55 protein-coding genes and 1 tRNA gene (1 of these 56 cut by a window edge) are annotated in these 56056 nt (G+C 60.6%); 21 read left to right on the top strand and 35 right to left on the bottom strand.

Annotation, left to right across the window (positions count from 1 at the left end; translation table 11 throughout):
• From E0F99_RS08275 to epsC, 3 genes are all read right to left on the bottom strand, one after another.
• Window positions 1-96, bottom strand: the beginning of a protein-coding gene (locus E0F99_RS08275) for an OprD family outer membrane porin (protein ID WP_083355790.1). It extends 1254 nt beyond the left edge of the window; 96 of the gene's 1350 nt are visible here — the first part of the coding sequence; it begins with the start codon at window positions 94-96; the stop codon falls past the left edge of the window.
• A 158-nt stretch (window positions 97-254) separates the two neighbouring features.
• Window positions 255-2216: a choline transporter BetT gene (betT, locus tag E0F99_RS08270; protein WP_165447611.1), complete on the bottom strand. Its 1962-nt coding sequence runs from the start codon at window positions 2214-2216 to the stop codon at window positions 255-257.
• Window positions 2217-2543: 327 nt separating this feature from the next.
• Window positions 2544-3470: a serine O-acetyltransferase EpsC gene (epsC, locus tag E0F99_RS08265; protein ID WP_083355792.1), complete on the bottom strand. Its 927-nt coding sequence runs from the start codon at window positions 3468-3470 to the stop codon at window positions 2544-2546.
• 166 nt (window positions 3471-3636) lie between these two features.
• On the opposite strand from epsC, the gene E0F99_RS08260 reads away from it, so the two are divergent.
• The 12 genes from E0F99_RS08260 (at window position 3637) to E0F99_RS08205 (ending at window position 15585) form a co-directional block, all read left to right on the top strand.
• A complete protein-coding gene (locus E0F99_RS08260; RefSeq protein ID WP_083355793.1) occupies window positions 3637-4632 on the top strand; it encodes a D-cysteine desulfhydrase in 996 nt (331 codons plus the stop codon).
• Window positions 4633-4823: 191 nt separating this feature from the next.
• On the top strand, window positions 4824-5618 hold the full coding sequence (gene tcyJ, locus E0F99_RS08255; protein WP_083355794.1) for a cystine ABC transporter substrate-binding protein: 795 nt from the start codon (window positions 4824-4826) through the stop codon (window positions 5616-5618).
• The gene (gene tcyL / locus E0F99_RS08250; RefSeq protein ID WP_083355795.1) at window positions 5618-6283 is read left to right on the top strand and encodes a cystine ABC transporter permease; all 666 of its coding nucleotides are present in this window, start codon (window positions 5618-5620) and stop codon (window positions 6281-6283) included. The genes tcyJ and tcyL overlap by 1 nt, the downstream gene beginning before the upstream one ends.
• Window positions 6284-6286: 3 nt before the next feature.
• Window positions 6287-7033, top strand: a complete 747-nt coding sequence (gene tcyN / locus E0F99_RS08245) for an L-cystine ABC transporter ATP-binding protein TcyN (protein WP_083355796.1) — start codon at window positions 6287-6289, stop codon at window positions 7031-7033.
• Between the two features lie 393 nt (window positions 7034-7426).
• Window positions 7427-8212, top strand: a complete 786-nt coding sequence (locus E0F99_RS08240; protein WP_083355797.1) for a hypothetical protein — start codon at window positions 7427-7429, stop codon at window positions 8210-8212.
• Between the two features lie 187 nt (window positions 8213-8399).
• On the top strand, window positions 8400-9641 hold the full coding sequence (locus E0F99_RS08235; RefSeq protein WP_083355798.1) for an SfnB family sulfur acquisition oxidoreductase: 1242 nt from the start codon (window positions 8400-8402) through the stop codon (window positions 9639-9641).
• 24 nt (window positions 9642-9665) lie between these two features.
• The gene (locus tag E0F99_RS08230) at window positions 9666-10859 is read left to right on the top strand and encodes an SfnB family sulfur acquisition oxidoreductase (protein ID WP_083355799.1); all 1194 of its coding nucleotides are present in this window, start codon (window positions 9666-9668) and stop codon (window positions 10857-10859) included.
• Entirely contained in the window at window positions 10860-12212 is a 1353-nt protein-coding gene (locus E0F99_RS08225) for an LLM class flavin-dependent oxidoreductase (protein WP_083355800.1), read from the top strand.
• Between the two features lie 145 nt (window positions 12213-12357).
• On the top strand, window positions 12358-13173 hold the full coding sequence (locus E0F99_RS08220; RefSeq protein WP_083355801.1) for a MetQ/NlpA family ABC transporter substrate-binding protein: 816 nt from the start codon (window positions 12358-12360) through the stop codon (window positions 13171-13173).
• A complete protein-coding gene (locus tag E0F99_RS08215) occupies window positions 13170-14285 on the top strand; it encodes a methionine ABC transporter ATP-binding protein (RefSeq protein WP_083355802.1) in 1116 nt (371 codons plus the stop codon). The genes E0F99_RS08220 and E0F99_RS08215 overlap by 4 nt, the downstream gene beginning before the upstream one ends.
• Window positions 14275-14919, top strand: a complete 645-nt coding sequence (locus E0F99_RS08210; protein ID WP_083355803.1) for a methionine ABC transporter permease — start codon at window positions 14275-14277, stop codon at window positions 14917-14919. The genes E0F99_RS08215 and E0F99_RS08210 overlap by 11 nt, the downstream gene beginning before the upstream one ends.
• 39 nt (window positions 14920-14958) lie before the next feature.
• Window positions 14959-15585 (top strand): class I SAM-dependent methyltransferase, encoded by a 627-nt coding sequence (locus E0F99_RS08205; protein ID WP_083355804.1) that lies wholly within the window; start codon window positions 14959-14961, stop codon window positions 15583-15585.
• Window positions 15586-15694: 109 nt separating this feature from the next.
• On the opposite strand, the gene E0F99_RS08200 is transcribed toward E0F99_RS08205, so the two are convergent.
• The 4 genes from E0F99_RS08200 to E0F99_RS08185 all read right to left on the bottom strand — a co-directional run bounded on the left by E0F99_RS08200 (window position 15695) and on the right by E0F99_RS08185 (window position 23204).
• A complete protein-coding gene (locus E0F99_RS08200) occupies window positions 15695-17890 on the bottom strand; it encodes a glycoside hydrolase (RefSeq protein WP_083355805.1) in 2196 nt (731 codons plus the stop codon).
• Window positions 17891-18004: 114 nt separating this feature from the next.
• A complete protein-coding gene (locus E0F99_RS08195) occupies window positions 18005-21058 on the bottom strand; it encodes an efflux RND transporter permease subunit (RefSeq protein WP_083355806.1) in 3054 nt (1017 codons plus the stop codon).
• A complete protein-coding gene (locus E0F99_RS08190) occupies window positions 21055-22125 on the bottom strand; it encodes an efflux RND transporter periplasmic adaptor subunit (protein ID WP_083355807.1) in 1071 nt (356 codons plus the stop codon). The genes E0F99_RS08195 and E0F99_RS08190 overlap by 4 nt, the downstream gene beginning before the upstream one ends.
• Window positions 22122-23204, bottom strand: coding sequence for an efflux RND transporter periplasmic adaptor subunit (locus tag E0F99_RS08185; protein ID WP_083355808.1), 1083 nt, complete (start codon window positions 23202-23204; stop codon window positions 22122-22124). The genes E0F99_RS08190 and E0F99_RS08185 overlap by 4 nt, the downstream gene beginning before the upstream one ends.
• 120 nt (window positions 23205-23324) lie before the next feature.
• Between E0F99_RS08185 and E0F99_RS08180 the strand changes: the two genes are divergently transcribed.
• On the top strand, window positions 23325-24485 hold the full coding sequence (locus tag E0F99_RS08180; protein WP_083355809.1) for an AAA family ATPase: 1161 nt from the start codon (window positions 23325-23327) through the stop codon (window positions 24483-24485).
• A gap of 91 nt (window positions 24486-24576) precedes the next feature.
• Here the strand turns inward: E0F99_RS08180 and E0F99_RS08175 are convergent, their stop codons facing one another.
• The 8 genes from E0F99_RS08175 to E0F99_RS08140 all read right to left on the bottom strand — a co-directional run bounded on the left by E0F99_RS08175 (window position 24577) and on the right by E0F99_RS08140 (window position 31517).
• Window positions 24577-25431 (bottom strand): transporter substrate-binding domain-containing protein, encoded by an 855-nt coding sequence (locus E0F99_RS08175; protein ID WP_083355810.1) that lies wholly within the window; start codon window positions 25429-25431, stop codon window positions 24577-24579.
• Entirely contained in the window at window positions 25428-26204 is a 777-nt protein-coding gene (locus E0F99_RS08170; RefSeq protein WP_083355811.1) for an amino acid ABC transporter ATP-binding protein, read from the bottom strand. The genes E0F99_RS08175 and E0F99_RS08170 overlap by 4 nt, the downstream gene beginning before the upstream one ends.
• The gene (locus E0F99_RS08165) at window positions 26201-26860 is read right to left on the bottom strand and encodes an amino acid ABC transporter permease (RefSeq protein WP_083355812.1); all 660 of its coding nucleotides are present in this window, start codon (window positions 26858-26860) and stop codon (window positions 26201-26203) included. Before E0F99_RS08165 ends, E0F99_RS08170 begins: the two co-directional genes overlap by 4 nt.
• On the bottom strand, window positions 26841-27506 hold the full coding sequence (locus E0F99_RS08160; RefSeq protein WP_083355813.1) for an amino acid ABC transporter permease: 666 nt from the start codon (window positions 27504-27506) through the stop codon (window positions 26841-26843). The genes E0F99_RS08165 and E0F99_RS08160 overlap by 20 nt, the downstream gene beginning before the upstream one ends.
• Before the next feature lie 501 nt (window positions 27507-28007).
• Window positions 28008-28790, bottom strand: coding sequence for a MetQ/NlpA family ABC transporter substrate-binding protein (locus E0F99_RS08155; RefSeq protein ID WP_083355814.1), 783 nt, complete (start codon window positions 28788-28790; stop codon window positions 28008-28010).
• Window positions 28791-28915: 125 nt separating this feature from the next.
• Window positions 28916-29839, bottom strand: a complete 924-nt coding sequence (locus tag E0F99_RS08150) for a sigma 54-interacting transcriptional regulator (RefSeq protein WP_083355815.1) — start codon at window positions 29837-29839, stop codon at window positions 28916-28918.
• Window positions 29840-29888: 49 nt separating this feature from the next.
• A complete protein-coding gene (locus E0F99_RS08145) occupies window positions 29889-30470 on the bottom strand; it encodes an alpha/beta hydrolase (RefSeq protein WP_083355816.1) in 582 nt (193 codons plus the stop codon).
• Between the two features lie 195 nt (window positions 30471-30665).
• Window positions 30666-31517: a LysR family transcriptional regulator gene (locus E0F99_RS08140; RefSeq protein WP_083355817.1), complete on the bottom strand. Its 852-nt coding sequence runs from the start codon at window positions 31515-31517 to the stop codon at window positions 30666-30668.
• 106 nt (window positions 31518-31623) lie between these two features.
• Here E0F99_RS08140 and E0F99_RS08135 point away from each other — a divergent pair, with 106 nt between their 5' ends.
• From E0F99_RS08135 to E0F99_RS08125, 3 genes are all read left to right on the top strand, one after another.
• Window positions 31624-32085, top strand: a complete 462-nt coding sequence (locus E0F99_RS08135; protein ID WP_083360331.1) for a nucleoside deaminase — start codon at window positions 31624-31626, stop codon at window positions 32083-32085.
• Window positions 32072-33259 (top strand): CynX/NimT family MFS transporter, encoded by a 1188-nt coding sequence (locus tag E0F99_RS08130; protein ID WP_083355818.1) that lies wholly within the window; start codon window positions 32072-32074, stop codon window positions 33257-33259. Before E0F99_RS08135 ends, E0F99_RS08130 begins: the two co-directional genes overlap by 14 nt.
• Before the next feature lie 91 nt (window positions 33260-33350).
• Window positions 33351-33584, top strand: a complete 234-nt coding sequence (locus E0F99_RS08125; protein ID WP_130908743.1) for a hypothetical protein — start codon at window positions 33351-33353, stop codon at window positions 33582-33584.
• Window positions 33585-33587: 3 nt separating this feature from the next.
• Here E0F99_RS08125 and E0F99_RS08120 read toward each other — a convergent pair whose 3' ends face one another.
• Window positions 33588-34661, bottom strand: coding sequence for a fatty acid desaturase (locus E0F99_RS08120; RefSeq protein ID WP_083355820.1), 1074 nt, complete (start codon window positions 34659-34661; stop codon window positions 33588-33590).
• A 101-nt stretch (window positions 34662-34762) separates the two neighbouring features.
• On the opposite strand from E0F99_RS08120, the gene E0F99_RS08115 reads away from it, so the two are divergent.
• Complete coding sequence (locus tag E0F99_RS08115) at window positions 34763-35767, top strand: AraC family transcriptional regulator (RefSeq protein WP_083355821.1); 1005 nt, start codon at window positions 34763-34765, stop codon at window positions 35765-35767.
• A gap of 134 nt (window positions 35768-35901) precedes the next feature.
• On the opposite strand, the gene E0F99_RS08110 is transcribed toward E0F99_RS08115, so the two are convergent.
• The gene (locus E0F99_RS08110; RefSeq protein ID WP_083355822.1) at window positions 35902-36267 is read right to left on the bottom strand and encodes a response regulator; all 366 of its coding nucleotides are present in this window, start codon (window positions 36265-36267) and stop codon (window positions 35902-35904) included.
• Window positions 36268-36305: 38 nt separating this feature from the next.
• Complete coding sequence (locus E0F99_RS08105) at window positions 36306-36992, bottom strand: Crp/Fnr family transcriptional regulator (protein WP_083355823.1); 687 nt, start codon at window positions 36990-36992, stop codon at window positions 36306-36308.
• A gap of 83 nt (window positions 36993-37075) precedes the next feature.
• Between E0F99_RS08105 and E0F99_RS08100 the strand changes: the two genes are divergently transcribed.
• Entirely contained in the window at window positions 37076-37603 is a 528-nt protein-coding gene (locus E0F99_RS08100) for an Mpo1 family 2-hydroxy fatty acid dioxygenase (protein WP_083355824.1), read from the top strand.
• A gap of 109 nt (window positions 37604-37712) precedes the next feature.
• On the opposite strand, the gene E0F99_RS08095 is transcribed toward E0F99_RS08100, so the two are convergent.
• From E0F99_RS08095 to dibA, 6 genes are all read right to left on the bottom strand, one after another.
• Complete coding sequence (locus E0F99_RS08095; RefSeq protein ID WP_083355825.1) at window positions 37713-38693, bottom strand: sulfate/molybdate ABC transporter ATP-binding protein; 981 nt, start codon at window positions 38691-38693, stop codon at window positions 37713-37715.
• Window positions 38694-38696: 3 nt separating this feature from the next.
• Entirely contained in the window at window positions 38697-39569 is an 873-nt protein-coding gene (cysW, locus tag E0F99_RS08090) for a sulfate ABC transporter permease subunit CysW (RefSeq protein WP_083355826.1), read from the bottom strand.
• A gap of 13 nt (window positions 39570-39582) precedes the next feature.
• Entirely contained in the window at window positions 39583-40401 is an 819-nt protein-coding gene (gene cysT / locus E0F99_RS08085) for a sulfate ABC transporter permease subunit CysT (RefSeq protein WP_083355827.1), read from the bottom strand.
• 182 nt (window positions 40402-40583) lie between these two features.
• Window positions 40584-41594 carry a sulfate ABC transporter substrate-binding protein gene (locus tag E0F99_RS08080; RefSeq protein WP_083355828.1) on the bottom strand — a complete coding sequence of 337 codons (1011 nt, stop codon included), beginning with the start codon at window positions 41592-41594 and terminating at the stop codon, window positions 40584-40586.
• Between the two features lie 74 nt (window positions 41595-41668).
• Window positions 41669-41851, bottom strand: coding sequence for a sulfur starvation response protein OscA (gene oscA, locus E0F99_RS08075; protein ID WP_003170956.1), 183 nt, complete (start codon window positions 41849-41851; stop codon window positions 41669-41671).
• 320 nt (window positions 41852-42171) lie between these two features.
• Window positions 42172-44082, bottom strand: a complete 1911-nt coding sequence (gene dibA / locus E0F99_RS08070) for a phosphodiesterase DibA (RefSeq protein WP_083355829.1) — start codon at window positions 44080-44082, stop codon at window positions 42172-42174.
• 166 nt (window positions 44083-44248) lie between these two features.
• Between dibA and desA the strand changes: the two genes are divergently transcribed.
• Both desA and E0F99_RS08060 read left to right on the top strand, forming a co-directional pair.
• Entirely contained in the window at window positions 44249-45433 is a 1185-nt protein-coding gene (desA, locus tag E0F99_RS08065; RefSeq protein WP_083355830.1) for a delta-9 fatty acid desaturase DesA, read from the top strand.
• Window positions 45434-45835: 402 nt separating this feature from the next.
• Window positions 45836-46837, top strand: a complete 1002-nt coding sequence (locus tag E0F99_RS08060) for a GGDEF domain-containing protein (protein ID WP_083355831.1) — start codon at window positions 45836-45838, stop codon at window positions 46835-46837.
• A 122-nt stretch (window positions 46838-46959) separates the two neighbouring features.
• Here E0F99_RS08060 and E0F99_RS08050 read toward each other — a convergent pair whose 3' ends face one another.
• From E0F99_RS08050 to E0F99_RS08000, 11 genes are all read right to left on the bottom strand, one after another.
• Window positions 46960-48162 carry an HDOD domain-containing protein gene (locus E0F99_RS08050; protein WP_083355832.1) on the bottom strand — a complete coding sequence of 401 codons (1203 nt, stop codon included), beginning with the start codon at window positions 48160-48162 and terminating at the stop codon, window positions 46960-46962.
• Window positions 48163-48300: 138 nt separating this feature from the next.
• Window positions 48301-49578 carry a 4-aminobutyrate--2-oxoglutarate transaminase gene (gene gabT, locus E0F99_RS08045; RefSeq protein WP_083355833.1) on the bottom strand — a complete coding sequence of 426 codons (1278 nt, stop codon included), beginning with the start codon at window positions 49576-49578 and terminating at the stop codon, window positions 48301-48303.
• A gap of 182 nt (window positions 49579-49760) precedes the next feature.
• Window positions 49761-51203: an NADP-dependent succinate-semialdehyde dehydrogenase gene (gabD, locus tag E0F99_RS08040; RefSeq protein ID WP_017136690.1), complete on the bottom strand. Its 1443-nt coding sequence runs from the start codon at window positions 51201-51203 to the stop codon at window positions 49761-49763.
• A 292-nt stretch (window positions 51204-51495) separates the two neighbouring features.
• Window positions 51496-51810 carry a RebB family R body protein gene (locus E0F99_RS08035; RefSeq protein WP_078731054.1) on the bottom strand — a complete coding sequence of 105 codons (315 nt, stop codon included), beginning with the start codon at window positions 51808-51810 and terminating at the stop codon, window positions 51496-51498.
• 50 nt (window positions 51811-51860) lie between these two features.
• The gene (locus E0F99_RS08030) at window positions 51861-52175 is read right to left on the bottom strand and encodes a RebB family R body protein (protein WP_083355834.1); all 315 of its coding nucleotides are present in this window, start codon (window positions 52173-52175) and stop codon (window positions 51861-51863) included.
• 82 nt (window positions 52176-52257) lie between these two features.
• Window positions 52258-52581, bottom strand: a complete 324-nt coding sequence (locus E0F99_RS08025; protein WP_083355835.1) for a hypothetical protein — start codon at window positions 52579-52581, stop codon at window positions 52258-52260.
• Between the two features lie 40 nt (window positions 52582-52621).
• Window positions 52622-53248 carry a hypothetical protein gene (locus tag E0F99_RS08020; protein WP_083355836.1) on the bottom strand — a complete coding sequence of 209 codons (627 nt, stop codon included), beginning with the start codon at window positions 53246-53248 and terminating at the stop codon, window positions 52622-52624.
• An 82-nt stretch (window positions 53249-53330) separates the two neighbouring features.
• Entirely contained in the window at window positions 53331-53897 is a 567-nt protein-coding gene (locus E0F99_RS08015; RefSeq protein ID WP_083355837.1) for a hypothetical protein, read from the bottom strand.
• An 18-nt stretch (window positions 53898-53915) separates the two neighbouring features.
• The gene (locus E0F99_RS08010) at window positions 53916-54143 is read right to left on the bottom strand and encodes a RebB family R body protein (protein ID WP_003187543.1); all 228 of its coding nucleotides are present in this window, start codon (window positions 54141-54143) and stop codon (window positions 53916-53918) included.
• Window positions 54144-54246: 103 nt separating this feature from the next.
• Window positions 54247-54789, bottom strand: a complete 543-nt coding sequence (locus E0F99_RS08005; RefSeq protein WP_173667102.1) for an RNA polymerase sigma factor — start codon at window positions 54787-54789, stop codon at window positions 54247-54249.
• Window positions 54790-54876: 87 nt separating this feature from the next.
• Window positions 54877-55593: a Crp/Fnr family transcriptional regulator gene (locus E0F99_RS08000; RefSeq protein WP_083355839.1), complete on the bottom strand. Its 717-nt coding sequence runs from the start codon at window positions 55591-55593 to the stop codon at window positions 54877-54879.
• A 206-nt stretch (window positions 55594-55799) separates the two neighbouring features.
• Between E0F99_RS08000 and E0F99_RS07995 the strand changes: the two genes are divergently transcribed.
• A tRNA-Arg gene (locus E0F99_RS07995) sits at window positions 55800-55876 on the top strand.
• Window positions 55877-56056: the final 180 nt, after the last annotated feature.

The following is a 56056-nucleotide window of genomic DNA, read 5'->3' as shown; positions in this document are numbered from 1 at the left end:
CACATCGGCGTGGCTGTCGTCGATAAAATCGGCATGGGCGGACAGCATAAAGCTCGCCATGGCGACACCCACCACGGGGCTTATTAACGTCTTCATTGTTACCGGTCTCCGTCACTGTTCTGAAATGAAAGCGTCAAACGCTTCACACAATTACGCAGTGGCCAGATGACAGTTGCGCGTCAAAGCGGGGCTTCAACGAATGAAATTAAGTTTAAGAAAGCCCCGTGGGACGGGGCTTTGCGGGGGTTTCTGCGTCAGCGCACCAAGTGCAGGAACTGCAGGTGACGCTCGTACTGGTCGAGGATGTCGTTGATGATCTGCTCCTTGGTGTAGCCCACCAGGTCGTAGTCCTGGCTGCCCTCGCTCAAGTGCACTTCCGCCCGGTAATAGCGGCGGTTGTTGAGCTGTTTTGAGCCCATGCCACCGCGTGCAAATGACGGCGTGAAATAGCCGCGCATCTGCACCTGATACACGAACGGGTGCTCTTCGCCGTGACCGATTTCCAGGCTGACGCTGTCGTTCGACGGGTCGGGCTGGGCGACGACGCTGAGGCCTTTTTCGACAAACACCGCCGTTACTTCTTCGATCGCCGGGCGCACCGTGGTTTCAAGGAACCGGTACACCTCATCGCGCGAAGGGAAATGCACCGCTTGGGTCAAACGCTGGCGCCAGCCGCCCGTGCCTTTGCGTGAACCGGACACCGGTGCGAGGGAATGCATCTGGGCGATCTGCTTTTGCGATTCGAGGTAGAACGCCTTGTGCAGGCCCCACATCATCAACAGCAGGATCAGCGAGAACGGCAACGAGGTCAGCACCACCGCGGACTTCAGCGAGTCGATACTGCCGGCAAACAGCAACGCACTGGTGACCAATGCAGTCATCGCGCCCCAGAACACGCGCAGCCATTTCGGCCCGTCTTCGTCGGCGTTACCGCCTTTGGACGACAGGGTCGACAACACGACGGTGCCGGAGTCGGCCGAGGTGACGAAGAACACGAAGCTGATAAACACCGTGACCGCGATAACCGTCTTGCTCCACGGGTAGGTTTCCAGCAACAGGTAGAGGCTCATCGACGGGTCATCGATGGCCGACTGGCCGAGCGCGGTCAAGCCGTGGTTGAGCACCTGGTCAATGGCACTGTTGCCGAAGATCGACATCCACGCCAGGGTAAAGCCCAGCGGGATCAACAGCACGCCAAACACGAATTCGCGAATGGTACGGCCTCGGGAAATACGCGCGATAAACAGGCCTACGAACGGCGACCATGCGATCCACCAGGCCCAATAGAACACCGTCCAACCGCCCAGCCAGTCGCTGGGTTTGTCGTAGGCGTACACATCGAAACTCTTGGTCGGCAAGGCGCCGAGGTAGTCACCGATGTTCTGGATCAAGGTGTTGAGCAAGTGCTGGGTGGGCCCGGCAAACAACACGAACAGCAGCAGCGCACAGGCCAGCAGCATGTTGATGTCGGACATCACCCGCACGCCCTTGTCGACGCCGGAGACGGCGACAAGGATGGCAGCGCCCATCATCAACGTGATCAGGCCGACCTGGATCCACTGGGTGTGGGCAATGCCGAACAGGTAGTCCAGCCCGGAGTTGAGGTGCAACACGCCGAAGCCCATGTCGGCGCCCAGGCCGAACACCGTAGCGATAATGCCGAAGCCATCCACCGCATAGCCGATGGGGCCATTGATGCGCTTGCCGATCAGCGGGTACAACGCCGAACGCAGCGCCAGCGGCAGGTTATGCCGGTAGGCGAAATACGCCAGGGCCATGCCCACAAATGCAAACACACCCCAGCCGTGCAAGCCCCAGTGCAGAAACAGAATCTGCATCGCCTGGCGTGCGGCATCGGCATTCATTGGCGCGCCCTGAGGCGGTTGCACCAGGTGCGTCAGCGGCTCGGACACGCAAAAGAAAAACAGCGTGATGCTGATCCCGGCGGCGAACAGCATGCCGGCCCAGGACAGGTAACTGAATTCGGGCTCGTCGTGGTCGGCACCGAGTTTTATCTTGCCGTAGCCCGATAGCGCGGTGACCACCACGAAGACCAGATACAGGGTCATCGCCAGCATGTAGTACCAGCCGACCGTGTTGGCCGCCCAGTTTTGCGCGGCCAGCAGCCAGGCACCGGCCTGTTGCGGAATAGCGATGACCGTGATGCCAAATAGCAGGATGAAGCTGGCGGCAAAGTAGAAAACGGGCGCATTCATGCGCACCATGCCGCTGGATGGGGTGGACGATGCACTCATGAACGATGCACCCCGGGGGTGTGAAATGTGGCTGTAAATAACGGACTCAGCAAAGGTAAGCCTCCTGTTGTGAGCGGGCAGCGAACCACCGGTTTAACTTGAACGGTCATTCAAGTTAAACATGGATAGGCGGTTTGGGACTAATCGTAGGGCTGAGTGGTAGACAATTCCTACACTAGCTCAAGGATTGATATGACGGGTGCGCGAGGCAAAACGTTCAGCGATTTCGGCGTTAAACACGGCTCAAAATTGGAATGCGGTCAAAAATGTGAGATGGGTGCTGATTCTCTATTTCTGCGCCCCATCCTCATGCTGCAAATTCGCCTGGGTGATATTCGCCCCCGCCGGCACGCTGCGGGTCAGCCACACGTTGCCGCCAATCGTCGAGCCCTTGCCAAGGGTGATCCGCCCCAGAATCGTCGCCCCGGCGTAGATCACCACGTCATCCTCAACGATCGGATGACGTGGGTGGCCCTTCTGCAACTGACCATCCTCATCCGCCGGAAAGCGCTTGGCGCCCAGTGTCACCGCCTGATAAATGCGCACCCGCTCGCCGATGATCGCGGTTTCGCCAATCACCACACCCGTGCCGTGGTCGATAAAGAAACTCGGGCCGATCTGCGCGCCGGGGTGAATATCGATGCCGGTGGCCGAGTGGGCAATCTCCGCGCTGATTCGCGCCAGCAGCGGTAACCCGGCGCGATATAAGTGATGCGCCAGGCGATGGTGAATCACCGCCAGGATACCGGGGTAGCACAGCAGCACTTCATCCACACTGCGCGCGGCCGGGTCGCCGTGGTAGGCGGCCAATACGTCGGTGTCCAGCAGGCTGCGCAGGGAAGGCAGGGCCAGGGCAAAGTCCTGAATCAGGCGGATGGCCAGGGCATCGACGTCGCTTTCACCCTTGGCGCCCTGACGCGCGGCGTAACGCAGCTCCAGGCGCGCCTGGCCGAGCAAGGCATTCAAGGCGACGTCGAGGGTATGGCCGACGTAGAAATCTTCACTTTCCTCACGCAAGTCCACCGGCCCCAGGCGCATCGGAAACAGCGCGCCGCACAGCGACTCGATAATCTGCGCCACCGCTTCGCGCGACGGTAATTCACGCCCGCCGTGCTCACCACTCAAGCGACCATTGCGCGTGCGCCACTGGTCCCGGGCGCTGCGCAGTTGGCTGACGATGGTTTGCAATTGCCAATGACTGGAACGCTCACTCACGGTATTCACTCCTGACGATATGGCCGTCACTTTACGGTATGCACCCAGGCCACTCTTAAGAACCAATGGTGTGATGTAAAGAACCATACGGAATAAGCGATTGGCGGTTGCCCGATGAAAAGTGCCTGCCTATAGTCGCCCAATCACTTAGCCACCGTGCGTAGCCATGATCAAACAACAGATCGACCGTTTTAACCGCCTGGAACTGCTGGGCGGCGCCACTGCCCTGGAAAAACTCGAGCGGCTGTCGGCTTGGCTGGGCAGGGACATCTACGTCAAACGCGACGATACGACGCCACTGGCCATGGGCGGCAACAAGCTGCGCAAACTCGAATACCTGGCTGCCGATGCCCTCGCCCAGGGTGCCGACACCCTGGTCACGGCCGGTGCCACCCAGTCCAACCATGTGCGCCAAACCGCTGCGCTGGCCGCCAAGTTGGGCCTGGGTTGCGTGGCCCTGCTGGAAAACCCGACCGGCACCGAAGACCCTAACTACCTGGGCAACGGCAATCGCCTGTTGCTGGAACTGTTTGACGCTAAAGTCGAGTTGGTCGAAAACCTCGACAACGTTGACGAGCAGCTTAATGCCCTTGCCGATCGTCTGCGCAGCAATGGCAAGAAGCCGTACCTGGTGCCTATCGGTGGTTCGAATGCACTCGGGGCGCTGGGTTACGTGCGCGCCGGGCTGGAGTTGGCCGGGCAGATCAAAGACAGCGGCATTGAGTTTGCCGCCGTGGTACTGGCCTCCGGCAGTGCGGGTACCCACAGCGGCCTCGCGCTGGCCTTGAGTGACGTGCTGCCGAACCTGCCGGTGATTGGCGTGACCGTTTCGCGCACCGACGAAGCGCAGCGCCCGAAAGTACAAGGCCTGGCCGAACGCACCGCCGAGTTGCTCGGCGTGGACATCCCCGAAGCCTTCAACGTGATGTTGTGGGACGAGTACTTCGGCCCGCGCTACGGCGAGCCGAATGCCGGCACGTTGGCCGCGATCAAACTTTTAGCCAGCCAGGAAGGTCTGCTACTGGACCCTGTCTACACGGGCAAGGCCATGGCGGGTTTGCTGGATGGCATCGGGCGCCAGCGGTTTGAGGACGGCCCGATCATTTTCCTGCACACCGGCGGGGCACCGGCGTTGTTTGCGTATGACTCCGTGTTTAACTGAATAAACACAGCTCCCCCATTAGGCCCGCCTAATATTCCAAAAACGAATAACAAATTAGATTTATATTATTTTCAAGTCTTAAAAACTGGCTTTATAGTCGCGCCGAAGGCGAAGACGCGCTTCGCGCTTTAAGGCAGGATACGACTACCGCGTCACCTGCTTCGCTCAACATAAAAACACAGGGGCTCTTCATGACTATTTCTGTATTTCGTCGCACATTGCTGGTCGGCACATTGGGGCTGGCGCTCGGGGCTAGCTGGCTGAGCCAGGCAGTTGCCGGCGAGCAGTTGGACAACATCAAGAAAGCCGGCGAAATCAAGATCGGCCTGGAAGGCACCTACCCGCCGTTCAGCTTCGTCGACGAAAGCGGCAAGCTCAGCGGTTTCGAAGTCGAGCTGTCCCAAGCGCTGGCCAAAGAGCTGGGCGTCAAGGTCAAGCTGCAAGCCACGCCTTGGGACGGTATCCTCGCGGCCCTGGAATCCAAGCGCCTGGACGCCGTGGTCAACCAAGTGACCATCTCCGAAGAGCGCCAGAAGAAGTACGACTTCTCCAAGCCCTACACCGTTTCCGGTATCCAGGCGCTGGTGCTGAAGAAAAACGTCGACACCATCAAGACCGCCGACGACCTGGCCGGCAAGAAGGTTGGCGTAGGCCTGGGCACCAACTACGAACAATGGCTCAAGGACAACCAACCTAAAGCCATCATCAAGACCTACAACGATGACCCTACCAAGTTCCAGGACCTGCGCATCGGCCGCATCGACGCAATTTTGATCGACCGTCTGGCCGCTCTGGAATACGCCAAGAAAGCCCCCGACACCGCAGCCGCCGGTGATGCCTTCTCCCGTCAGGAAGCCGGTATTGCCTTGCGCAAAGGCGAGCCTGAACTGCTCGACGCGGTGAACAAGGCCCTCGACAAGCTGCGCGCCGACGGCACCTTGAAGAAGCTGTCCGAGAAGTACTTCAACGCTGACGTCACTCAATAATGGAAGCAGGTTTCCAACTCGCGCTGGACTCCGCGCCCTTTTTGCTCAAGGGCGCGTACTACACGGTGATCCTTAGCCTTGGCGGGATGTTTTTCGGCTTGCTGCTGGGCTTCGGCCTGGCCTTGATGCGCCTGTCGCGCTTCAAACTTTTGAGCTGGACCGCCCGTGTCTACGTGTCGTTCTTTCGCGGCACGCCCTTGCTGGTGCAGCTGTTTTTGATCTACTACGGCTTACCGCAAGTGGGCATCGAGCTGGACCCGATCCCGGCCGCCATGACCGGCTTTTCGCTGAACATGGCCGCTTATGCCTGTGAAATCCTGCGCGCCGCAATCAGCTCCATCGAGCGCGGCCAGTGGGAAGCGGCAGCCAGTATCGGCATGACCCGCGCGCAGACCCTGCGCCGGGCCATCCTGCCGCAGGCCATGCGCACGGCATTGCCGCCGTTGGGCAACAGCTTTATTTCGCTGGTCAAGGACACGGCGCTGGCCGCCACCATCCAGGTGCCCGAGCTGTTCCGCCAGGCGCAACTGGTGTCAGCACGTACCTTCGAAATTTTCACCATGTATCTGTCCGCCGCTCTGATCTACTGGGTACTGGCGAGCATCCTGGCGCATTTTCAAAATCGTCTGGAAGACCGGGTCAACCGGCATGACCTGGAGTCTTGAAGCATGATCGTGGTTGAAAAACTGACCAAACAATTCAAAGGTCAGGTGGTGCTCAACGGGATCGACCTTGAGGTCAAGGAAGGCGAAGTGGTCGCCATCATTGGCCCCAGCGGTTCCGGCAAGACCACCTTTCTGCGCTGCCTGAATTTCCTCGAAGAACCCACCAGCGGCCGCATCAAGGTGGGTGACATCGAGATCGACAGCAACAAGCCGCTCAACCAGCAACAAGGCCTGGTGCGGCGCTTGCGCCAGCACGTGGGTTTTGTGTTCCAGAACTTCAACCTGTTCCCGCACCGCACCGCGCTGGAAAACGTCATCGAAGGCCCGATCGTGGTCAAGAAGATGCCGCGCGAGGCCGCGATTGCACTGGGTCGCAAGCTGCTGGCCAGAGTCGGCCTGGCGGGTAAAGAAGAGTCTTACCCGAGGCGCTTGTCCGGCGGCCAGCAACAGCGCGTGGCGATTGCCCGTGCACTGGCCATGGAGCCGGAGGTGATCCTGTTCGACGAACCCACCTCGGCCCTCGACCCGGAGCTGGTCGGCGAAGTGCTGGCGACCATCCGCAGCCTGGCCGAAGAAAACCGCACCATGGTCATCGTCACCCACGAAATGAGCTTTGCCCGCGATGTGGCCAACCGGGTGATCTTTTTCGACAAGGGCGTGATCGTCGAACAGGGCGAAGCCAAGGCGTTGTTTGCCAACCCCAAGGAGGAGCGGACCAAGCAATTCTTGAGCAAGTTTCTGGCTCATTAATTTCCTGAGAGCAGGCACCCACTGTGGCGAGGGCGCTTGCTCCCGCTGGGCTGCGTAGCAGCCCCAAAACCTTGGCAGCGCTTCGCGCCCCAGCGGGAGCAAGCTGCGGCGCCACAATAAGCCGCTCCTACACGAAATCCTTATTGCAACGCGTAAAAATCACCGCCGTATCCGCCTCAAAATCCCCCGCCTCGTCAGACGCGTCTGAATCTACCCCAACGCGCCGTTTAGCCCTTTGCCGCCATTGACGCCCCCCGGACAACCCTCTTATCTAGCGCCCAGAGGATTGGATCCTATCCCGGCTATTCACTGAATCGTTCCTTTCGGCACCTGCGCACACCCGCGCCACGGGCGCCGTAACGATTGCTGCTGGCTGCATCAAGGAGATTACTTATGACGCGCACTGCAACCCCGGCCATGCTCACCGCCCCGACCCTGCCCCAGGCTCATCGACACGGTATCAATGCCCTCGCCGCCACCCAACTGCAGGTGGCTATCGCACCCTACCCCGGCATGGAGGAAGGTGACCTGATCGAGTTGTTCTGGAACAACTGCTTTGCCGACTCTCGGCGCGTAACAGCGTGCAAAATCGGCACACCTACCCACCTGCGGGTCCCGGAAAGTTTTGTGCTGGACGGGCCAGCGCAGGTTCACTACCAAGTCATGCAGATCGGCCATGGTCCGGCACGCTCGGCCGTCACGCAGGTGCGGGTAAAAACCAACTACCCGGGCGGCCAACCTTCGGCCCTCTTCAGCGACGAGAACCAGAACCTCGCGCCCGTCAGCCTGCCCGACACCATCCGACGCTACGGCATCAATGCCAGCCAGGTACGGCGCGGCATTCCGTTGCGCATTGAGCCCTACCTGAACATGGCCAGCGGCGACGCCATTACCCTGCGTTGGGGTGACGTGCGTCTGGACTTGCCGAAAATCCAGGCCAAAGGCGTCGGCGTGGCGGTGCAGGTGTGGGTACCCTCGGCGGTGATTATCGAAGCAGGCGACGACAGCCGCCTGGACGTGACGTACTGCATCCTTGACCGCGTCGGTAATAATTCACGCTGGGCACCGGTGCGCAGCCTGACCATCGCCGCCTGCTCGCCACAGACGCCGCCCCGCCCGGCCAGCGCCGCGTCCACCTACCAGCCGCGCCAGCCCGGCTCACCGTGCGAGCCTGGGTGACAGCCCTTCTATGCATATTCCTAGAAGTTAGTTTATTTAAAAATTTAACACGTTTAGGGTATATGCACCGGACCACCGGACTTCTCTGATTTTTCTGTTTTTATTTCATTGAATGCGAGGTCGGTATGGTCAGAATCACCCCGGTGCATAACGCCAGGGCATTACGTGCAGCCAAGGAGCGGCGCTGATGTCTAACTTGGCTCTAACACCCCCACAGAGTGATCTGGATGTAGCCCCACTGCTGTTGCCGGCCGTTGTGCTGCGCGACGACGCGCAAGCGTTGAGCGCAGCCCATGAATTGGCCCAGGCCGCGCGCCTGCAAGCAGCCAAGCGCGACCAGCAGCGCAAGCTGCCATGGGCACAAATCGAACAATTTACCCGCAGCGGGCTGGGCAGTATTTCCATTCCCCGTGAATACGGCGGCCCCCAGGTGTCTTTCACCACCTTGGCCGACGTGTTCGCGATCATCAGCGCGGCGGACCCAGCCCTGGGGCAGATCCCGCAGAACCATTTCGGCATCCTGCACCTGGTGCAGGGCGCCGCCACCGAACGCCAGAAAAAGCAGCTGTTCCAGAGCGTCCTCGACGGCTGGCGCATCTGCAACGGCGGCCCGGAACGCGGCACTCAAAACACCCTGGAGCTCAAGGCGCGCATCACCGCCGAGGGCGACGGCTACGTGGTAAGCGGTCAGAAGTTCTACTCCACCGGCGCGCTGTTTGCCCACTGGGTGGCGGTGAAGGCGTTGAACGATGACGGTAAACAAGTCATGGCGTTTGTGCGCCGAGGCACCGAAGGGCTGCGCATCGTTGACGACTGGTCGGGCTTCGGCCAACGCACCACCGCCAGCGGCACCGTGCTGCTCGACCGGGTGCCGGTGGACGCCGAGTGGGTGGTGGAGAACTGGCGCATCGGTGAAAGCCCGAATATCCAGGGCGCCGTCTCGCAATTGATCCAGGCCGCCATCGACGCCGGCATCGCCCGTGGCGCACTCGACGACACCATTGCGTTCGTGCGCGAACGCTCGCGCCCGTGGATCGACGCCAAAGTCGAACGCGCCAGCGATGACCTGTATGTAATCGCCGATATCGGCAAGCTGAAGATCGAACTGCATGCCGCCGAAGCCTTGTTGCGCAAGGCCGGCAAGGTGCTGGACGACGTCAGTGCCGCGCCGATCACCGCGCAATCCGCTGCGCGGGCTTCGATTGCCGTGGCCGAAGCGAAAGTGCTGACCACCGAGGTGTCATTGCTGGTCAGCGAAAAGCTCTTCGAACTGGCCGGCAGCCGCGCCACCCTCGCCGAGTTCAACCTCGACCGCCACTGGCGCAACGCCCGGGTGCATACCCTGCACGACCCGGTGCGCTGGAAATATCACGCCGTGGGCGCTTATCGACTGAACGGCACTTTGCCTGCTCGACATTCCTGGATCTGACCGACAAGACATCTGGAGAAACTGATGACTTTTTCCCCTAACGTCGCGGTCATCACCAGCGACGAACAAGCCCTCATTGTCGCCAGCGACCTGGCCGATGATTTGCGCCGCGACAGCGCCCAGCGCGACCGTGAACGCCGCCTGCCGCTGCCCGAGCTGGACGTGTTTTCGCGCTCCGGCCTGTGGGGCATCAGCGTGCCGAAGGAACACGGCGGTGCCGGTGTGTCCAACGTCACCCTGGCCAAGGTCTTTGCGCTGATTGCCCAGGCGGATGCGTCGCTGGGCCAGATCCCGCAAAACCACTTCTACGCCCTGCAAGTGCTGCGCGTGAATGGCAGCCCGGCGCAGCAAAAACGCCTGTATGCCGAAGTGCTGGCAGGTCAACGTTTCGGCAACGCCTTAGCGGAGCTGGGCACCAAAACCGCTCACGAGCGAGTGACCACACTCACCCGCGACGGTGACGGTTTTCGCATCACCGGCCGCAAGTTCTACGCCACCGGCGCCATCTACGCGCAACGCATCCCGACGTCGGTGGTGGATGAGCATGGCGTGCAGCAACTGGCGTTTGTGCCCCGCGACAGCGAAGGCCTGACGGTGATTGACGACTGGAGCGGCTTCGGCCAACGCACCACCGGCAGCGGTTCGGTGGTGTTCGACAATGTGTGGGTCACAGCGCAAGACGTGATTCCATTCCAGAGCGCCTTCGAGCGCCCGACCACGGTAGGCCCGCTGGCGCAGATCCTTCACGCCGCCATCGACATCGGCATCGCCCGCGCGGCCTTTGAAGATGCGCTGCACTTTGTGCGCACCAAGACCCGCCCATGGATCGATTCCGGCAACGACAAGGCCACTGAAGACCCGCTGACCCTGAAAAGCTTCGGCCACCTGAGCATTCGCCTGCACGCGGCGCAAGCGTTGCTGGAACGCTCCGGCGAGTTCCTCGACCGCGCCCAGGCCGACAGTAATGCGCAGACCGTTGCGGCAGCCTCCATCGCCGTCGCCGAAGTGCGTGCCCTGAGCACCGAAATTTCCCTGGCCGCTGGCAGCACCTTGTTTGAGCTGGCTGGCAGCCAGGCGACCTTGGCCGAACACGGCCTCGACCGCCATTGGCGTAACGCCCGTGTACACACCCTGCACGACCCGGTGCGCTGGAAGTACTTTGCTGTGGGCAATTACTACCTCAACGATGAAAACCCGCCACTGCGGGGGACCCTTTAAATGGCGAAGAAAAAAATCCTGCTCAATGCCTTCAACATGAACTGCATCGGGCATATCAACCATGGCCTGTGGACGCATCCACGCGACACATCAACGCACTACAAAACCGTCGAGTACTGGACCGAACTGGCGCAAACCCTCGAGCGCGGGCTGTTCGACGGTTTGTTCATCGCCGACATCGTCGGCGTGTACGACGTGTACCAGAACGCCATCGACGTGCCGCTCAAAGAGTCGATCCAACTGCCCGTCAACGACCCACTGCTGCTGGTCTCGGCCATGGCAGCCGTGACCAAAAACCTCGGCTTCGGCCTCACCGCCAACCTTACCTACGAGCCGCCTTATCTGTTCGCCCGACGCATGTCCACCCTCGACCATTTGAGCCGTGGCCGCGTCGGCTGGAACATCGTCACCGGCTACCTCGACAGCGCCGCCAAGGCCATGGGCCTAGCCGAACAGGTCGAGCATGACCGGCGTTACGACCAGGCCGATGAGTACCTGGCGGTGCTGTACAAACTCTGGGAAGGCAGCTGGGAAGACGATGCGGTGATCAACGATCCGCAGCAACGGGTCTATGCGCAGCCAGGCAAGGTGCACAAAGTTGAGCACCGAGGCGAGTTCTATCAAGTCGAGGGTTATCACCTCTGCGAGCCATCACCGCAGCGCACGCCGGTGCTGTTCCAGGCCGGCAGTTCGGATCGCGGTTTGCTGTTCGCCGGACGGCATGCCGAGTGCGTGTTTATCAGCGGGCAGAACAAGGCGGCGACCAAGGTCCAGGTGGACAAGGTCCGCGCCAGTGCGGTCGAGGCTGGGCGTAACCCGGATGACGTCAAGGTGTTCATGGGCCTCAACGTGATCGTTGGCGCCACAGAAGAGTCGGCTTGGGCCAAGCATGCCGAGTACCTGAGCTACGCCAGCCCGGAGGCCGGCGTGGCGCATTTTTCGGCGTCGACGGCGATTGATTTTGCCCAATACGAACTGGACGAACCGATCCAGTACGTGAAGAGCAACGCGATCCAGTCGGCCACCAAGAACCTGCAAAACAACGATTGGACCCGGCGCACTTTGCTCGAGCAGCACGCCCTCGGCGGGCGCTACATCACCTTGGTCGGCTCGACGGAGCAGGTCGCTGATGAGCTGGAATCGTGGATCAGTGAGACAGGGCTGGATGGCTTCAACCTGACGCGCATTGTGACGCCGGAAAGCTATGTGGACTTTATCGACCTGGTAGTGCCCGAGTTGCAGAGGCGCGGGTCCTACAAGACCGCTTACGAGCAGGGAACGCTGCGCGAAAAAGTGTTCCATGGCTCCGCTCGCTTACCCGAACAACACACCGGTTCTAACTACCGTCACTAATCAAAAAATGTGGGAGCGGGCTTGCTCGCGAATGCGGTGTGCCAGTCACCGAATTCGTTTGCTGACACACCGCATTCGCGAGCAAGCCCGCACACACATTGGATCTTCATCGCTGGCCCAACTACCTTATGACTGGAAACCGATTATGAAAAAGACACTGCTCACCCACCCAGTCAAAGCACTGGCCCTGGCCCTCGGTTTATTCAGCTCGGCAGTGTTTGCCGCCGATGCACCGTTAAAAGTCGGTACCACCGCCGCCTTCGCGATTCCGCTGGAAGCCGCCGTCGCCGAGGCCGGCAAGCAGGGCCTGAAGGTCGAGCTGGTGGAATTCACCGACTGGATCGCGCCCAACGTCAGCCTGGCCGCCGGCGACATCGACGTGAATTACTTCCAGCACATCCCGTTCCTGGAGAACGCCAAGGCCGCCGCCGGTTTTGACTTGGTGCCGTACGCGTCGGGGATCATCAATAACGTCGGGCTGTATTCGAAGAAATACAAAAGCTTCAACGACTTGCCCCAAGGCGCCAGCGTGGCGATTGCCAACGACCCGATCAACAGCGGTCGTGGCCTGCAACTGCTGGCCAAGGCCGGGTTGATTACGCTCAAGCCGGGCGTGGGTTACAAGGCCACCGAAGAAGACATCGTCGCCAACCCGAAGAAAATCAAGATCCTGCAAGTGGAAGCCGTGCAACTGGTGCGCGCCTACGACGATGCCGACCTGGTGCAGGGCTACCCGGCGTATATCCGCCTGTCCAAGACCTTCGATGCCGAGTCGGCGCTGCTGTTCGACGGCCTCGATCACCCGGAATACGTGATCCAGTTCGTGATCCAGCCAAAGAGCAAAACCGACCCACGCGTGACCAAGTTCGTCGACATCTACCAGCACTCGCCGGTGGTGCGTGCGGCCCTGGATAAATCCCTCGGCAAGCTCTACCAAGTGGGCTGGGAAGATAAAAAATGACTGCCGCCAACACTCAACTGCACGACCTGGGTTTACCGCCCAGGAGCGCCGAGCAGACCGAACTGCACCCGGACCTGAACCGCGCCCATGTGCGTTTTATCAACCTGGGCAAAACCTATGACGGCAGCGTGAATGCCCTGCAAGGCATTGACCTGGCGATCCAACGCGGTGAAGTGTTCGGCATCATCGGCCGCAGCGGCGCCGGTAAATCGTCGCTGATTCGCACCATCAACCGCCTGGAGCAACCGAGCAGCGGGCGGGTGTTGATCGATCAGGTGGACATCGGCCAATACGACGAAGACCATCTGGTGGCGCTGCGTCGGCGCATCGGCATGATCTTCCAGCACTTCAACCTGATGTCGGCCAAAACGGTTTGGCAGAACGTCGAGTTGCCACTGAAAGTTGCCGGCGTGCCCACGCTGCAACGCGAGCAAAAGGTACGCGAGCTGCTGGAACTGGTGGGCCTCAAGGACAAGCACAAGGCCTACCCGGCGCAGCTCTCCGGTGGGCAAAAACAGCGCGTGGGTATTGCCCGCTCGCTGGTGCACGACCCGCAGATTCTGCTGTGCGACGAAGCCACCTCGGCGCTCGACCCGGAGACCACGCAGTCGATTCTCGGCCTGCTGCGCGAGATCAACCAGCGCCTGGGCCTGACCATCGTGTTGATCACCCATGAGATGGCGGTGATTCGCGAAATCTGCGACCGCGTCGTGGTGCTTGAACACGGGCGCATCGTCGAGCAAGGCCCGGTGTGGCACGTGTTCGGCAACCCACAGCACGAGGTCAGTAAAACCCTGCTGGCGCCACTGCAACACGGGCTGCCGGAAGAACTGCAAAGCCGCCTGCAACTCACCCAGACCTGCGCCGACGCGGCGCTGGTATTGCGTTTGCAGTTCACCGGCAGCGCCACCGAGGAGCCCGACCTGGCCGCGCTGTTCAGCGCCCTCGGCGGGCGTGTACGTTTGCTGCAAGGCGGTGTGGAACGGATACAAGGGCATGCATTGGGTCAATTGCTGCTGGCGGTGAATGGCTCACCCCACAATGCCGAAGAACTGCGCAATCGCGCCGCGCGCTGGGCGCAACAGGTGGAGGTGCTGGGCTATGGGGTTTGAGCGTTTATTGCAGGGCGCCATCGACACCTTGTTGATGGTCGGCGTGTCTTCGTTGATCGCGTTGCTGGTGGGCATTCCGCTGGCGGTGTTCCTGGTCACCAGCGACAAGGGCGGTATCTACCAGGCACCGGCGCTGAACCGCGTGCTGGGGGCGTTCGTCAACCTGTTCCGCTCCATTCCGTTTTTGATTCTGATGGTGGCGCTGATTCCATTTACCCGGCTGATCGTCGGCACCACCTATGGTGTATGGGCGGCCGTGGTGCCGCTGACCATCGCCGCCACGCCGTTCTTTGCGCGGATCGCCGAAGTGAGCCTGCGCGAGGTCGACCACGGCCTGATCGAAGCCGCACAGGCCATGGGCTGCCGTCGCTGGCACATCATCTGGCACGTGCTGTTGCCGGAAGCGCTGCCGGGGATCGTCGGCGGGTTCACGATTACGCTGGTGACCCTGATCAACTCATCGGCCATGGCGGGGGCGATTGGCGCGGGCGGTCTGGGCGACATCGCTTATCGCTATGGCTATCAACGCTTTGATACGCAGATCATGCTCACCGTGATCGTGCTGCTGGTGATTCTGGTGGCGGTGATTCAGTTGGGCGGGGATCGGTTGGCGCGGGTGCTCAACAAGCGGTGAGGTATAGTCGGGCTATCTCAGTGCACGGTATTCCCTGTCATGACCCTTAAGCCCGACGACCTCGACCAGATCACGTCCACCACGCTCGGCCACTACAACCAGGTGGCCGAGGACTTCCGTGAAGGCACCCGCGATCACGATGTGAGCCAGAACATCGACGCCTTGCTGCGGCATATCCAAGGTGCAGCACCGTTTACCGTGCTGGATTTCGGCTGCGGGCCGGGGCGGGATTTGCAGACCTTTACGCGCATGGGGCATATCGCTGTTGGGCTCGACGGGTCCGAGCGCTTTGCGCAGATGGCCCGCGAAGACAGTGGTTGTGAGGTGTTGCAACAGGATTTCCTGAAGCTGGATTTGCCTGCCGGGCGATTTGATGGGGTGTTTGCCAATGCGGTGTTGTTTCATATTCCCAAGCAGGAATTGCCGCGCATTCTCAAACAGCTGCATGGCGCCTTGAAACAGGGCGGCGTGCTGTTCAGCTCCAACCCACGCGGTGAAAACCAGGAAGGCTGGAATGGGCCTCGGTACGGGTCTTACCACGACCTGGAGGCATGGCTGGGTTTGCTGACGGCGGCCGGGTTTGTGGAGCTGGAACATTATTACCGGCCAGCCGGGTTGCCACGGGAACAGCAGCCTTGGCTGGCGAGCGTGTGGCGCAAATTATAGATTTTTGTTGCCGGGGCTGACGCCTTCGCGAGCAAGCCCGCTCCCACATTTTGAAATTCATTCCCCCGTGGGAGCTGGCTTGCCTGCGACAGCGGTTTGACCGGCAGCGCTACTGCACCTGATACACCACCGGCTTTTCCCCCACCACCAGTGCCGTCACACTGCGTGCGGCATAGCCCTGGTTCTCCTCAGCAGCAAAATTTGCCACTAACCGCGTGCCATCGGCAAACGTGGTCTGCTGCACCTGCTTGTCCGCCGTCAGCCAGCGGAAGTCGGTCATCGCCTGAGTCGCCAAGCGCTGATGCAATGGCCGAAAAAACCGGTCCTGACGCTGGATCACCGGCAGCCGCTCCTTAAGCGTCGCCGCGCTCAGGTGATACAGCGGCGGCACGTTGTACAGCAATTGAGTTAGCTCGTTTTCAGCCTGCACATTGCTTAGCTTGAGGCTATCGAACAGCCAGTGGTGGGTGGTGATGACCGAACCATGGAACACCGCCTGATACAACGGCAAACGCATCGTCGGCTCGAAATACACCGTACGAAACAGCTCCTTCAACGGCACGGACTTGAAGAACACCGCCGGTTGCTCCGGCGGGTACCAATTGCCCACGTAATAGGGCGACTGCTTGTCCTGAGTCATCGACTGGTCACCCCAGCCGATCACGGGTGTCTGCATCCCATGGGCGAACAGGATGCCCTGGGCCGTGATTGCGTTGCCGTCTTCGGAGCCTGCGGGCAGCTTGAGCGCGGTGTTGATCCAGCGAGACGCATCGATATTGCCGTCGGCGTTTTGCGCCTGGGTCATTGGGGTGCCGCTACGATAGCTGTCGAAGACCATGCTGGTGGCGTAGGCATCGAGAAACCACGCGTTGAAACCTGCCTTGGCGTGCACGGCTTTCACCCGGGCTTCCAGCAGAGGCCGGACGCAGCGCGGATCGGTGTAGTGGCCCGATTGCTGGAAGCCGGTCTTGAGCTTGCCGTCCTTCAACACGATGGCACAGTCGCGGTAAGCCTTGCTGCCCAGGTGAGCGGTGGTCCAGTCCGGGTTTTCGGTGGTGGATAACGCCGTTTCATAGGAATCGTAAGGTGCCATGAGGTAACCGGCGTTGACGCCCGCCTGAATCGCTTCGGGGTGCCAGAGGCCGCCTTCCCAACCTTCGCCCAAGGTCAGCAGCAGACGTGAGAGCCCCGCCTCTTGCAGCGACTTTATGGTCTTGGCCGAGAGGGTGCTGCCCCAGGTTTCAGGGCGGTCACTCAAGGCACCGGCAAACGCTTTGGCCAAGTCGCGCCGGAGTACGCCATAGCCATCAGCAAGCTTGAGCATGTTCGGCTCGTCGGTAGCCTGCCAGGTCTGCCGCGCCTTTTTGTTGATCGCCCCGTTGAGGCCACGCAACAGCACCGTCTGTTGATAGCGGTCCAACGCACGAGGCTGCGTCAGCACTTGCGTGGCCTCTTTGCCCAGCAAGCCCTTGAGTTCGTGGTCGCGCAGCCGTTTCACCAATAGCGGCCAGTCACGCACATCATCTGCCCCCAACAGGTCATTACCCCACAGATAGGCATGACTGGCACCCAGCAGCTTTTGCGCTTCAGGCGTTTGCCGCAGCTTGTCCGTCAGCGGTTCATAACGCCCCTGCTCTACCAGCCATTGGCGATAGCGTTTGGCCCCGGCCAACGGGTCGACGTCGCCCAAGTGCAGGCGCAGGGTCATCGGCGCGCTGGGTTCCAGCGCCGTGAATGCATGGGATGCCAGCAGCGCCAGGCCTTTTCCGTCGGCTTGCCACAACAGGCGGTTGTTATAGGGGTTGGTCAGCAACCAGCTCAGCGTGAAGCGCCCGTGATCCATACCCCATAACGGCAGGCTCAGATCCTGTGTGGTATTGACCTCGCCCTGCTCCAGCAAAAACGCGCGCCATACGGGGTTACCCGCCGGCACGTAGTGCCCTTCGGCCAGGGGCCAGATCAACCCTTGGCCCATGGCCTCAGCGGGTTGGCGCAGCAAGGGCAACTCACCCGGCTCACGCGCGCTGATGCTCAAGGCAAGGTCGCGCTGCTCAAGGCGAGCCGTCAGACGATAGGCGCCGCTGTCCCATTGCCAGGTGGCCTGTTCAGCCTCTGCCTGCATATCGCTGACAACATGCGCCGCAACGCCGCTGGACGCCTGCACCGAAGCCTCACCCGCCGGCGTAACGCGCAGCGCCAACGTGGCGGGGTCGAGTTCGACCCGCCACAAGGCGTTTTCCAGCACAGTGTCGGCGAGGGCCAGCGGAGACAGCAAGACAGTAAAAACCAACCAGAGGTGGCGCATGACACGGGCCTTTCAAACAAGATCAGCCCCGGAGGGTAAAGCACTTATCGCCAGTTGAATGTAGGGAAAGTGTTTCCGGGAGCCTTCCTACACCCTCGCAGGAAGGCCCGATGGTCAGGCCTGATGTTTTTGCGGCTCGCGAATCTTGTACCACGCCACATAAAGCGCCGGCAGGAACAGCAACGTCAGCAACGTGGCGATAATAATGCCGCCAATCATCGCGTAAGCCATCGGCCCCCAGAACACTTCCCGCGCAATCGGGATCATGCCCAGGCTCGCCGCCGCAGCGGTCAGCAGGATTGGTCGGCGTCGGTGCTCAGTAGCTTGCACCACCGCATCCCACGGTGTGTAGCCGTCGCGTTCGTAGGCATCGATCTGCGTCACCAGAATCACCGAGTTGCGGATGATGATGCCGATCAGCGCAAGGATGCCGAGGATCGCCACAAACCCCATGGGCGTGCCCGTGGGAATCAGCGCCAGCACCACACCGATCAGGCCGAGCGGCGCAACACTCGCCACCAGGAACATCTTCTGCACGCTGTGCAGTTGGATCATCAGGAAGGTGGCCATCAAGAACAGCATCAACGGCACTACCTTGGCAATCGGGCCCTGGGCCTTGCCGCTTTCTTCCACGGTACCGCCAGTGGCGACCTTGTAACCCACCGGCAAACCGGCGCTGAATTTGTCGATCGTCGGCGCCAGCTGTTTGACCAGGTCGGTGGGCTGCATCTCATCGCGCACCGATGCCTTGATCGTGATCGTCGGCTTGCGGTCGCGGCGCCATACCAACGGCTGTTCAAGCTCATAGCGCACGGTGGCGAAGGCCAGCAGTGGAATCGAGGTGCCGTTGGGTGTGACGATCTGCAGGTTCTGCAAGGTTTCCGGCGTGCCGCGTTCGGCATCTTCGGCGCGGCCGACCACGTTGATCAGGTAAATATCGTCGTGCACCTGGGTGACCGAGGCGCCGCTGACCACGCTGTTCATCAACTGTGCTACGTCTTCCGACGACAGCCCCAGTTGCCGCGCCTTGTCCTGGGCGATGTCCACGCGCAGCACTTTGCCCGGCTCGTTCCAGTCGTAGATGATCTCGCCCAAGTGGGTGTTCTGATCCAGCAAGGTTGCCAGCTCGATGGCGTGTTTGCGCACCTGGTCAATGTCTTTACCGGAGACCCGGTACTGAATGGGCCGGCCTACCGGTGGGCCCATTTCCAGCGGCTGCACATAACTGGAGATGCCGACAAAGTCATCACGCAGGCGCTTTTGCAGGCGCGCAATCAAGGCGCCGCGTTCTTCCAGGCCTTTGCTGACGATGACCAACTGCGCGTAATACGGGTTTTCCAATTGCTGGTCGAGGGGCAGGTAGAAACGAATCGCGCCCTGGCCGATATAGGTGCTCCAGCGGGCAATGTCCGGGTCGTCCTTGATGATCGCTTCGAGGCGGTCGACGGCCTTGCGCGTTTCGTTGATCGAGGCGTTTTGCGGCAGGTTGAGGTCGACGAGGATTTCCGGGCGGTCCGACGACGGGAAAAACTGGTTCTGCACAAACTGCATGGAGAACACCGACGCCACGAACAGGCCCACGGTGATGCCGATGGCCCACCAGCGGTTGCGCATGGCCCACAGCATGCCGCCATTGAACGCGCGGCCGATCCGGCCTGGCTCGGCGTTGTGCGGTTTCACATTGGCACTGAGAATATGCACGCCAATCACCGGCGCAAACAGCACTGCCACCACCCACGACACCAGCATCGCCACGGCAATCACCGCAAACAGGGTGAAGGTGTACTCGCCCGCCGAACTGGCATTGAGGCCGATCGGCACAAAGCCGGCCACCGTGACCAAGGTGCCGGTGAGCATCGGGAAGGCGGTCGAGGTGTAGGCGTACGTCGCCGCCTGCTCCTTGGTTTCGCCTTTTTCCAGGCGCGTGATCATCATCTCCACGGTGATCATCGCATCGTCCACCAGCAGGCCAAGGGCGATGATCAACGCGCCCAGCGACACCCGCTGCATGGTGATACCGCTGTACTCCATGAACACGAACACCAGCGCCAGCACCAACGGGATCGAGCACGCTACCACCAACCCGGCGCGCATGCCGAGGCTGATAAAGCTCACCACCAAGACGATGATGACCGCTTCAAACAATGCGCTGGTAAAGCCGCCGACAGCCTCTTCGACCACTTCCGCCTGATCGGAGACTTTGTGCACACCAACGCCTACTGGCAGGTCGGCGGTCAGCTCATCCATGCGCGTGTGCAGGGCCTTGCCGAACGACTGGATATTACCGCCCTTCTGCATGGCGATAGCCAAGCCGATCGCCGGCTGGCCGTTAAAGCGCAACATCGGCCGCGCCGGGTCGACATAGCCACGGCTGATGTCGGCAATGTCCGCCAAACGGTAGAAACGGTCATTGAGCCGCAGGTTAACGTCCGCCAAGTCCTTCTCCGAGGCGAACTGCCCCGAGGTGCGCACGGAAATTCGCTCCGGCCCAGCCTCGATCACCCCGGCGGGGGTCACGGCGTTCTGTGATTGCAGGCTTTGCACGATCTGGCGCTGATCAATCCCCAGTGCCGCGAGTTTGCGCGTGGAGAAATTCAGGTAAATCACTTCGTCCTGCTGGCCGATCATCTCGACCTTGCCCAACCCCGGCACCGAACGGATCTCGGCACGCACCTGCTCCACGTAATCGCGCAACTGGCGCATCGACAGGCCGTCGCCGGTAAAGGCATACACCGAACCGAACACGTCACCGAACTCATCGTTGAACGACGGCCCCTGCAAACCCTGAGGGAAAGTACCGCGAATATCGTCAATCTTCTTGCGCACCTGGTACCAGATATCCGGGATGGCCTTGGCGCTGGTGGTGTCCTTGAGGAACACGAACACCGTGGACTCACCTGGTCGCGTGTAGCTTTTCACGTAGTCGAGGGCGTCGAGCTCTTCGAGTTTTTTCTCGATGCGGTCGGTGACCTGCTTAAGGGTTTCTTCCTGGGTCGCGCCGGGCCAGCGGGTCTGGATCACCATGGTCTTGATGGTGAACGACGGGTCTTCCTCACGGCCAAGGTTCATGTAGGAGAACACGCCCATCAGCAGCGCGACGAACATCAGGTACCAGACGAAGGACTGATGCTTGAGGGCCCAGTCGGATAAGTTGAAGCTCCCTTTCATCGCGGGCTGTCCTCGTCGATTTTGACTTTTTGCCCGGGTTTCAGGCTGTTCACACCGGCGGTGACGATGCGCTCGCCGGGTTTAACGCCGCCATTGAGCAAGGCGCTGGCGGCGTCGCGGCTGATCACGGTGACGTCGCGTGGTTGCACGGTCTGGCGTTGGGTGTCGAGCAGCCAGATGCGGGTTTTGCCGTCGACGTCCTGCAAAGCGCTGACGGGCACTTCGATACGTGGCGCAATGGCAGTACTCAAGGTCACGCTGATCGCGGTTCCCAGGCGAAACGCAGGCGGCGTCTCGGCCAGGGTCAGGCGTGCGCGGCGGGTACGCGTGGCGCTTTGGGCCTGGGGCTCGATCTCGCGCACCAGGGCGGTGGTGTTGACGCTCGGGTCGAGTTGCCCGGCGACCAGAAACACCACATCGGCTGGCAAGCGCTGGGCGAGACCCGCCGGCAAGTCGATGACTGCTTCCTTAATATCCGGGCGCGCCAGCGTCACCACCTGCTGGCCGGCGCTGACCACCTGGCCAGCCTCGGCATTCCAGGCAGTGACGATACCGGCGTGGTCAGTGTGCAGTTCGGCGTAATTGAGCTGGTCTTTGGCCTGGTTGACCGAGGCCTTGGCCTGATCGAGGGTGGCCTGGGTGGTTTTAAGGTCGGTCTGAGCCACGTCCAACTGGGCCTGGGCGCCGACGCCACGGTTGAACAACGCCTGTTGGCGGCGGGCGTTGGCCTGGGCATTGATAAATTGCGCCTGCACACGGGCGAGGTCGCCTTGGGCGGCGCGCAACTGGTTCTGCTGGTCGGTGGGGTCGAGAACGGCGAGCAAGGCGCCCTTCTCCACCTCGGCACCGACATCCACGGCGCGACGGGCAATACGGCCGGGCACGCGAAAACCCAAATTGCTTTCATAACGGGCCTGGATCGTACCGGCGAAGCGGCCGAGATTTTCCTGGTCTTCGGCTTTGACCTGCATCGATAACACCGGGCGCACCGGTTCGGGCGGCGGCTCTTGCTTGGAGCAGGCGACCAGCAACAGGCTGGTGGCGAGTAGAGCCGTCAGGCGCTTCATGGCTGGGCTCCTGGCTGGGCGATCTCGACAAGCATGCCGGGGTGCAACAATTGCCCGCCGGCCACCACGACTTTTTCGCCGCCTTTAAGGCCCTCACCAATGATCACTTTGCCGGTCAGGTAACGCGCCACAGTGACCTTGTGCAGTTGCGCCTTGCCGTCGTCATCGACCAGCCACACAGCGGGCTCGTTGAGGTCTTTGGTCAACGCAGACCAGGGCAGCTCGATACTGGCCTTGGCCGGGCCATTCGCAGTGGCGCTCACCACCGAACCCAGCTGCATGCCTTTGGGCAGCGCCTGCAAAGCAATCTTGACTTGCACGGTGCCGGTATCGGCTGCGACGGCTGGGGTGACTTCGCGGACCTTGCCCTGGACCTTGATGCTCGGGTTATCCACCAGGCTGACCGTGATCGGCGCGTCAGGCGGCGGTTCCACCAACAGCGACTCATACACGTTGAACACCGCATCGCGCTCACCGTCACGGGCCAGGCTGAAAATCGGCACAGTGGCCTGCACCACCTGGCCGACCTCGGCCTGGCGGGCGGTAATCACGCCGGGCGCATCGGCGATCAACGCGCTATAGCCCAGTTGCTCGCGGGCGTTGGCCAGTTGGGCTTGCGCCGCCGCCAGGGCACTTTGACTGCTGCGCAGCGCGGCCTGGGCGGCGTCGTATTCGCTGCGACTGGTGTAGCCCTTGGGCAGGAGCTTTTCCTGGCGCACGAAGGCGGCGGCAGTCTGCTTGACCCGCGCCTGTTCGGCCACGACCTGGGCCTGGGCGGAATCGACGCGGGTCTGCAAATCTTTGGGATCAAGTTTGGCCAGCACTTGCTTGGCAGCCACGCGGTCGCCCACGTCGACCATGCGCTGGATGATCTTGCCGCCCACGCGAAAGGACAAATCGGTCTGCACACGGGCCTGGATGTCACCGGTCAGCGTGACCGCCGCAGCAAAATCTGCCGACTGCACGGTCTGCACAAATACCCGTGAATGCGCCTTGGGTTGAGTCTTTTCCTGACCACAGCCGCTCAGCAGCGCCAACAGGCCAAGGCTGAGTACAATTCTCGAAGTGCGACCGCCCATGCAGGCTCCTTTTGCGTGACGCGATGTGCCAGTTTGTATGCGACTGTGAGCTTAGATCAGGGTTCCTTATCTGCATGGAGGCTCCCATACTCCAATGGTTCCCACATCGACTGAATACCCATGCTGAAAACCCTCGCGGTGGCCAACTACCGCTCGATCAATAAATTGGTGGTGCCGCTGGACCGGCTGAACCTGGTCACCGGCCCCAATGGCAGTGGCAAGTCCAACTTGTACCGTGCCTTGCGCCTGCTGGCCGAAACCGCTCAAGGCGGGGTGATCAATGCACTGGCCCGTGAAGGCGGGCTGGATTCGACATTCTGGGCCGGGCCGGAAACCATCAGCCGGCGCATGCGCAACGGCGAGGTGCCGGTAGAACCCATCGTACGCCAAGGCGTCAAACGCCTACGCCTGGGCTTTGCCGGGGAAGATTTCAGCTATGCCATTTCCCTGGGCTTGCCGGAAAAGACCCTGTCGTATTTTTCCCTAGACCCGGAAGTGAAAAAGGAATGTATCTGGGCCGGCCACATTTACCGCCCCGCCAGCCTGTTGGTACAGCGCTCGGGGCCGATGGTGCGCGCCCGCGAAGGCCGTGCCTGGGATGTACTGGCGCAACACACACCCAACTATCACAGCCTGTTCGACCAAGTCGGCAGCCTGCGCGGCTCGCCGGAGGTGTTGCTGCTGCGCGAAAGCATTCGCGGCTGGCGTTTTTATGACCACTTTCGCAGCGATGCAGATGCGCCGGTGCGCCAGCCACAATTGGGTACACGCACGCCGGTGTTGCATCACGATGGACGGGATTTGGCGGCAGCGCTGCAGACCATTCGCGAGATTGGCGACCCCGAGGCCTTGCAGCGTGCAGTAAGCGATGCATTCCCAGGTGCGCGGCTGAACATCGAGCCGTTGCAGGGCGGGCGTTTTGCCATTGAGTTTTATCAGGAAGGTTTGCTGCGGCCACTGTCGGCCGCGGAATTGTCAGACGGCACCTTGCGTTATCTGCTGCTGGTCGCAGCGCTGCTGACGCCACGGCCGCCGACCATGATGGTGCTGAACGAGCCGGAAACCAGCCTGCATCCTGATCTGTTGCCCGCGTTGGCGCGCTTGATCATCCAGGCGTCGAATAGCTGCCAGGTGTGGGTGGTGTCGCATGCCAGCCGGTTGATTGCTGCGTTGCAGCAGGATGAGGGGTGTAATTCGATTGTGCTGGAGAAGGTGATGGGCGAGACGCGGATAGTGGGGCAAGGGATGTTGGACGCGCCGGCGTGGCATTGGCCGGAATAGGTGCAGTGACTGCACTGGCCTCTTCGCGAGCAAGCCCGCTCCCACATTTTGATTTTGAAGATCGTCCCCACGCTCTGCGTGGGAACGATCATCAGCCCTGCCACTTACCGCCCTCGACAATCACGCTTTCAGGCTTGGTGTCATCGCTCAGTTCTTTACGCACATATTGGTCGTAGAGCTTGAGCAGGAACTTCTCCTCACCCAACTTCGCCAACTCGGCATTCACCCAGTCACGCAGTTCGATGTTGCCCTTCTTCACCGCCGGTGCAATCGGCGCTTCATCACCGAGCTTCTCCTCCAGCACGCGGTAGCCCGGGTTCTGCTTGGCCCAGCTGAACAGCACTAGGTTGTCCTGTGCATACGCATCACCACGACCGGCCGACAACGCTTGCAGTGACTCGGAGTTTTTCTCGAACTTCAGCAGTTTCCAGTCCGGGTGGTTCTTGGTCAGCCAGATATCCGCCGTAGTACCGATGGTGACAATGGTGGTACGCGTGGCCAGGTCGTCCAGGCTTTTCACGGCGCTGTTCTGTGGTACCAGGGCTTGCACCGCGACTTTCAGGTTGGGGTGGGTGAAGTCCACCGCTTCCTTGCGCTGCGGCGTCACGGTCATGTTGGCGAGGATCAGGTCGACCTTGTCGCTTTGCAGGAAGGGAATACGGCTGGCGGGCTCGACGGCGACGAACTCGACCTTGTTCTCATCACCCAACAAATCCTTGGCGAATTGACGGCCGATATCCGTATCGAAGCCGACGTAACGACCGGCTTCGTTCACAAAGCCGAACGGCGGCTTGTCGGTGAATACGCCGACAATCAGCTTGTCGCGCGCCTTGATCTTGTCGATGTAACTCGCGGCGCCAGCCGCTGGTTTTGCGGGCTCTTCGGCCTTTTTATCGCAGCCGGCCAGTAAAGCGACGGCAAACAGTTGCAGCAGTAACTTTTTCATATCAACTCCAGTTCCTTGGTCTTCTTGGGCAGTGTTGAAACAAACGAGAACTTCTCCAGGAACTGCTGCGCGCGTGCGGTTTGCGGGTTCGTAAAGAATGCTTCGGGGGTGTTGTGTTCGAGGATGCGACCGGCCTCCATAAACACCACGCGGTCGGCGACGGCGCGGGCGAAGGCCATTTCGTGGGTGACGATCAGCAAGGTCATGCCATCGCGGGCCAGGCCCTGGATCACCTCCAGCACCTCCTTGACCCTCTCCGGGTCGAGGGCGGCGGTGACTTCATCAAACAGCATCACTTGCGGGTTCATGCACAGTGAGCGGACGATGGCGATGCGTTGTTGCTGACCACCGGAAAGCTGACGCGGATAGGCATCGCGCTTGTCGGCCAGGCCCACGCGCTCCAGCAGTTTTTCTGCCTGCTCGCGGGCTTCGCGCGGGTCGCGTTTTTGCACTTTCAGCGGGCCAAGCAGGAGGTTGTCGAGCACGCTCATGTGCGGGAACAGGTGGTAGCTTTGAAACACCATGCCTACGTCCTGGCGCACTTGGCGCCAGTCCGTGTGTTTGTCCAACAGTTCCTTGCCGGCAAAGCGCAGGCTACCGCTGTGCGCCACTTCAAGGCCGTTTAGGCAGCGCAACAAAGTGCTTTTGCCGCAGCCGCTGGGGCCAAGGATCACCACCACTTCGCCGCTTTGTACCCTCAGGTCGATGGCGTTGAGCACCTGCTGCTCGCCGAAGAATTTGTTGAAACCCTGAAACTCGATCAATGCGCTCATGCTTGGGCCCAGCGCCGCTCCAGCACCTTGGAGGCGGCCGACAACGGGTAGCAGATAAAGAAGAAAAACAGGAACAGCACGCCGTAGATCAGTACCGACTCATAGGTGCGCTCGATGATTTGCTGGCCGACCTTGATCACATCCACCACGCCGATCAGCACCGCCAGGGAGCTGGTCTTGATGATGCGCGTGTAAACGTTGATGGTCGGCGGCGTCATGCGCTTGAGGGCTTGGGGCAACAGCACGTAGCCGTACAGCTGGGGACCTGCCAAACCAATCGACAACCCCGCTTCGCGCTGACCACGCGGCAGCGAATGCAGCGCACCACGGACCACTTCGCCCACCTCGCTGGCGCCCCACAACGCCAGCACCAGCACTGCGCACCAGAAGCTCGGGATGCTCAGGCCAAAGAAAATCGGCAGGCCGAAAAACAGCAGGTACAACCACACCAGCACCGGAATCGCCCGGAACAGTTCCAGGTAAACCCGCAGCACGCCGTTGATCACCTTGTTATTCAGGGTGCGTAATACGCCATACAACACACCGCCAACCGTACTGAACGCGATGCTCAAAAACGAGATCGACAGGGTTTGCACAGCGCCCTTGCCCAACTGCGGCAACGACACCCACAACAACTCAAGACCCGAACTGGCCATGCTGGAGCCTCCTTTCCAGGCGGCTGAGCAGCAGCGACAGCGGCAAGAACAACAGCACGCAAATCAGCGTCAGCACGGCGAGCATTTCGTAAGTTTTGTAGTAGAGCGCGATGTAACTCTTGGTGGTGTAGAGAATCTCTGGCACCGCAACAGCCGAGACCACCGTGGTCTCCTTGAGCAGGAAAATGAAATTGGCGAACAACGCCGGCAGGCTGAGGATGCCGGCCTGGGGCAGGATCACATGGCGCAGCAGTTGCCAGTCGGACAGGCCGATGGACTTGCCCGACTCGATCTGCGCCAGCGGCACCGCTTCCACACCGGCGCGCAGCACTTCGGTGAGGTAGGCGCCGCCAAGGAAGGTCAGGGTGATGATCGCCGCCCAAAACCCGGAGATATTAAAACCCAGGGCCGGCAAGGCGAAATACACGAAGAACAGTTGGATCAGCAGCGGCGTGTTACGTGCCAGCTCCACATACAGCGCCACCAGGCGCGACAGGTACGGCGTACGAAACACCAGCAGCGCGGCGTTGATTAACGCCACCACCAGGGAGGTGGCAATAGCGATCAGGCACACTTGCAGCGTCACCCCCACGGCGCTGAGAAACGTCGGCAAGGTGCTGAGGATAAAAGCGAAATCGAAGGTCATCTTGAGTCCATGACGCCGCAAGGGTGATGCGGCGAGCGCTGTCCGTTCCGGCGTGGGTAACGTCGGGTAGCGCAAACCTTAAAGGTATAAAAAGCAAAATTTAAATACCTAAATAGCATATTGATATCACGCAAAAAGATAACCGCCAGATTCGCGGGTTTGGCCGGTCACAGCTATGGTCTTGGGGTCGCAGGAAAGCTGTTTTTTCGAGGGAATGAGCAATGAACGAAGCGAAACCGCTGGATCCGCAGGAGCTGGTGAAGTGGTTGGTGGCGCTGCGCAGGGCGATCAATAGCCGCGTGCCCTGAAACGCTGGAGGTCCAATGTGGGAGCGGGCTTGCTCGCGAATGCGGTGTATCAGACAGAGCATCTGTAACTGACAGACCGCTATCGCAGGCAAGCCAGCCCCCACAGTTTTTGATCGTATTGGCAGGCCAATAAAAAAACGCCGACGCTGTAGAAGCCGTCGGCGTTCAAACCTTGAAGGGGGTTTGGCTTACATCAGAACGCTGGCACTACCGCGCCGTTGTACTTCTTCTCGATGAAGGCTTTAACTTGCGGGCTGGTCAGCGCCTTGGCCAGTTTCTGGATAGCGTCGCTGTCCTTGTTGTCAGGGCGAGCGACCAGGAAGTTCACGTAAGGCGACTTGGCATCTTCGATGATCAGCGCGTCTTTCGCCGGGTTCAAGCCAGCTTCCAGGGCGTAGTTGGTGTTGATCACGTCCAGGTCAACCTGGTCCAGCACGCGTGGCAGCAAGGCGGATTCCAGCTCTTTGAATTTCAGGTGTTTGGGGTTGGAAACGATGTCTTTCGGCGTGGACAGTGCATTGGTCGGGTCTTTGAGCGTAATCAGACCGTTCTTTTGCAGCAACAACAGGGCGCGACCACTGTTAGAGCCTTCGTTCGGGATGGCCACGGTGGCGCCCTCTTTGAGCTCGGAAATATTCTTGATCTTCTTCGAGTAGCCGCCGATGGGCTCAACGTGCACGCCAATGACAGTGACCAGGTTGGTGCCCTTGCCCTTGTTGAAGTTTTCCAGGTACGGCAGGGTTTGGAAGTAGTTGGCGTCCAGGCGTTTTTCGGCAACCTGTGTGTTGGGTTGTACATAGTCGGTGAAGACTTTGATCTCCAGGTCCACACCTTCTTTGGCCAAGGTCGGTTTGACCAGCTCAAGGATCTCGGCGTGCGGGATCGGGGTGGCGGCAACGACCAGTTTCTCGTTGGCCTGGGCGAAGCTTGCAGTCAGAGCAGCCGCCAGTGCGGTAAACAACAGAACCTTTTTCATGCAGTGTCCTTATCGAAATTCCGGGGCGTCTCTGACGACCGTTTGTTGTGGTGTACCAGCGAAGTGCTATCGAGGCGTGGAGCGGACAATACCTAGATTTTTTATTCCCGAACAATATCTTTTATTCACGTTGATATTCCATTTTGTTCATGCAGGAAATTCAGCAAGGTTTGCTGCTCTGCGAGGCTGGCACTCGCGAAAATCCGCTGCACCTGCGCAAGCGGCGAACCCGCAGTCGGCAGATTCAGATGCTCGGGCAGGATTTCATCGCCGCTGCTCACCAGCAACGCAAAGTGAATAACGTTTTCCAGCTCACGGGTATTGCCCGGCCAACGGTGATGTTCCAGCACACGTTGGGCAGCGTCGCTGATCAGCGGCACCGGCAGGTCAAGGCGCTGGCTGTAAATGCCGAGGAAGTATTCGGCCAAAGACAGGATGTCGCCGACGCGCTCGCGCAGGGCCGGAAGGTCGAGTTGGCCTTCGCTCAAGTAATGGAACAAGCGCTCGTGAAACTTGCCGGCGGCCACGGCCTGGGCCAGGTCGATGCTGGTAGCCGCGACCAGCCGCACATCCACCGGGCTGGGCTGGTGGGCGCCGACACGGGTGACCTCATGGTTCTCCAGGGCGGCGAGCAATTTCACTTGGATCGGCAACGGCAAGTCACCGATCTCATCGAGGTACAACGTGCCGCCGTTGGCTGACCCAAACCACCCGGCCCGGCTGCTCGCCGTGCCACTGTGGCTGCCTGCGGCGTAGCCGAACAACTCGGCATCGGCGTAGGTCGGGCTGATCGCACCGCAGTTGACGCAGACAAATAACCCGCTGCGGTCGCTGCCACGGTGAATATGCCGCGCCAGCAGCTCTTTACCACTACCGGTCTCGCCACGAATCAGCACGGGTAAGGCACGCGGTGCGAGGCTTTCCAACGCTTCGCGCAGTTGACGCGAACGCGGGTCGACAAACACCAGTGCCTTGGCACGGATGCTCAACGGGCTTTTTTCGGCGTCGGGGAAGGTCAGCAGTCGCTGGCCAAAGGATTCATGACTCATGGCATGCTCCCGCCCCAAATCCACTCAGGGACGGGGCGTCGAAAAGAATTTAGGCACTGCGCCGGGCGTGATGCTCAAGGCGGTTTTGCAGGCGATAGAGGTAGGCAAAACCCTGCTCCCAGCGCTGGTGTCCGGACTTCACGTTGATATGCCCGGCACCGGAAAGAATCCCGGCCTCGGCCCCCCATTTACGCGCCAGCTCCACCGCCCTTGGGGCGCTGACGGCACTGTCGTTGTCGGAACTGACCACTTGGCTTGGAAACGGCAACAGGTCGGTCGGGATCGGCGCGAAATTGCGCAAAGCCGGTGAGCAGGCCGGGCGTTCGACATCCGCCGGGGCCACCAGCAAGGCGCCGCGTACCTGCCGCAGGAAATGCACGGGAGCAGTGGCCGCCCAATGGGCGACGGTGATGCAACCCAGGCTATGGGCGATCAGGATCACAGGCGTGCTGTCGGCGGCAATGGCCTCGGCCAATGCGGCCACCCAGTCTTCGCGACGTGGCGTCAACCAATCGGCCTGCTCCACCCGCGCGCTGTTGGGCAGGCTGTTCTGCCAATGACTTTGCCAATGGTCTTCTGGCGATCCTTGCCAGCCCGGCACGATCAGATAACGAATCGACTCGCTGTGCATGGGTGTGCCCTCCTGCAGCATTTAGCGTTGCTGGTCAGTATAGGGACGCGGGTTATATCCGTTAAGGAATAAGAAGCTATTTATTAATAACCAAAATCTCATTAACGCCGACGATCACAATGTGGGCGCGGGCTCTGTTCCACATCCAGATTCGCGCCAGAGCCTGAATCTCAGGCAAAACCATAAAAAAGCACTTTACGATGGGTTGTTGGCGCATAAATCGAGCAATTGCTGCTGCAACGTCTGCCCCGCCGCGCCCAAACCACTGCGTCCGTACAACGCCAGGCGCACGCCTTGCACCCCAGGCAAACCACTGTCATCGCCGAGCACCACATGGCCTGACTGCACCACCCGCTGTGGCAGCAGACTGATCCCCAACCCAGCCGCCACTGCCGAACACACACTGGCCAGGCTGGCGCTAGAATAGCCGATGCGCCAACGCCAGCCGCCCACTTCCAGGTGGTGGAGCATTTCATTGCGATACAACCCGCCCACCGGAAACGCCACCAAGGGCAGTGGGTCACGCTCAAGGGACGGCGTGCAGCGGCTGTCGACCCAGCACAAAGGTTCCGGCCACGACGCCACGCAGTCATCGGTGTCGCCCATCTGCTTGACCAGCAACACGTCGAATTCGCCCGCGCGGTATTGGCGCTGCAATTGCGGCCCGAGGCCGCTGGTGACTTCCAGGCGCACACGCGGGTAGGCCACCACGAACGCCGAAAGCAACGGCATCAGACGTTCGGCGGCAAAGTCCTCGGGCACGCCGAGGCGCAGCACACCGTCGCTTTGCTGGTTGATCAATACATCGGCGGCTTCTTCATGCAACGCGAGGATGCGCCGTGCATACGCCAGCAGGCGTTCGCCCTCGGCGGTGGCCACCACGCGGCGCAGGTCACGATCGAGCAACTGGCACGTCACCGCCGCTTCCAAACGCCGGATCTGCTGGCTCACGGTGGATTGAGTCACGTGCAGGCGCTCGGCGGCGCGGGTGAAATTGCCGCAGTCCACCACGGCGACAAAACTGCGTAACAGCACGGGATCGAACATGCACTTCACCATTGCATTTGCCACTGGTTGACAGGGTTATATTTAATTTCAGAATACTAACGCAGCTGGCCATACTTCATCTTTCATTCTGCCCAGAGGGTTCTCCATGACCGCTGATCATCAGCACCTGCAACGCGCTATCGCCCTGGCTCACGCCAATGTGGCCCAAGGTGGCCGCCCATTTGGTGCGGTGGTCACGCGCAACGGCGATGTGTTGGTCGAAGCGGTGAATGAGATCCACCTGACTCAAGACCCCACCGCCCATGCCGAACTGCTGGCGATTCGCGCCGCAAGCCAACACGTCGGTGCGCGCCTGGAAGGCTGCGTGATCTACGCCAGCGGCCAGCCCTGCCCAATGTGCCTGAGCGCCATGTACTTGTGTGGCGTGGAACGCGTGGTGTTTGCCGCCAGCAACGAAACAGCCGAGCCTTTTGGCTTGTCGACTGCGGCGATTGGTCAACAAGTCGGCCTGCCGCTGGCGGAGCAACGTCTGCCAATTCAGCACCTGCCCGACGCGGCCATGACCGCGCTGTACCAGCAGTGGAAATCTCTGCATGCCCCTGAATAAATCCCTCGCTGGCTGGGGCTTGCTGGTGGTGCTCGGCCTCAACCTGCGACCGCTCCTCAGTTCCATCAGCCCCTTGCTCGGCGAAATTCGCCAGGCCACCGGGCTGAGCTTCCAGAGCAGCGCCCTGCTCACCAGCCTGCCGGTGGTGTGCATGGGCCTGGTGGCGTTGGTCGGCGTGCGCGTGGAAGCACGCCTGGGTGAACGTCGCGGCATTGCCCTGGGCCTGATGATGATTCTGCTCGCGTGCCTGGCGCGCTGGGTGATGGGCCAGGCGTCGGCACTGCTGGTCACCGCGTTGCTCGGCGGCGCCGGTGTGGCGCTGATCCAGGCGTTGGTGCCGGCGATGATCAAGCGTGAATTTCATCACCGTGTGCCGGTGGCGATGGGCGTGTATTCGGCGTCGTTGATGGCCGGTGGCGGGTTGGCCGCGCTGCTCAGCCCACTAGTGGCCGCGCACTTCCAGCAATGGCAGGCGGGGTTGGGCGTGTGGCTGTTGCCAGCGCTGGGAGCATTGTTGTTATGGGCGTGGCTGCCGTTGGGTGCGCCGAGAAAGTTGCAAGCAGCCCCCGTTTTCAAAGGCCTGCGCAATCGCCGCGCCTGGCTGCTGGCGCTGTATTTCGGTTTGGTCAATTGCGGCTACATGAGCCTGGTGGCGTGGCTGCCTGCGTACTATCAGCAGCTGGGCTGGGGCGTGTTGCCGAGCGGTTCGTTGCTGGCCTTCATGACCATCTTCCAGGTGATCGCCGCGCTGTTGATGCCCGTGTTGGCGCAACGCGGCATCGACCGCCGCCCACTGCTCAGCATCAGCCTGTTGGCGCAGACCATTGGCTACCTCGGCCTGATCATTGCGCCGCAAGCGTATCCGCACGTGTGGGTGGCGTTGTGTGGCTTCGGCCTGGGCGCGTGTTTCGCCCTGAGCCTGCTGCTGACCCTGGACCACCACCGCGACCCACGCCAAGCCGGGCAACTGGCGGCTTTCGTGCAAGCCGTGGGCTTTTTGATCAACGCGGTCTCGCCGTGGCTGACCGGTTGGCTACGCGAATTCACCGGCAGCTTTTTCAGCGCCTGGGGGGTGCTGACGGTCACGGCAGTGGCGATGCTGGTGGTGACGCGGGTGTTCAGCCCGGCCACCTACCGCACCGGGTCAGAAGTCGTAGCGCCCGGTCACGCCTAACGTGCACGGGTTGCCCATTTTTTGGTGATTTTGGCCGATGATTAGTAGGCAGGGGGAAGTAACCGCCTGCCGAAGGTTGACACCTGCCGATGTGGCCCCGGTCGAACGCACGTTCATCGAGGTAGTGAACAACACCCCGCGGGATATTATTCAGGGCAAATGGATAACAGTCGTCCTGCCGGGAGCCAGCCTGCAGGTCGAAGACCCCAAAAAACGCCTCCTGACGATTGCCACTAAAACCCCTGACGCGGCAATCCGATTTGTAACCTTTACTTACGCCAAAGGCTGCAAAGCCCAAGCCTGCTTGCTGATGACCGGAGAGTAACCGTCACACCGGAGCAGCCTGTTTCACTTGAGGCTGCGCTTGCTCCCCGCGCTCAAAGCGATTGGCCCGGGCGAACGTCCCAAAATCATTGAAGCGCACGCCCATTTCGGCCATCACTGGGTGCGCGACCTTGGCGGTCATCTGGCGGATGTAAAACGGCTCCTTCACCACAAAATGGTGGATGCCATGGGTGCTGCCGAAGTTGCAGCAGAACGCCTGCAGCGGCCACATCCACCAAGGGTTGAGCACCTGGGTTTGCTGGATCACATTGCCCAGTTCCACATCGCCGTAGTAGTGCATGTTGGAGCTGACAAAGTGCAGGCAAAAGGTGCGCAGCACGTTGGGGCCGATGATCACCACGGCGCCGATATTGATCACCTCCATCATCTGCAAGGTACCGGCTGACCACCCGATCGGTGTGCCTATCAGGCTGGCAATGCCATTGGCGGCATGAAAGCCCAGGAACACATACCACGCGCCCCAATGCAGCAGCGCCAGTGGTGCATAGACCAGCAGCGAGCGCTTGAGGATGCTGAGTTTGTGCTTCCAGGTCTTGGCGCGCAGCATGCGGATGAACGCCGACATGAGGTTGTCACCCACCATCAGCAAGCGCGCGATGCCCCACGGCTCGCCATTGGTGATAGCACGCTCTTCCATATCGGTCTCGGTGCCCGACACCTTGTGGTGGTTGAGGTGCAGGTGCCGGCGTATCCACGGGTTGATCGTGCTCGGCCGCGCCAGCCACACCAGGCCCATCATCAGGTTGTGCGGCACGCGTTGCTTGCGAAAGTACATGCTGTGGATCAGGTCGTGTTCCAGCTCATGGGTCAGCGAGGCGAAGAAGGCATTGAGCAGCAGGCACACCCACCACGCCATGTGGCCGGTGATGTACAGCGCTGCAGAGCCGAGCATGCCGACCAATGCAAACGCCAGAATGCCCGCACCCAGCGCGTCCTGATGCAGCAGCCACGGGTGCTGCTGGCGTAATCTGACCCCTTCGCCGAGGACCACTTCGCGGATATGCGCTGAACGCTGTTGCGCGTTCATCTGCTGGGGACTTGCACAAGTACCGTCCATGCTTCCATCCTCTTGTCTATTGATGCGCCCATCCTGCCCCAAGCGATCTCGCAGGACGCTAGCTCCGGACGCCAACCTGTTGACCGCAAGCGCCAATCGTCATGACCGAACCCACCTCCCTCGCCAGCTGGACCCGCGCCCTGCGCAAGCAACTCGACGCCCTTGGCCTCGACAGTGCCGCGCTGTGCGCCCAGGCCGGGCTCGACCCTCAGCACATGGACGACCCCAACGCACGCTACCCGCTGTCGGCCACCACACGGCTGTGGGCGCTGGCGGTGCAAGCCAGCGGTGACCCGGCCATCGGGTTACGGGTGTCGCGTTTTGTCAGCCCCACCACCTTTCATGCCCTGGGTTATGCGCTGGTGGCCAGCGGCAGCTTGCGCGAGGTGTTTGAGCGAATCGTGCGCTATCACCAGGTGGTCAGTGATGCCCTGACGCTGGAGCTTAGCCGAGAGGGCGAACGCTATCGCTCTCGCCTGCTGCAACCGCCAGGCAGCCCGGCGCCGGCGCTGGAAGCGATTGATGCGTTTGCAGCGATCTATGTGCGCACGTGCCGAAATCGGCTGGGCCGTGAGTACGCGCCGCTGGCCGTTTATTTGCGGCGCCCGCAACCCATTGATCCCAGGCCCTGGCACAAGGTCTTTCGCGCGCCGGTGTTCTTTGGCGCCGAAGAAGACCGCCTGGAGTTTGCCGCGCACGACTTCGACAGCCACTTGGATGACGCCAACCCGGAGTTGGCCGAACACAATGAAACCGTGCTCAAACGCACCCTCGCCCAGTTACAACCGCTGACCTGGGAACGCAAGGTGCGCGCAGCCATCGAGGTGCAATTACCGGAAGGTGAGCCGAGTGCCGAGCGAATTGCCCAGGCGCTGCACTTGAGTTTGCGCAGCTTGCAACGGCATCTGGCCGATGAAGGGTGCCGGTTTGATGCGTTGCTCAATGAATGCCGGGAGAATCTTGCACTGCTGCACCTGCGAGACCTGCAGTGTTCGTTGGCCGAGATCAGCCATTTGCTCGGGTTTGCCGATACCAGCAGTTTCAATCGCGCGTTCAAGCGCTGGACGGGGATGACGCCGGGGCAGTTTCGCGATGGGTTGCGGTAGGGAGAGGTGCGGTGAGTCTTAGGGCCGCTTCGCGAGCAAGCCCCCTCCCACATTTAACGGTGTTCACAGACCAAACTGCGGGAGCGGGCTTGCTCGCGAAAGCGGTGGTGCAGTTAATGCAAATCCCGGGGCAATCAGCGCCCACGATCCCGACGCAATAATTTCCTCGCCCGCGCAACCAACGCCTTGGCATCAAACGGCTTGAGCAAATAATCATCCTCATGCAATTCCAGACCGCGCAGCCGGTCTTCAATCCCGCCCGGCGTGGTCAGGAACAACACCGGCGTCTCGCCCTTCAAGCGAATAGCCTGCTGCAACTTCCAGGCATTCAACCCCGGCAGCATCACATCAAGGATGACCAGGTCGTACTCGGCGCTCTCCACAAAACGCAACGCCGCCATGCCATTGGCCGCGACTTCAACGCTGTAGCCGGCCTCGCTCAAGCCCTGGGCCATCCGCTGTGCCTCTTCGGATTCGTGTTCCACTAACAGCACGCGCATAACACACCTCGATTAATCAGGCTTGCAGGCTAACACCCTCAGGTGCGCGCCGCCTCTCGCAGTCGCTGGGCATCAATAATTTCGATCTCGCCGTACCCCAGGCGCACGATGCCCTCGGCTTGCAGCTCCTTGAGCAAGGCGTTGGTGGTCTGGCGCGACAGGCTCAACATCGCCGCCAGGTCTTCCTGGGGCAGCTGCAGCACACGTTTCGAGTGCTCGGTATCGCCGTAGCCTTCAACGATCATTAACAGACGATGGGCCAGCCGCACCGAGGCCGGCATCAGGCTCAGGTGTTCGATATTGATGAAGCTCAGGCGCAGTTTCTGGCTCATCAACAAGGCCAGGTCGCGCCAGTACTGCGGGGTTTCATCGAGGACTCTCAGCAACGCCTGCTGCGGCACCTGCAACAGCGTGCACGGCCCCACGGCGCAGGCGTCGTGGGTACGCGGCAGGCCGTCGAACAGGCAAATTTCGCCGAACCAGTAGGGCAACTCCACCAGGCTCAATAGCGCTTCCTTGCCGTGTTCATTCACCGCACTGATACGCAGCGTGCCCTCGAGCACCGCATACAAACCACAGGGCGGGTCGCCACGTTTGAACAGGTATTGCCCCGCCGCCAGTTGGCGCTGCCGGGCGTGGGCCAGCAGGCTATGCTGAAAAGAGGCAGGTAGCTGACTGAACCAATGACCGGCGGCTAGCCGTGAGTGCCACTGCTCTGCGTCCATGAGAACTCCGAAGATTGTCGCCCAGCTGACAGTCAGTCACAGGCTGACAGGGCATGATCAAGCATCCTACAGGAGGAACAACAATGAAAAGCCTCGTCGACCACCTCAGTCAATACGCCGCCTACCACCGCGACCCACGCAATATCGCCAGCCACTTTATCGGCATCCCCTTAATCGTCGTCGCCGTGGCGGTGCTGCTTTCACGGCCTGAATGGGCAGCCGGCAGCCTGTGGATATCTCCGGCGGTGATTGTCGCGCTGTTTTCGGCGTGGTTTTACCTGCGCCTGGAGTTGGCGCTGGGGGTACTGATGACGCTGCTGATGGGCTTATCGGTATGGGCCGGGCACGTGTTGGCGGCGCAGAGCACGGCGGTATGGCTCGGCAGCGGTATCGGCATGTTTGTGGTGGGCTGGGTGATTCAGTTTGTCGGGCACTATTACGAGGGCAGGAAGCCAGCGTTCGTGGATGACGTGTCGGGACTGATCGTGGGGCCGCTGTTTGTGGTGGCGGAGTTGGCGTTTCTGGTGGGGTTGCGGGGTGATCTCAAGGCGCAGATCGAAGCGCGGTCGGGGCCGGTGGAACGCCGTGATCTGAAGCCGAGCAAGGTCTGAATGTGGGAGCGGGCTTGCTCGCGAATGCAGTCTGCCAGTTGATAAATACATCGACTGACACTGCGCTTTCGCGAGCAAGCCCGCTCCCACATTGGGTGTTGCGGTGTGCTTAGGCTTTTTGCCAGACCTTGGGTTTGAAGAACAGGGTCTCGCCACGGGCCAGGCCGGTCAGGCTGTCGTGGTCTTTCACCACTTCAGCTTCGATCAGTTCACTTTGGCCTTCGACCTTTAAAGTCACCCGCGTCGTTGCGCCGAGTGGGCGAATATCACGCACTTCAGCGGCGTGGTGATCTTCCAGTTCATGGCGCGACAGCGACACTTCATGCGGGCGGAACAGCACGTGCTTGTCCTCGCCCAAATGCAGGCGGTTGGAGTCACCCAAGAAGTGGTACACAAAATCGCTGGCCGGGTTTTCGTAGACGTCGCCCGGTGAGCCGATCTGCTCGATCACGCCCTTGTTCATCACCACGATACGGTCGGCAACCTCCATGGCTTCTTCCTGGTCGTGGGTCACGAACACCGAGGTCAGGTTGATGTCTTCGTGCAGGCGCGCCAGCCAGCGGCGCAGCTCTTTACGCACCTTGGCGTCGAGAGCGCCGAAGGGTTCGTCCAGCAGCAGCACTTTGGGTTCTACCGCCAGGGCACGGGCCAGGGCAATACGCTGGCGCTGGCCGCCGGAGAGTTGCTCCGGGTAGCGATCCGACAGCCAATCAAGCTGCACCATGTTCAGCAACTCATGCACCTTGGCCGCGATCTGGCTCTCGTTCGGGCGCTGTTTTTTCGGTTTCATGCGCAGGCCGAAGGCGACGTTGTCGAACACGGTCATATGGCGGAACAACGCGTAGTGCTGGAACACAAAGCCGACATTGCGATCGCGCACGTCGTGGCCGGACACGTCTTCACCGTGGAACACGATGCTGCCGTCATCCGGGGTTTCCAGGCCGGCGATGATGCGCAGCAAAGTGGTCTTGCCGCACCCGGACGGGCCCAGCAACGCCACCAGCTCGCCCCCCTGGATGTCCAGGTTGATGCTGTTCAGGGCCTTGAAGGCGTTGAAATTCTTGCTGACATTACGGACTTCAATCGACATGACTTATTCCTCACCGGCGCTTTTGCGCAGGCGGTTGATACGGTTCTCGCTCCACTGCTTGAGCAGCAGGATGAAGAGCGCCAGGATCAGCAACAGGCTCGCAACAGCAAACGCGGCAACGTGGTTGTATTCGTTGTAGAGGATCTCGACGTGCAGCGGCAGGGTGTTGGTCACGCCACGAATGTGGCCTGACACCACCGACACCGCGCCGAACTCACCCATGGCCCGTGCGGTGCACAGCACCACGCCGTAGATCAGGCCCCATTTGATATTCGGCACGGTCACGTGCCAGAACATCTGCCAGCCATTGGCACCGAGCAGGCGCGCGGCCTCTTCTTCCTGGGTGCCCTGCTCCTGCATCAGCGGGATCAGCTCACGGGCCACGAATGGCACGGTGACGAAGATGGTTGCCAGTACGATGCCGGGCAAGGCGAACACGATCTGGATGTCGTGGTCTTGCAGCCATGGGCCGAAGAAACCCTGGGCGCCGAACATCAGCACATAGACCAAACCCGCGATCACCGGCGATACCGAGAACGGCAAGTCGATCAGCGTGACCAGGATGCTCTTGCCACGGAACGAGTACTTGCTCACGCACCACGCGGCGCTGACGCCGAACACCACGTTGAGCGGCACCGAAATCGCCACGGCGATGACCGTGAGTTTCAACGCCGACAATGCATCGGGCTCCAGGATCGCGGTGAAGAACGCGCCGAGCCCATTCTTCAAGCCCTGGGACACCACGATAAACAGCGGCAGCAGCAGGAACAGGAAAAACACCAGCCAGCCCAGGCTGATCAGGATGCGCCGGGACACCGCGCTGCCACGACGGGCAGCGTTGGCCGAGGACGCAGCGCAAATAGACGATTGGGACATGTTCCGCGCCTCCTTATGGACGTTCGATGCGCCGCTGCAACAAGTTGATCAGCAGCAGCAAGACAAAGGAAACCACCAGCATCAACACGCCAATAGAGGTGGCACCGCGGTAGTCGTATTGGTCGAGCTTGACCATGATCAGCAGCGGCAGGATCTCGGTTTTCATCGGCATATTGCCGGCGATGAAAATCACCGACCCGTACTCCCCCACGCCACGGGCAAAGGCCAGCGCGAAGCCGGTCAGCCAAGCGGGCAGCAAGGCAGGCACGAGGATGTAGCGGAACACCTGCAACGGCTTGGCACCCAGGCAGGCGGCGGCTTCTTCGATTTCCCGGGGGATATCGGCCAGCACCGGCTGCACCGTGCGCACCACGAAGGGCAGCGTGACGAACGTCAGCGCCAGGGTGATACCCAACGGGCTGTAGGCGATTTTGAAGCCCAGGTCAGCGGCGAACTGGCCGACCAGGCCGGTCGGCGTGTACAACGCGGTCAGCGCAATACCGGCAACCGCAGTGGGCAGCGCAAAGGGCAGGTCGATCATCGCATCGATGATCTTGCGGCCGGGGAAGGTGTAGCGCACCAGCACCCAGGCCAGCAGCGTGCCGATCACGCCGTTGATCAGCGCGGCGTACAACGCGGTGCTGAAACTCAGTTTCAACGCCGCCAGCACGCGTGGTGCGCAAATAATGGCCCAGAACTGATCCCACGTGAGTTGAGCGGCGTGTACAAACATCGCCGCCAGCGGGATGAGTACGATCAGGCTGAGGTACACCACGGTGTAGCCCAGCGTCAGCCCGAAGCCGGGTATGACGGGGGAAATACGACGCGACATAAGAGTCCTTGGTTAAAAGGTAGAAACCACGGTAGGAGCGCGCTTTCTGTGGGGGCCGGCTTTTCTGTGGGAGCCGGGCTTGCCCGCGATGCAGGCACCTTGGTGTATCAGTCACACCGCGGTGATGCTATCGCAGGCAAGCCAGCGCCTACAGAAAATCAGGCGCCTACAGGTACTTTGGCTTACTGCGCCGAGTAAATCTGGTCGAACACGCCACCGTCATTGAAGAATTTCGGCTGGGCAGTTTTCCAGCCGCCGAAGTCTTTGTCGATAGTCACCAAGTCCAGCTTCGGGAACTGCTGGGCGTACTTGGCGGCGACTTTCTCATCGCGTGGGCGGTAGAAGTTCTTCGCCGCGATCTCCTGACCAGCCGGGCTGTACAGGTGCTTGAGGTACTCAGTGGCGATCTCGGTGTTGCCCTTTTTCTCGGCGTTCTTGTCGATCACGGCCACCGGCGGTTCCGCGAGGATCGACAGGGACGGCACGACGATGTCGAACTTGTCGGCACCGCCGTCTTCTTTCAGCGCCAGGAAGGCCTCGTTTTCCCAGGCCAGCAACACGTCACCCTGACCGTTGTTGACGAACGTGATGGTCGAACCGCGAGCGCCGGTGTCGAGAATCGGCACGTGCTTGAACAGTGCTTTCACGTATTCCTGAGCCTTGGCTTCGCTGCCACCGGCTTTGAGGCCGTAGGCCCAGGCGGCGAGGAAGTTCCAGCGCGCACCGCCGGAGGTTTTCGGGTTGGGGGTGATGACGGAAACGTCTTTTTTGATCAGGTCGCCCCAATCCTTGATGCCTTTAGGGTTGCCCTTGCGCACCAGAAACACGATGGTCGAGGTGTACGGGGTGCTGGCGTCCGGCAGGCGAGTTTGCCAGCTCTGCGGCAGGGTCTTGCCCAGTTTGGCGATTTCGTCGATGTCACCGGCCAGGGCCAGGGTCACGACGTCGGCGCGCAGGCCGTCGATTACCGCGCGGCCTTGTTTGCCCGAACCACCGTGGGATTGCTGAATCTTGACGTTGTCACCCGGGTGCTCTTTCTTCCAGAAGCTGGTGAACTCAGCGTTGTAGTCCTGGTACAGCTCACGGGTAGGGTCGTACGAGACGTTGAGCAACTCGTAGTCCTTGGCAACAGCGGAACCGGCAAACACGGCACTGGCCAGTGCGGCCAGCGCGTAACGGCGAATCGGCGACATAGAAGGCTCCTGAAATTCTGGGTGTTGGCTTTTTCTTATAGTTGCGGGTCTAGCATGCGAATCGCCGTTGTTGCTCAGCTCGGTTTGTTACCCGGGTTCTGCAAACGGAATTTTTCCTTGCGTTCGATCTGTACGACTTGAGCGTTATGCACAGTGATTTCCACCGCGCCAAACCGCAAATCGCGCAAGGCGCTCTGGATCTCACGCAAAATGGCTGCTTCGTCCTGGCCGTCGACGCTACGTAGAGATGCGCTCATGGTCTCGCTCCTGAAATGAATAGTGCCTCGCAGTGGCGGCACTGCTTGCGGCATGAGGGCGATAGTAGATAAGCGCGGATATTCTTAAAAAGACTATTTAAGAATGTTTATATAACCAGAAAGAATTTTCTGGCAGGACGTGGGGTTGCGCAGGTTTTCGCGCGCTCGACACGGAAAATAAGCCGTGTTGAGATCCAAATGTGGAAGCGGGCTTGCTCGCAAATGAGGTGGGTCAGCCACAGATGCAGTGACTGACACTGCGCATTCGCGAGCAAGCCCGCTCCCACATTTGACTGTATTTCAGATTGAAAACGCGTCGACTATTGAATGGCAGGCGCGCGCTCCCAATCAATTTCACTTGCAGGCATCGGGCGCCCAAACCAATACCCCTGCCCCATATCGCACTCCTGCTCCAACAAGAACCGCGCCTGCTCCACTTGCTCAATCCCTTCGGCATGCACCTGCATGCCCATGCTTTTGGCCAGGGCGATCACCACGCGCACTATCGCCGCGTCGTCTTCATCCCACGGCAACCCGGCGACAAAGCCCTGGTCGATCTTGAGTTTCTGCACCGGCAGGCGCTTGAGGCGCAGCAGCGAGGAATAGCCGGTGCCAAAGTCGTCGATGGCCAGACGCAAGCCCAGTTCGCGCAGGCGGTGCAACTGCTCAAGGGCAACTTCCGGGTCATCCATCACCGCGCTTTCGGTGACTTCCAGCTCAAGGAACGCCGGATCGAGGCCGGTGGCGTGCAGCACTTGGGCGACTTGCTCGTACAGCTCGCGCCGGGCGAACAGGCGACTGGAAACGTTCACCGCAATAAAGCTCAACGGCGCGCCATCCGTCAGCCATTGGCACATCTGGCGGCAGGCCTGGTCCATCACCCAGGCGTCGATGTCGGCAATCAGGCCGGTACGCTCGGCGATGGGAATGAAATCACTCGGTGGCACCAGACCCCGCTCCGGGTGTTGCCAACGCACCAGCGCTTCGACGCCTATCAAGCGGCTGCCATGCAGGTCGTGCACGGGCTGGTAGTAGACCCGCAACTCCTGCTGATCGAGGGCGCGACGCAGCTCGCTGGCGATTTCCACGCGATTCTGCGCGTGGGCCGTCAGCTCTTCGGTGTACAAGGCGTAGCTTTCGCGGCCGGCGCTCTTGGCCTTGAACAGCGCGGAGTCGGCATTGCGCAGCAACTGCTGGGCACTCAGGGCATCGCTGGGGAACAGGCTGATGCCGATGCTGGCGCTGATAAACAGTTGATGGCCGTCAAAGATGAGCGGCTGCTTCATCGCCTCGAGTATGCGCTGGGCCAAGGCAGCGGCCTGTACCACCTGTGGACAACTTTCCGCCAGCACCGCGAACTCGTCCCCACCGAGGCGCGCCAGGGTCACACCGGGGCCGAACAGCCCCTTAAGTCGCTCGCCCACGGCCTTGAGCAATTGGTCGCCGACGTTATGACCAAGGCTGTCATTGATAATCTTGAAGTGGTCCAGGTCCAGCAATAGCAAGGCACAGCCGCGTTTGTGCACTTGCGCCGAGGCCAGCGCCTGCTCGGCGCGGTCAGTGAACAGCAAGCGGTTGGGCAAGTCGGTAAGTGGGTCATGATGGGCGAGGTGCGCCAACTCGTGCTCGGAGTCCTTGATCGCGCTGATATCGGAAAACACTGCGACGTAATGGCTGACCTTGCCCTGGTCGTCGTGGACAACGCGGATGGTTTGCCACTGTGGGTAAATTTCACCGCTTTTGCGCCGGTTCCAGATTTCGCCGCTCCATTCGCCCGTGCACTCGAGGGCCTGGAACATCTTCTGGTAAAAGCTCGACGAATGGCGCCCGGACTTGAACAGGCTCGGCCGCTCGCCCATGACGTCTTCGAGGTTATAGCCGGTGATCTCGATAAACGCTCGGTTGACGTGCACGATCAACCCTTGGGTGTCAGTGACCAGCACGCCTTCGCGGGTGCAATCGAACACGGCAGCGGCCTGGCGCAGGCGCTCGCGGTTTTCTTTCAGCGGTTGCTGCAACGGGTGAGCGCCGGCAAAACGGGCGCAAATCAGATAAATAGTCAACGCACTGAGGCTCACCCACACATAGCCACGCACCTCCAGCCAGTGCCCCAACTCCCAAGGGTCATCGAGAAAGTCGATCAATAGATGATGGCTGAGCTGAAGCCACGCAATGGAAACCAGCAGGTATACCAGCCCCACACGCAGGGCACCTCGGTATGAAAACAGCATATGGTCAGTAATCCTTACCAAAAAAACAAAATCGCCCTACAAAGGCTGCGGATTATAGAATAAGAAACATCCAGTCACTCCTATCTGAAAGGGCGGCTGGTTTTCTCTGTAGGCTTAGTGATAATGCGTGAGCTGTTTTTTACTTTATCTGAGGGCCATACAGCCTATGTGGTACAACGGTTTTCTTGACCTGTCAGCCTGGCAACTGGTGGCAGTCACTCTGTTGATGACCCACGTGACCATCGTTGGGGTCACGGTTTATCTGCACCGCTATTCAGCCCATCGCTCCCTGGAGCTCAATGCCGGCCTGAAACACTTCTTCCGCTTCTGGCTGTGGCTGACCACGGCGCAGAACACCCGCGAGTGGACCGCCATCCACCGCAAACACCACGCCAAATGTGAAACCGTCGACGACCCGCACAGCCCGGTCATCAAAGGCCTGTCCACCGTATTGCGCAAAGGTGCCGAGCTGTACCGCGCCGAGGCCGAAAACCCCGAGACGCTGCGCATCTACGGCAAGAACTGCCCGGACGACTGGATCGAACGCAAGATCTACACGCCCTACCCGCTGTTGGGCGTGGCAATCATGGGCGTCATCGACCTGCTGCTGTTCGGCACCATCGGCATCACCATCTGGGCGATTCAGATGATGTGGATTCCGTTCTGGGCCGCCGGCGTGATCAACGGCCTGGGGCATGCCGTAGGCTATCGCAACTTCGAATGCCGTGACGCGGCCACCAACCTGGTGCCGTGGGGCATCATCGTTGGCGGCGAGGAGCTGCACAACAACCACCACACCTACCCTAACTCGGCCAAGCTGTCGGTGAAAAAGTGGGAGTTCGACCTGGGCTGGGCGTGGATCAAAGTGTTCAGCTTCCTGCGCCTGGCTAAAGTGCAGCGTGTAGCGCCTATCGCACACCGTGTCGAAGGCAAAGGGCATCTGGACATGGACACTGCCATGGCGATCCTCAACAACCGCTTCCAGATCATGGCCCAATACCGCAAGTTGGTGATCGGCCCGCTGGTCAAGCAGGAGCTGGGGAAGGTCGATCATTCGGTGCGCCACCAGTTCCATCGTGCCAAGCGCCTGCTGTCGCGAGAAACCAGCTTGCTGGACGACCGCCATCACGTGCGTATCCAGAGCATGCTGGAACACAGCCACGCGCTCACGGTGATCTATGAGAAGCGTCTGGCGTTGCAGCAGATCTGGCTGAAGACCAGTTCCAATGGCCACGACATGCTGGCGGCGATAAAAGAATGGGTGCACGAGGCTGAAGCCAGCGGCATCCAGTCCCTGCGTGATTTTGCCCACCAACTGAAGACCTATTCGCTGCGCCCAGCAGCAGTCTGACCGGGTATTCACGAGCCCGCTCGCAGTGAGCGGGCCTGTTATTGCAATCGGCTTGTTATGACGAGCGGGCCTGCCCCGCGTTGGGCTGCGAAGCAGCCCCAATAAGGCCAGCGCACTCTTCATGACAAACCGCAGTGTCAGGTTTAAGGGCCGCTTCGCGCCCCAACGCCGAGCAAGCCCGCTCGCCACAGAAGCTCGCTCGCCCCATCAAGCTTGCTCTCTACCACCCGCCAACTCGCCAGAGCAATCGGCTTGCCACCGGTTTCTGACGCCATTTCTTAGTCAGCCCGTTCACGGAACTTCACCGCATTTACCCTCTCTCAAAGAACACTTCGCCATCATGGTGACCCCTTGTAGTGACCGCTGCTCCATCCTGCGGCGCGCCCAGAGAGAGTTGTACCGATGGTCCACGAAAAGCCCTACTTGCCCGACGCCCCCCTTGCTGAGCCGACCCGCCCAGCTGCGGCAGCAACCCTGTTGGCGCTCATGCACGCCCAAGGTGAAGTCGAGCGGCTGAGTAAGCGCGAGCAACTGCTCAGTTCACTGCTGGTCAGCGTGAACGCCGTGCTGTGGGCTATCGATTGGGAAACGCGTCGCGTGCTGTATGTGAGCCCGGCCTACGAGCGAGTGTTTGGCCGTTCGGCGGGGTTGCTGTTAGCCGACCATCGTGAATGGCGCAACAGCATTCACCCCGAAGACCTCGACTACGCTCAATACAGCCTCGCCCGTGTGCTGGAGCAAGGCGCCGTGGAGGACCGCGAGTACCGCATCATCACCGCTGATGGGCAGATTCGCTGGCTCAGCGACAAGTGCTATATCAATCATCAGGTCGAGCCCGGTAAGCCAGTGATCGTGGTCGGCATGGCCGAAGACATCACCGAAAAGAAACAGATGGCGTTGGAGCTGCATCGCCTCGCCACCACCGACGTACTGACCCAAAGCAGCAACCGCAGGCACTTTTTCGAATGCGCCAACCAGGCCTTTGACAGCGCTTGCGCCCAGGGTGTGCCGCTGGCATTCCTATTGCTCGACATCGATGACTTCAAGGACGTCAACGACACCTACGGCCATCTGGAGGGCGATCAGGTGTTACGGCGTATCGCCGAGAGCGGTCGCGGTGTATTGCGCCGTGGCGACCTGTTTGGGCGCATTGGCGGCGAAGAGTTCGCCGCGATACTGCCCGGTTGTGCGCCGCACATGGCATTGCAGGTGGCCGAGCGGTTGGGCAAGGAAATCCAGGCGCTGAGTTTTAGCTATGAAGGCCGGCCATTCAACGTGACCGTCAGCCAAGGCCTGGCCAGCCTGCGCGAAGAAGATTCGACGCTCGATAGCCTGTTCGCACGGGCTGATGCGGCCATGTATGAGGCTAAGCGTCAAGGCAAGAACCGCGTCATAGCGAGTTAGAACTCGGTCAAAAATGTGGGAGCGGCCTTGCTCGCGAATGCGGTGGATCAGTCAATATTTTCGGCGACTGGCAAACCGTATTCGCGAGCAAGCCCGCTCCCACACTTGATCCTCGTTGCCAGCTAGTTTTTGCGCAATCGGGTCAGCTCCGACAACCCAACCCTCAACAACCGCGCAGTCTTGCTCCTCGCCAGCGCCTCAAGCCCTTCGTGCTCGGTCAGTCGCGCCATTTGCGCTGCCAGGTTCATCACCAGCGACTCGCGTGAATACACCCCACCTTCGAGTGAATAGATCGCCGCAATCAACTGGCGCAGCTCCAACGGCAAGCGCCACCGCGTGCGCAATGCCGAACCATAGGCGGCACCAAACGCATCGAGAGACTCACCGATCGCTTCGTCATCCAGCGCTCCGCCGCCCTGGCGCCAGTCTTCCAGGCAACGCAACAACGCCAAATCACCGAGCCGATGCAGGATGCCGGCGCTGTAGCAGCGCTCGTGGTCCAGCTCGAGCATACGCGCCAGGCGGCGGGCGTAGTCGGCAGTGTCCTGGGACAGTTGCCAGTGGCGCTCGGCATAGGCCAGCAGCGCCGGGTCGCCCAGCACCACGTTGTGCTTGAGGGCCAGGCCCAAAATCAGGTTCATGCTCTGCCCGGCCGCGAGTGTGTCCAGTGCGGCCGACAGCGTTTGCACCGGGGTGCCGTGATGACCGGCGCTGTTGGCAGCGGCGATCAGGACAGCGGTAATTTGTGGGTCCGTGCGCACCTGGTCTTCCAGGCGCTTGAGGTCCAAGCCATCCGGCTCCAGGCTGTGTTGCACGGCGGCTTTCACATCGACGCGCAACGGCGCGCCGTCAGAGGCTTCGCGGCGCCGCTCCAGAAACACCGGCAAGGTCATGCCGGGCGCCAGCGGCGGAATTTCGCAATACACGCTTTCGCCTTCGTTAAGCAGCAAGTCTTGCAGGCGCTGGGTCAGGCCTTCCATGTTCAGCGGTTTGGTCAGGTACGCCGTAGGCGCCAGGGGCAAGGCTTCGCGCACGCTGGCGGCATCATTGCGACTGCTCAGCAGAATAAACGGCAGTGAACGGCGCTGCTGGCGCACGCTGCGCAGCAAGCTCAGGCCATCGACGCCCGGCAGTTCCCAGTCCGCGAGGATGAGGTCGTAGGTTTTTTCTCGCAACAGCGTGGCTGCTTGCTGGCCATCAGCACACACATCCAGCCGTGCGTCGCAGCGCACATTCAATAACACTTGCTTGAGCAGGTCCCGCGACCAAGGGTCCGCTTCCGCAATCAACACTCGGGGTACAGCCGGTAAATCAACAGCAGTCATCCAGCACGCTCCATCGGCAATGCTTGCACCTTAGACAATCAAGCCGCCTGCGTACAATGAACACAGCCTGAATGTGCTGCATCGGGCACAAAAAAAACCCGCCGAAGCGGGTTTTTTCTGTCGATCACGTCAATCCGCTTACAGCTCGCAGAAGCACTCTTCGATGATCGCCAGGCCTTTGTCCAACTGCTCGTCCGGCGAGGTCAGCGGGACCAGTACGCGCAACACGTTGCCGTAGGTGCCGCAGGACAGCAAGATCAAGCCCTTGTCACGCGCCTTGGCCACCACGGCGGCGACGGCAGCGGCGTTCGGCTTGTGCTTGTCGCCACCTTCGAACAGCTCGACCGCGATCATGGCGCCCAAGGCACGCACTTCGCCGATCACCGGGTACTTGGCCTGAATGGCTTTCAGGCCGGTCACCAAGCGCTCGCCGACCGCTTTGCAGCGGTCCAGCAGGTGTTCTTCTTCGAACACTTCCATCACCGCCAGCGCCGCCGCGCAAGCGATCGGGCTACCCGCATAAGTGCCACCCAGGCCGCCCGGCGCAATGGCGTCCATGTACTCAGCCTTGCCGCACACACCGGCCAACGGGAAGCCGCCAGCGATGGATTTGGCGAAGGTGGTCAGGTCGGCGGCAACGCCCATCTGTTCCATGGCGAAGAAAGTACCGGTACGGCCAGCGCCGGTTTGTACTTCGTCGGCGATCAGCAGGATGCCGTGCTTGTCGCACAATTCGCGCAAGCGCTTCATGAAGGATTTTGGCGCGACGTAGAAACCGCCTTCGCCCTGCACCGGCTCGATGATGATGGCAGCGATATCACGCGGCTCGGCATCGTTCTTAAAGATGCGTTCGATGCTGGCGATCGAATCGTCGTCGCTCACACCGTGCAGTTCATTCGGGAACAGCGCACGGAACACGCCGCCTGGCATCAGGCCCATGCCCGCCGAGTAAGGCACGACTTTGCCGGTGAGGCCCAGGGTCATCATGGTGCGGCCGTGGTAGGCGCCGGTGAAGGCGATCACACCGGCACGGCCAGTGGCGGCGCGGGCGATTTTCACGGCGTTTTCGACGGCTTCGGAACCGGTGGTGACCAGCAGGGTTTTCTTGGCGAAATCACCTGGGACCTTGGCGTTGATTTTCTCGCACAGCTCCACGTACGGCTCGTAGGCCAGGACCTGAAAGCAGGTGTGAGTCAGCTTGTTCAACTGCGCGGTCACGGCGGCGATGATTTTCGGGTGCACGTGGCCGGTGTTCAGCACGGCGATACCGCCGGCGAAGTCGATGAACTCGCGACCTTCAACGTCGGTCACGGTGGCGTTCTTTGCCGACTCGGCGAAGATTGGGTGAATCTGGCCAACACCGCGTGGTACAGCAGCTTCGCGGCGTTTCATCAGGGATGCGTTGGTCTTGCTCATAAAGTCCTCATTCGCCACTCATCGGGTGGCGTGGTCCAAGGAATACGTGGCGGGGAGGCAACTACGGCAGCATGCGATGATCGACTGCCACAGCTTTCCCGGCCACTACGAATAACGGTTTGAAACACGCAAAGGGACAGCGCTCTCGTGCCCTCTGCGTTTAGTGCATTCTCACGCCTGGCTTAGATGCCCAGGCAGAGGTATTTGATTTCCAGGTAATCCTCGATCCCGTACTTGGAGCCCTCACGGCCCAGGCCCGAGGCCTTGATGCCGCCGAACGGCGCCACTTCATTGGAGATCAACCCGGTGTTGACGCCAACCATGCCGTATTCCAGGGCTTCAGCCACACGGAACACACGGCCCAGGTCGCGGGCGTAAAAGTAGGAAGCCAGGCCGAACTCGGTGTCGTTGGACATGGCGATCACTTCGGCTTCGTCTTTGAAGCGGAACAGCGGCGCCAGTGGGCCGAAGGTTTCTTCCTTGGCCACCGCAGCGTCTTTCGGCACGTTGACCAGGATGGTCGGCTCAAAGAAGTTACCTTCCATGACCTTGCCACCGGCCAACAGCTTGGCGCCTTTGCTCAGGGCATCAGCGATGTGCTCCTGAACCTTGGCCACAGCTTTTTCGTCGATCAGCGGGCCGGTGGTGGTGCCTTCTTCCAGACCGTTGCCGATCTTGAGTTTGGCCACGGCCACTTTGAGTTTCTCGGCGAAGGCGTCGTACACCGAATCCTGGATGTACAGACGGTTGGCGCAGACGCAGGTCTGGCCGTTGTTACGGTATTTGGAAATGATCGCGCCTTCGACGGCCTTATCCAGGTCCGCATCGTCGAACACGATAAACGGCGCGTTGCCGCCCAGCTCCAGGGAGACTTTCTTGATGTCCTTGGCGCATTCGGCCATCAACTGGCGACCGATTTCGGTGGAGCCGGTGAAGGACAATTTACGCACGATCGGGTTGCTGGTCAGCTCGCTGCCGATATCGCCAGCGCTGCCGGAGACCACGCTGAACACGCCTTTAGGGATGCCGGCACGCTGCGCCAGTTCAGCCAGGGCGAACGCCGAGAACGGGGTTTGCGACGCTGGCTTGAGCACCATGGTGCAACCGGCGGCCAGGGCCGGGCCGGCTTTGCGGGTGATCATGGCGGCCGGGAAGTTCCACGGCGTGATGGCGGCGGTAACGCCGATTGGCTGCTTGATCACGATCAGACGCTTGTCCGGCTGGTGGCCGGGAATCACATCACCGTAGACGCGCTTGGCTTCTTCGGCGAACCACTCGATAAACGAGGCGGCGTAAACGATTTCGCCTTTGGCTTCGGCCAGCGGCTTGCCTTGTTCCAAGGTCATCAGGCGAGCCAGGTCGTCCTGGTTCTCGATGATCAGCTCGAACCAGCGGCGCAGCTTGTTGGCGCGGTCCTTGGCGGTGAGTGCACGCCAGGCCGGCAGGGCCTTGTCGGCGGCTTCGATGGCGCGGCGGGTTTCAGCCGCGCCCATCTTCGGCACGGTACCGAGAATTTCGCCCGTGGCGGGGTTGTTAACCTTGATGGTTTGACCGTTGTCCGCATCCACCCAAGCGCCATCGATAAAGGCTTGCTGGCGGAACAACTGGGTATCTTTGAGCTGCATGTCGGCTTTCCTTAACAGCACCGCGCGCACGCGGAGCGAATTAGAGTTGTTGAAAGGCGCCTTGTGGGCTGCCGTCAGGGAAATCAGCCCCAGCGCGCGGAGAAAGTGAAAGAGCGCACGGGAGACAGAGCGTTTGAAATCTCAAACGAATCCTAGGATCAATGGGGGTACAGGGCAATAGTCTGTTCGAAAAAAAGAACGAAAACGGCGCATTTGACCCATCTTTCAGATCAAACGACAACACCCCCTTCGCCTTGCGGGCGACGGGGGTGTTGAGGGCTGCGGTCGCGACTTAAGATTGGAACGATTTGAGGATCGTCAACAGACTGGTCAGGTTGTCGGCCACGCCGCCCTGGGCGACTTTTTCGGTGGCGGCGGCGCCAGCGGTGGTGTCGACGCTGTAGATCTGCATCACGCCCTGGTTGGTAGCGGCCTGCGCCAGGGTGTTTTGCTGCTGCTGGGCCGAGACCGAGTTCTGGAACAGGATCGCCGTGGCCTGACCCATGGATTGGTAAATGGTGCTCATCGCCATCGCAGGCGACTCGGCCACGACCTTGACGTTGGTTTGGGTGACGGCATCGGTGATTTGCGGGCTGACTGTGCTCATGGTTGGAACTCCTGGGTTGAGAAAGAACAACATCCGTTATCGCTCAGTGCTTAAGCCTGAAAAGACTTGAGCACGGTCAACAGGCTGGTGAGGTTATCCGACACGCCGCCTTGGGCGACTTTTTCGGTAGCCGCGGCACCGGCCGTGGTATCGACACTGTAAATCTGCATCACGCCCTGATTGGTGGCCGCCTGGGCCAGGGTGTTTTGCTGCTGCTGGGCCGACACAGCGTTCTGGAACAGAATCGCCGTGGCCTGCGCCATTGATTGGTAAATGGTGCTCATCGCCATCGCTGGCGACTCGGCCACCACTTTGACGTTGGTCTGGGTGACCGCGTCGGTGATTTGCTCGTTAACAAATGCCATGATCAATTTCCTTATTTAGTACACGGTGCATTCCGTGTTCATGAATGAACGTTGCCAAACAAGCGCTGTGAAACATGCGGGTTCAAGGTTTCGCAGCAGGGCCCAACGCCGCTTCAATCTGCGTGATCAAGCCTTGGATCAGTGCCTGCACTTGCTTGCGTTGCGCGTCCTTGTCCGGGGCCGCGCCGTCCAACACTTGGCGTAGCGCCGCCTCACGCTGATCGGCGGCGGCTTTGAACGCTTGCTCATTGGCCTTCGACTGCTCAAGCACTTGGGTGGCGCGCTTGAGGGTTTCATCGACGATGGCTTGTGGCGTTCCGGCGAAGATCTGCGGGTTGCGCAGCATCGCTTCGAGCCGTTGGCGATCAGCGGTGGACAACACCGACGGTTTGGCTGGGGCCGTCATTTCAACCTCCTCGGGCAGTACGTTGCCGGCGAAAGGGCCGCTAAAGCCGCACCTCGACGTTGTCCTGCCAGAAGCCCGCGAAGTAGAAATACGCCGAGGCATCACAGAACGTCGCCAACTCCGCAGGCGTAATCGCGCTGGGTTGGTTGCCGAAAATAGCCGGCGGTGGCGGCAACAGGTTGGCCGAGTTATAGAGGTTGCCCACTTCATAGCAGTTGGCCGCGAACTGCGAACAGAACGAGCTGCTGCCAATCGCCACCGACTCGTTGATGCGTTCGACGAGGCTGGTGTTGGAGGTCCAACGCCGGAACGCAGAAATCATCGCGTTCCACACGCTGTAACGGCCACGGATATCGCCGCTGATCTTGTCGAAATAGAACTGCTTGGCCGCCAGGGCTGCCGCTTCGCCCATATCACGGCTCACGCAAGAAAAGACCATTGCCGAGCGCGGCGGCTTTTCGATGCTGAGGTCGGTCAGCGACAGCCCCTCACCCACGCTTTCAATCACCAGGGTGTCGCTCACCGCAATCGCCGGATGCACCACATTCAAGTACGTCGTGTCCTGGGAAAACACCTTGGCCTTGACCAACTGGCCCGCGCGAATAAACGCCCGTGTCGCGCTATCGTCCTCTTGCTTCACCGAAAAAATAATATCTCCAGGCTGCATGATGTCGCTCCTCACTTAAGAAAAGTTGCTTTCAAGTTGCTGTTGCATCGCTCCAGAAGAACGCTGGAGCGCTATGCTCGGTTCAGGCCGCTGGCGCAGCCCGGTTGGCCAAGGTGTCGGCGTACTTGGCGATGCTCTGGTCAATCTTGTCGATCGCCACGCTGGCCGCTTCGGCTTCCATTGCACCGGCGGCGGCGGCCACAGCGGCAGCGGCGCCCACCAGCAGGTCGGTGGCCAACGCGCCCAGTGCGTCCTCGGCGGCGGCAGGCAATTTGTTGTTGACGATGTTCTCGGTCATTTGCTGGAGCAGCACGGCCTGGGCCGCCAGCGCGATCTTGCTGACGCCGTCGAAATACCCCGCCGCCGCCTGAGCCACCAGCCCCGCCGCCTGGCTGATCATCATGTCGGCCGGCACCGCAATCTGCGCCGGTGCATAGGCGAAGTTCTGTGCATTGGTGAACTGCACCGCCTGGACAATCTGACTGTTGAGGGCCGCTGTGCTGTCGGCCGACGGCGTACTCACCTGGTTGAGCAGATGCTCGTTCATGCGCGCCATGACGGAGCGCGGTGCCGGGCCCGCAGGTGCGGGAGGGTCGGCGGCCGGGGCGGCTTGTGCTGAGGCAGGTTTCTTTCTGCTGAACCACGACATAATGGATCTCCCCAGGCCTCAGCCCTTCTCGCCAATCTGCATGATCAGCGCCACGGCCTTGGAGATCACGGCATTGGAAATCTGGTTCATCGCCTGTTGGCTGTTGACCGCGTTCTGCAACGACAGGCCCGCCGCGCTACTGGCCACCTGATACAGCGACGCAATGGCCTGGGCCGGCGCCTCCGCCACCACCTTGACGTTGGTTTGGGTTACCGCGTCGGTGATCTGGCTGTTGACCTCTGTCATACATCTCTCCTTGATGGCATTCACCCAGGCATGGGCGGGGATGGCGGCGGCGTGACGCGCTCATACAACTAGAACGCCCCACGCCAGCCTCTGTGAATCCAACTCAGCGCAAGGCACTGCGCAGCAGTTGCACACGCTTGCGCACCAGAGGCAGCTTGACCTGCAGTTCGGCGGCGATTTGCGGGTAAGGCAGGTCGTCGACAAAACGCATCTCAAACAAACGCTGCTGCAAGATCGGTAACTGCGCCACATGCGCCTCGATATGCTCCAGGCGCTCATAACACTCCACCCGCTCCAGCACCGAAGCGCAGGGGGCGGCGAGTACGGCAAGGTGATCGTGCTCAAGATCGATCGAATGATCGAACAGCCGCCCCTCGCGCTTGCTGCGCCGTAGGCTGTCGAGAAACACATGGTCGAGTACCAGAAACAGAAACCCCTCAGGGTCGCGAATGCGTTCCGGCGAGCGCCGAAAAAACAGCAGGGCTTTGATGGCCGTAGCCGATAACCACTCCTGGCCTTGGTCCTGATTGCCCTTGGCACGCCGCAGGGCGCGGCGCTTAAGCTCGCCTTGGACTGCACGCCAACTCGCTTCGAACAAGCGGTCATCCGCGCCCCACTGATCCTTGAACTGAACAGTCACCCCCATCGCAAGCACTCCTGTGCATCCTGAATGAAGGGCCAGTCTGCGAGGACTCGACAGGGTCGCGCTGTTACCTGGGGAACACTGGCACGACTAATTCAAGGCAAATGCCTTGCGCCGCAAATGCTCGAGATCGTTGATCACCATCCGTTCCAAACTGCCGCTGATCAGGCCACTGCGGCGCCACAATTGCAGTTGAACATTGAGCTTAGGGCGACTGGTGTTGAGCATAGACGCCAACACCCCCTGACTACCGGGCAATGACACGCAGGGCATCGCAAGAGCCCGGTCGATATCGCCCACATTGGCCAACAGGAACCGCGCCAGCCGCGACTCCAGCCGGTGCAGGCACACCAACTCCAGCAACTCGATGGCATGGAGCAAACGCATCATCATCAGCATCAACAAACGCCGCAGAAACACCGGCTCCTCAAATAGCCGTGCAAAATGTCGGCGTCCTAGTTGCAGCAAGCGAGTCGGGCTGCTGGCGAAGGTCGAAGACTCGCGACCATGGCCCTTGATCAACGCTGTCTCCCCCACCACCTGCCCGGCGCCCGTACAGCCGATGATCTGCTCCCGGCCATCCGGCCCGTGCACCACCGAATAAATCCCGCCCTCCACCACCAGGGCAAAAAACTCGAGCGTGTCGTCCTTGAAATAGAGCAGTTCACGATCCTCCAACGTGCGCTCCACCATATGGGTGGCGACGTAGCGCAAGAGGGGCTCCGGCATACCTCGAAACAGATCGGAGCGGGCAAGCAGGGTTTGTTTCAGCGGGAGATCGAGCATCACGGTTCCTTTGGAATGCATGCGTTCACCTGGCCAGGGGAGGAGAATTGCGGCGTGACAGCGGTGCTAAAGCCACAAGAGCAAAGCAAACAAAAGGACGTACGGTGCAGCGAGTTGTGAAAGGCCCTGGCAAATAGCCACTTTTTTGGTAACACAGCCTACGATAGTCAGCGAAAACGCCAGAATGGACGCACCTGGCCGACATGGGTATGATGTCGCCCGCACAAGCATCCGTAGCTCAGCTGGATAGAGTACTGCCCTCCGAAGGCAGGGGTCGTGGGTTCGAATCCCGCCGGGTGCACCAGACACAGATGAAAAAGCCCCAGGTCGAAAGGCCTGGGGCTTTTTTGTGGGTGTTGTCTCGTCCTGAATAAGGTTTACACCTTCTGGCTTCTTATCAGGAGGGTGCAATGGATACGGGCGCAAAACGTAGTCAGCGCGATTACACGCTGACTTTTAAATTGTCGGTTGTCGACCAAGTAGA

This window comes from Pseudomonas antarctica (assembly GCF_900624995.1).
Lineage (GTDB): Bacteria > Pseudomonadota > Gammaproteobacteria > Pseudomonadales > Pseudomonadaceae > Aquipseudomonas > Aquipseudomonas antarctica.
The sequence above is the reverse complement of the archived record's forward strand: the minus strand, read 5'-3'. Positions and strand labels throughout refer to the sequence as shown.

Bases quoted from the DNA above. Each gene is read 5' to 3' on its own strand.
- betT (WP_165447611.1), bottom strand. From the start codon at position 2,216: ATGAATGCGCCCGTTTTCTACTTTGCCGCCAGCTTCATCCTGCTATTT.
- E0F99_RS08260 (WP_083355793.1), top strand. From the start codon at position 3,637: ATGATCAAACAACAGATCGACCGTTTTAACCGCCTGGAACTGCTGGGC.
- tcyJ (WP_083355794.1), top strand. From the start codon at position 4,824: ATGACTATTTCTGTATTTCGTCGCACATTGCTGGTCGGCACATTGGGG.
- tcyL (WP_083355795.1), top strand. From the start codon at position 5,618: ATGGAAGCAGGTTTCCAACTCGCGCTGGACTCCGCGCCCTTTTTGCTC.
- tcyN (WP_083355796.1), top strand. From the start codon at position 6,287: ATGATCGTGGTTGAAAAACTGACCAAACAATTCAAAGGTCAGGTGGTG.
- E0F99_RS08240 (WP_083355797.1), top strand. From the start codon at position 7,427: ATGACGCGCACTGCAACCCCGGCCATGCTCACCGCCCCGACCCTGCCC.
- E0F99_RS08235 (WP_083355798.1), top strand. From the start codon at position 8,400: ATGTCTAACTTGGCTCTAACACCCCCACAGAGTGATCTGGATGTAGCC.
- E0F99_RS08230 (WP_083355799.1), top strand. From the start codon at position 9,666: ATGACTTTTTCCCCTAACGTCGCGGTCATCACCAGCGACGAACAAGCC.
- E0F99_RS08225 (WP_083355800.1), top strand. From the start codon at position 10,860: ATGGCGAAGAAAAAAATCCTGCTCAATGCCTTCAACATGAACTGCATC.
- E0F99_RS08220 (WP_083355801.1), top strand. From the start codon at position 12,358: ATGAAAAAGACACTGCTCACCCACCCAGTCAAAGCACTGGCCCTGGCC.
- E0F99_RS08215 (WP_083355802.1), top strand. From the start codon at position 13,170: ATGACTGCCGCCAACACTCAACTGCACGACCTGGGTTTACCGCCCAGG.
- E0F99_RS08210 (WP_083355803.1), top strand. From the start codon at position 14,275: ATGGGGTTTGAGCGTTTATTGCAGGGCGCCATCGACACCTTGTTGATG.
- E0F99_RS08205 (WP_083355804.1), top strand. From the start codon at position 14,959: ATGACCCTTAAGCCCGACGACCTCGACCAGATCACGTCCACCACGCTC.
- E0F99_RS08200 (WP_083355805.1), bottom strand. From the start codon at position 17,890: ATGCGCCACCTCTGGTTGGTTTTTACTGTCTTGCTGTCTCCGCTGGCC.
- E0F99_RS08195 (WP_083355806.1), bottom strand. From the start codon at position 21,058: ATGAAAGGGAGCTTCAACTTATCCGACTGGGCCCTCAAGCATCAGTCC.
- E0F99_RS08190 (WP_083355807.1), bottom strand. From the start codon at position 22,125: ATGAAGCGCCTGACGGCTCTACTCGCCACCAGCCTGTTGCTGGTCGCC.
- E0F99_RS08185 (WP_083355808.1), bottom strand. From the start codon at position 23,204: ATGGGCGGTCGCACTTCGAGAATTGTACTCAGCCTTGGCCTGTTGGCG.
- E0F99_RS08180 (WP_083355809.1), top strand. From the start codon at position 23,325: ATGCTGAAAACCCTCGCGGTGGCCAACTACCGCTCGATCAATAAATTG.
- E0F99_RS08175 (WP_083355810.1), bottom strand. From the start codon at position 25,431: ATGAAAAAGTTACTGCTGCAACTGTTTGCCGTCGCTTTACTGGCCGGC.
- E0F99_RS08170 (WP_083355811.1), bottom strand. From the start codon at position 26,204: ATGAGCGCATTGATCGAGTTTCAGGGTTTCAACAAATTCTTCGGCGAG.
- E0F99_RS08165 (WP_083355812.1), bottom strand. From the start codon at position 26,860: ATGGCCAGTTCGGGTCTTGAGTTGTTGTGGGTGTCGTTGCCGCAGTTG.
- E0F99_RS08160 (WP_083355813.1), bottom strand. From the start codon at position 27,506: ATGACCTTCGATTTCGCTTTTATCCTCAGCACCTTGCCGACGTTTCTC.
- E0F99_RS08155 (WP_083355814.1), bottom strand. From the start codon at position 28,790: ATGAAAAAGGTTCTGTTGTTTACCGCACTGGCGGCTGCTCTGACTGCA.
- E0F99_RS08150 (WP_083355815.1), bottom strand. From the start codon at position 29,839: ATGAGTCATGAATCCTTTGGCCAGCGACTGCTGACCTTCCCCGACGCC.
- E0F99_RS08145 (WP_083355816.1), bottom strand. From the start codon at position 30,470: ATGCACAGCGAGTCGATTCGTTATCTGATCGTGCCGGGCTGGCAAGGA.
- E0F99_RS08140 (WP_083355817.1), bottom strand. From the start codon at position 31,517: ATGTTCGATCCCGTGCTGTTACGCAGTTTTGTCGCCGTGGTGGACTGC.
- E0F99_RS08135 (WP_083360331.1), top strand. From the start codon at position 31,624: ATGACCGCTGATCATCAGCACCTGCAACGCGCTATCGCCCTGGCTCAC.
- E0F99_RS08130 (WP_083355818.1), top strand. From the start codon at position 32,072: ATGCCCCTGAATAAATCCCTCGCTGGCTGGGGCTTGCTGGTGGTGCTC.
- E0F99_RS08120 (WP_083355820.1), bottom strand. From the start codon at position 34,661: ATGGACGGTACTTGTGCAAGTCCCCAGCAGATGAACGCGCAACAGCGT.
- E0F99_RS08115 (WP_083355821.1), top strand. From the start codon at position 34,763: ATGACCGAACCCACCTCCCTCGCCAGCTGGACCCGCGCCCTGCGCAAG.
- E0F99_RS08110 (WP_083355822.1), bottom strand. From the start codon at position 36,267: ATGCGCGTGCTGTTAGTGGAACACGAATCCGAAGAGGCACAGCGGATG.
- E0F99_RS08105 (WP_083355823.1), bottom strand. From the start codon at position 36,992: ATGGACGCAGAGCAGTGGCACTCACGGCTAGCCGCCGGTCATTGGTTC.
- E0F99_RS08100 (WP_083355824.1), top strand. From the start codon at position 37,076: ATGAAAAGCCTCGTCGACCACCTCAGTCAATACGCCGCCTACCACCGC.
- E0F99_RS08095 (WP_083355825.1), bottom strand. From the start codon at position 38,693: ATGTCGATTGAAGTCCGTAATGTCAGCAAGAATTTCAACGCCTTCAAG.
- cysW (WP_083355826.1), bottom strand. From the start codon at position 39,569: ATGTCCCAATCGTCTATTTGCGCTGCGTCCTCGGCCAACGCTGCCCGT.
- cysT (WP_083355827.1), bottom strand. From the start codon at position 40,401: ATGTCGCGTCGTATTTCCCCCGTCATACCCGGCTTCGGGCTGACGCTG.
- E0F99_RS08080 (WP_083355828.1), bottom strand. From the start codon at position 41,594: ATGTCGCCGATTCGCCGTTACGCGCTGGCCGCACTGGCCAGTGCCGTG.
- oscA (WP_003170956.1), bottom strand. From the start codon at position 41,851: ATGAGCGCATCTCTACGTAGCGTCGACGGCCAGGACGAAGCAGCCATT.
- dibA (WP_083355829.1), bottom strand. From the start codon at position 44,082: ATGCTGTTTTCATACCGAGGTGCCCTGCGTGTGGGGCTGGTATACCTG.
- desA (WP_083355830.1), top strand. From the start codon at position 44,249: ATGTGGTACAACGGTTTTCTTGACCTGTCAGCCTGGCAACTGGTGGCA.
- E0F99_RS08060 (WP_083355831.1), top strand. From the start codon at position 45,836: ATGGTCCACGAAAAGCCCTACTTGCCCGACGCCCCCCTTGCTGAGCCG.
- E0F99_RS08050 (WP_083355832.1), bottom strand. From the start codon at position 48,162: ATGACTGCTGTTGATTTACCGGCTGTACCCCGAGTGTTGATTGCGGAA.
- gabT (WP_083355833.1), bottom strand. From the start codon at position 49,578: ATGAGCAAGACCAACGCATCCCTGATGAAACGCCGCGAAGCTGCTGTA.
- gabD (WP_017136690.1), bottom strand. From the start codon at position 51,203: ATGCAGCTCAAAGATACCCAGTTGTTCCGCCAGCAAGCCTTTATCGAT.
- E0F99_RS08035 (WP_078731054.1), bottom strand. From the start codon at position 51,810: ATGAGCACAGTCAGCCCGCAAATCACCGATGCCGTCACCCAAACCAAC.
- E0F99_RS08030 (WP_083355834.1), bottom strand. From the start codon at position 52,175: ATGGCATTTGTTAACGAGCAAATCACCGACGCGGTCACCCAGACCAAC.
- E0F99_RS08025 (WP_083355835.1), bottom strand. From the start codon at position 52,581: ATGACGGCCCCAGCCAAACCGTCGGTGTTGTCCACCGCTGATCGCCAA.
- E0F99_RS08020 (WP_083355836.1), bottom strand. From the start codon at position 53,248: ATGCAGCCTGGAGATATTATTTTTTCGGTGAAGCAAGAGGACGATAGC.
- E0F99_RS08015 (WP_083355837.1), bottom strand. From the start codon at position 53,897: ATGTCGTGGTTCAGCAGAAAGAAACCTGCCTCAGCACAAGCCGCCCCG.
- E0F99_RS08010 (WP_003187543.1), bottom strand. From the start codon at position 54,143: ATGACAGAGGTCAACAGCCAGATCACCGACGCGGTAACCCAAACCAAC.
- E0F99_RS08005 (WP_173667102.1), bottom strand. From the start codon at position 54,789: ATGGGGGTGACTGTTCAGTTCAAGGATCAGTGGGGCGCGGATGACCGC.
- E0F99_RS08000 (WP_083355839.1), bottom strand. From the start codon at position 55,593: ATGCATTCCAAAGGAACCGTGATGCTCGATCTCCCGCTGAAACAAACC.